We start from the raw sequence: 57,671 nt of genomic DNA on the forward strand, positions 1-57,671 counted from the left end.
GCGGGATCTCTTTATCCCCAATACGGGTAATGTCATGCCCATTGAAGGCAATCTTACCGTCGGTAGGTCGCTCCATCGCGCAAATAAGTTTCAGTAAAGTACTTTTACCTGCGCCAGAGTGACCGCCAAGAAAAGCCAGTTCGCCTTTTTTTAAGTGAAAATCGACTTTTTGCAATGCCTGATGGCCACCACGGTAAGCCTTACTCACCTGTTGAAAATTAATCACAAAATCATCCTTGCGCTAGGCTTCTAATCTTCTCTACTAAACAATGCATCGATGAAATCTTGCGTTTCAAATGGACGCAAATCTTCAATGCCTTCACCCACACCAATATAACGAATTGGGATATTAAACTTGTCTGCAATCGCAAAGATAACGCCACCTTTAGCGGTTCCATCCAGTTTCGTTAACGTAATACCTGTAACCGGTTCTACGTCACTAAACAGTTTAGCTTGGCTCATCGCATTTTGACCGGTACCCGCATCTAAAGTCAGCATGATCTCATGCGGGGCACTGTCATCAATTTTCTTCATTACGCGAACAATCTTACGCAGTTCTTCCATAAGATTACTTTTGTTTTGTAGACGTCCTGCTGTATCTGCAATCACTACGTCATAGCCGCGAGCTTTAGCCGCTTCAATCGCATCGTAGATAACAGAAGCACTGTCTGCGCCGGTATGTTGTGCAATAACAGGCACGTCATTGCGTTGACCCCACACTTGCAACTGCTCCACCGCCGCCGCACGAAAAGTATCCCCTGCAGCTAGCATGACTTTTTTGCCTTGCCCTTGGAACTGCTTAGCGAGCTTACCGATAGTGGTTGTTTTACCAACGCCGTTCACGCCTACCATTAAAATAACGTACGGTGTTTTTTGTTCATCAATATGTAACGGCTGCTCTACTTTTGCCAAAATATCAGCAAGCTCTTCTTTTAAAAGATCATATAAAGCTTCACCATCTTTTAGCTGCTGCTTAGAGGCTTTCTCTGTCAGGCTGTCGATGATTTTCATGGTCGTTTCCATACCAACATCCGCAATCAGAAGTTGTTCTTCTAATTCTTCAAATAGGTCATCATCAATTTGCTTGCCTTTAAACAGGCCAAAGAAACCCGCACCAATATTCGCTTTGGTTCGTGCAAGACTACGTTTTAAACGAGCAAAGAAACTCTCTGTCGGCTTCTCTTGCACCTCAGGCTGAATCACATCGTCGGCTACGAGCTCAGTAGATTCTGGCTCTTGTGCAGGTTCAGCTGCATCTTGCGCTTCGATTTCTGTCTCGGCTTGCTCGGGTGTATCTTCTACTTCGGTCGTCTCTTGCGCGACAACCTCACTATCAGACTCATCTGCCGGCATTACTGCTTGTTCAGTAACTTCAGTATCCAGCTCCTGCTGTTCGTTAACGTCCGTTTCTTTTTGCTCTGGTTTTGTTTGATCTTCTTCACCAAAACCAAGCCAAGACAATAAGCCGCGTTTTTTCTTATCCGTCATCGAAGACTTTCCCAATTACTCATGATTCGTGCGTATATACAATGCAATTGCGCAGTGTACGTTTAATTAGCGATGATTAATCTCGTATTTACGAGTACAATTTTAAAATAATTAATTGGGTATGATACCACTTATTCCATGGCCAAAAATAGCATGAGAAAACATCAACGCTCCTCTTCTTCACAAAATAATAAGGGTTCAGGGTCAATCCGCATCATTAGCGGGCTTTGGCGAGGCCGAAAATTACCGGTTCATGATGCCGAAGGTTTACGCCCAACCACCGATAGAGTGAAAGAAACCTTATTCAATTGGATTGCCAGTGACATCCCCAATGCACGTTGCTTAGACCTATTTGCAGGTTCGGGTGGCTTGGGTTTTGAAGCCGCATCAAGACAAGCCGAAGAAGTGACTCTTATTGAGTTAAATGTAAAAGCATTTCAGCAACTACAACAGAACATGCAAGCGGTGAAAGCGACCAACATCACCCTATTAAATCAAAATTCATTAAACTTCTTGAAACAACCAGGGAAGCCATACGATATTGTGTTTATCGATCCTCCCTTTCGTCAGGGCCTTCTGCTAGAAGCCATCGAACAACTAGAAAACAATGGCTGGCTGAGTGATCAGGCTTTAATTTACATTGAAACTGAAAAAGAACTGGCAATGCCTGCATTACCCGATAATTGGACAATGCACAGAGAAAAAGTGGCGGGACAGGTTAGATTCCAACTATTTATAAGAGAGTAAGAATGAAATACCTTTTGATACTTGCAAAGGCGGCCATCGCCTTTGTATGGTTTGTGCTTATCTATAATCTTTTTCAGCCGTTTCCCGGCAAAGCGGCCATTGCGCTTTATATCATGACCGCCTTCCTATTCATGATGCACGGCCTACAGTCGGCTATCTTCCTTGGTGCATTTGGCGATAAAGTGAAACTCAGTTCTTGGGAAAAATGGTCCATTTTGATCTTTGGTATTTTTGCGTTATTGGATATTCGACGCAAACATATGATGGACTAGTCTCGCTCATCAGTATGAATACAAAAACGCACTGTTTAGTGCGTTTTTTTTGAAATAGCCGAAATAGATCGCTTTTCACAAATTACAGACGTAAAAAAGCCCCACTCTTTCGAGTGAGGCTTCGTTATAGTGGTCGGTGAAGAGGGATTCGAACCCCCGACCCTCTGGTCCCAAACCAGATGCGCTACCAAGCTGCGCTATTCACCGACAAATTTCATTTCAATCAAATTGAAATAGGGAACCGAAGTTACCAAATGATGGGGTGGCTAACGAGATTCGAACTCGCGACCACCGGAATCACAATCCAGGGCTCTACCAACTGAGCTATAGCCACCATCAATTTTTTATAATCACCGCTTTTGCCATGACTAATTGTAGTGGTCGGTGAAGAGGGATTCGAACCCCCGACCCTCTGGTCCCAAACCAGATGCGCTACCAAGCTGCGCTATTCACCGACAAATTTTAGAAAATTTCGTTTACCAGAGGCTTGCCTCTAGTCTCGCTATTTTCAAAGACAGGATACACTATCAAGTAATGTTATCACCGACTTAATTTCATCCCGATTTAACATCGAAATAGGAAACCGAAGTTACCAAAATAATGGGGTGGCTAACGAGATTCGAACTCGCGACCACCGGAATCACAATCCAGGGCTCTACCAACTGAGCTATAGCCACCACTATTTTTTGCCAATACGCTGTTTGCTAAAAACAGGCTTCCGGATGGTACGCCCGAAAGGATTCGAACCTTCGACCTTTGGCTCCGGAGGCCAACGCTCTATCCAGCTGAGCTACGGGCGCATGCCCTATCGGCGGAGTGGAATAATACGGATATCACAGTTTGCCGTCTAGTACTTTTTACAGTTTTTTTTGTGTTTGTGCTTTTTTTCAACGAAAACGATCATTATGTCGCTATTTTTAGATGTGATTTAACCCTCGCCCTCGTAAAGATATAGTTTAATGCAACATTCATAAGATATATAATCACCCAACATTTACAACACTTTAACAGTTGGTGATTTCATTTTGTGCGATCTGCACACAAATGGTCAACCGGTTAGCGCTTACCTAGAATTAAAAGAGAATGAATGGATATGCCTCGTAAACTTGTTACTTTATTTACCGTTGCGCTGGTTTTTTCTGGTGCTAGCTTTGCTTCATCAGATCAAGCTGATTATGATGCAATAGCTGAGCGCATTAAGCCTGTCGGCAATGTTTACATCGCAGGAAGCGAGCCAGAAGCTGAAGTTGCAGCGGCAGGCCCTCGTGACGGCGCTACTGTTTATGGCACTTTCTGCCTAGCGTGTCATAGCTCTGGAGTGGGCGGCGCACCAAAAATAAATGATGCTGCCGATTGGAGCCCCCGCATCGCACAAGGTAAAGAAACAATGGTTGAACATGCGATCAATGGTTTCAATGCTATGCCAGCAAGAGGGGCATGTATGGATTGTACTGATGAAGAAATCGTTGCCGCTATCGACCATATGATTGCCAATCTTTAATCATTAGCTACCTATGCGATTAACATAACGCGACGAACTTTGTTAAAAAGATGGCTTGCGCCATCTTTTTTTATTTTTTAAACATTGCTCTAAGATTTGCGATATGCGCTTGCCCTTTTTGCATGCGTTCTTCTTTGGTTTGCTCTTTCTTTTTCACTTCCCATTCAAGATCATCAAAAGGCAATTCATCTAAGAAGCGACTTTGAGTTGGCTTGATTAACTCTCCGTACTGGCGACGCTCTTTACATACCGTAAAACTCAGCTCTTTTTGCGCTCGCGTAATCCCCACGTACATTAAGCGACGCTCTTCATCTACGTTTTCTTCGTCGATACTGGTTTGGTGCGGTAATATGCCTTCTTCTGCTCCCATTAAGTATACGTACGGGAACTCAAGGCCTTTAGAAGCATGTAAGGTCATTAGTTGCACTTGGTCCGCTTCGGCATCGTCTTCCCCACGTTCCATCATGTCACGCAGTGTTAAACGCTGTACCACTTCTTTGAGAGTTTTCTCTTCTTTGTCATAGTTGTCCCCCTCCAGATCAGCCACAATCCAGCTATACAGATCAGAAACGTTCTTCATGCGCATTTCAGCCGCTTTTGGGCTAGCTGAGGTTTCATACAACCAATCTTCGTAGTTAATATCACGCACTAAACTGCGCACCGCTTCCACGGTATTGCCACGTTCAGCGTTATCGCCCACTCGCACCAACCACTCAGTGAAACGTCTTAAGCTCTCCAAGCCTTTACCGGATAAGGTTTGTTCTAAACCGAGTTCAAAGGAGGCTTCAAATAAGCTTTTGCCACGCATATTGGCGTAGCTACCTAACTTTTCTAAAGTCACCGGACCAATCTCACGGCGTGGGGTATTCACGATACGTAAAAATGCATTGTCATCATCAGGGTTCACTAACACTCGTAAATACGCCATCACATCTTTAATTTCCGCTCTAGAAAAGAAAGACGTTCCTCCGGAAATTCGGTAAGGAATACGGTTTTGCATTAAAGACTTTTCAATTAATCGTGATTGATGGTTACCACGATACAAGATGGCGTAATCTCGATAGTGGGTTCGATTTACAAACTTATGTGCAATGATCTCACCCGTAATACGCTCGGCTTCATGGTCTTCATTTTTTGCCATTAACACTTTGAGCTTTTCACCATCAGGGATCTCTGAAAAAAGCTTTTTCTCATATACGTGAGGGTTATTGGCAATCAAAATATTGGCTGAGCGTAAAATTCGGCTGGTTGAACGATAGTTTTGTTCAAGCTTAACCAATTTTAGATTTGGATAATCTTCACCAAGCAAAACTAAGTTTTGCGGTTTAGCCCCACGCCAAGAATAAATAGACTGATCATCATCACCTACCACTGTTAAGCGACCACGCTCACCCACCAGCAATTTAACCAGTTCATATTGACTGGTGTTGGTATCTTGATACTCATCGACTAATAAATAACGAATACGCGCGCGCCAGCGTTCTCGCACCTCTTCATTTTGCTTTAATAGCAATACAGGCATCAAAATCAGATCATCAAAATCTAGCGCGTTGTAAGCGACCATTTGACGTTGATACATTTCAAAACAGTCGGCAAATAATGTGTGTAACTCACCTTGCGCTGAAGCTCTAGCTTGAGCAGGAGTTAACATGTCGTTTTTCCAGTTGGAGATAGTACTCACTAACTGACGCAGCAAGTCTTTATCCCCTTCCAAAAGATCTTCGGTTAACTCTTTAAGCATGGAAAGTTGGTCTTGGTCATCAAATAACGAAAAACCCGCTTTTAGACCTAGCGCTTTGTACTCTCGACGAATGATGTTCAGGCCCAAGGTATGAAAAGTAGACACCATCAGCCCTTTAGATTCATTTTTACCTAAGGTTTGCCCAACTCGTTCTTTCATTTCGCGAGCGGCTTTGTTGGTAAACGTTACCGCCGCGATATTACGCGCCTTATAGCCGCATTGCTGAACAAGATAAGCAATCTTATTGGTAATTACGCGCGTCTTACCTGAACCTGCTCCTGCTAATACCAGACAAGGCCCAGACACAAATTTTACCGCTTGGTCCTGCTGTGGATTTAGCCTCATAACGTCACCGAGATACAAAAAAGGGTTCTAATGATACTTCTCAGCATGTTCATTTCCAATCGAATTTTCCTTTTTGAAATGCTTACCTATGCTTACAAATGGTTGCTTTTCAATATTTGGGCATTAAAATGAATGAACGTTCATTCATTTCTGGTGGGGTTACTACAAAATGGCATCTAAAACCAAGCGTCAAGATATCTTAGAGGCAGCAGTAGCTATACTCGGTCAAGACGGTTTCAAAGGCCTTTCCATACAAAAATTAGCCAGCGAAGCCAATGTCGCAACCGGTACGGTTTATCTCTATTTTAAGGATAAAAACCACATCATTACCGAAGCAAGACTTTGGCTCACCAAACAAGTGGCTGACATCATTCAAAACAATGTAGATCCAAATCAGTCACTGGAACAAAGATATAAAACAATGTGTAGCAACGTATGGAGTATAGGTGAATCTCATTTAAGACTATTGCAAACGCATGTTTTGTACGAATCATTACCTGCTACTTTAAATAATGAAATTCGAAGTTTAGAAAAGAAATTTTTTGACCCTCTACTGAGTGTGTTTAATGAAGGAAGAGAATCTGGCGAACTGAAAGATCTCCCCGACCCTATTTTATATACCCTGAGTTTGGAAAGTTGCGTGAGCTTAACTCGCAAACACTTCCAAGGTATTGAATCTATAGACAACACCATCTATCAACAGGCCATCCACGCGAGCTGGGAAGCCATTACAACAAAATAACTGGAGAACCGTTCCATGAAAAAGTGGACACTAATCATGCTACTTATTGCTATCGTTTTATTTGGTAGCGTAATTGGCTTTAACATCTTCAAGCAACAGAAGATAGCGGAGTACTTGGCGAATCGCCCAGAACCAGAATACCCAGTGACTGTAATTAAAGCAGCGGCTGATGACTGGACACCGAGCATCGATGTAATTGGCTTCATTGAACCTTTACAGGGCGTTACATTAACGGCGGAAGCCAGTGGTATCGTCACTAAAATTAACTTTGTATCAGGTCAGAAAGTCTCCAAAGGCGATTCTCTGGTTTTACTTGATTCTGATGTAGAAAAAGCCAACTTACAAAGTGCAGAAGCCCGTCTTCCTGCCTCTGCCGCTAAATATAAACGCTACAAAGGTCTATATAAGAAAGGCGCTATCTCTCAAGAAGATTATGATGAAGCAGAAGCATCTTACCTTTCTCTAAAGGCCGATATCACCGGTCTAAAAGCGACCATCAACCGTCGTGATGTAGATGCACCCTTCTCTGGAGTTATTGGTATTCGCGGGGTTAACCTAGGCGAATACATGCAAGCCGGTAGCCGAATTGCACGACTTGAAGACATCAGCGTAATGCGCCTACGATTTACCGTTTCACAAAACGACATCTCGCGCATCAACATTGGCCAATCTATTCGTATTGAAGCCGATTCGTACCCTGGTAGCATTTTTGACGGCACTATTTCAGCCATAGAGCCTGCCATTAACTACCAAAGTGGTCTTCTACAGGTACAAGCAGAAATTCCTAACGCACAGGGTAAGTTAAGATCAGGCATGTTTGCACGTGCACAAATTGTTTTACCAACCATAACTGAGCAAGTCGTCATTCCACAAGTTGCTATCTCTTACACTTTGTACGGAGACAGTGTATTTGTTCTTGATGAAAAAACACACCGAGTGAGCCAGCGAGTGGTTAAAGCGGGTGAACGTACGCAAGATAAAGTGCGCATTTTAGAGGGCGTGAAACCTGGCGAAATGATTGTGACCTCAGGCCAAGTTCGATTAAGCAACGATTCTAAAGTGAAAATTGTAGAAAGCGACGCGACGAATCCTCCAGCTGAACTGCCGATGTTGTAAGGGATAAACAATGCGATTTACAGATATATTTATTAAGCGCCCAATACTCGCTATCTCTATCAGCTTTTTGATAGCTTTGCTTGGGTTGCAAGCCATCTTTAAGATGCAGGTACGTGAATATCCAGAGATGACCAACACAGTTGTGACTGTCTCTACTGGGTATTACGGTGCCAGTGCTGACCTTATTCAGGGCTTCATTACCCAACCCCTTGAGCAAGCCATTGCCCAAGCGGACAACATTGACTTTATGACGTCTCAATCAGTGCTAGGTAGTTCAACTATCACTGTGACCATGAAGCTCAATACCGACCCCAATGCGGCTCTAGCCGACATACTGGCCAAAACCAACTCGGTTCGTTCTCAGCTACCTAAAGAGTCTGAAGACCCAACTGTGACCATGTCGACAGGTTCGACAACAGCGGTTATGTACATTGGTTTTACCAGTGATGAGCTCTCTTCAAGCCAGATCACAGACTACTTAGAACGTGTTGTGAATCCACAGCTGTTCACAGTCAATGGTGTTTCTAAGATCGATCTGTACGGCGGGGTAAAATACGCTCTTCGAGTATGGTTAGATCCAGAAAAAATGGCCGGACTGCAACTGACTGCAACTGACGTAATGAACGTCTTAAATGCGAATAACTTCCAATCGGCAGCAGGTCAAGCAACGGGTACATTGGTTTTATACAACGGTAGCGCCAATACACAAGTAGCTAGCGTTAAAGATCTAAAGAACTTAGTGGTTAAGCAAGATGATGGCCAATTAGTTCGACTTAGTGATATAGCGAAAGTAACCCGAGAAAAAAGCCACGATATCTACCGCGCCAGCGCCAATGGTCGTGAAGCGGTCGTTACTGCTATCAACGGTGCACCAAGCGCTAACCCTATCAATATTGCCGCTGATGTATCAGAGTTATTACCTCAGCTACAAAAGAACCTGCCATCGAATATCAATATGCAGGTGATGTATGACTCAACCGTTGCGATTAACGAATCCATTCACGAGGTAGCCAAAACCATCGTTGAAGCAGCGTTAATTGTACTGGTGGTCATCACCTTGTTCCTAGGTTCTTATCGCGCGGTACTGATCCCTATCGTCACCATTCCACTGTCTTTAGTGGGTGTGGCTATGTTCATGCAGATGTTAGGCTTCTCTTGGAACTTGATGACCTTGCTCGCCATGGTACTCGCCATCGGGTTGGTGGTCGATGATGCGATTGTGGTGCTCGAAAACGTGGATCGGCATATTAAGTTGGGAGAAACGCCCTTTAGGGCTGCCATCATAGGAACGCGAGAAATCGCCGTACCGGTTATTGCAATGACACTGACACTGGGCGCGGTATACGCACCTATCGCCTTAATGGGGGGCATTACAGGCTCGCTATTTAAAGAGTTTGCATTAACCCTTGCCGGCGCGGTATTTATTTCAGGGATCATCGCACTGACGCTTAGCCCTATGATGTGTTCAACCATCTTAAAGCAAAATGAGCAACCGAATCGCTTTGAGGCATATGTACACAAAAAACTGGACGCGCTAAGCGAACGCTACTCTTCTGCGTTAGGCTCCATTATGCAGCATCGCGCTGTGGTTATTGTGTTTGCCTTAATTGTCATGGGCAGTTTGCCACTGCTCTTCAAATTCATTCCAAGTGAACTTGCACCTTCAGAAGATAAAGGTGTGGTTATGATGATGGGTACAGGTCCTTCTAACTCGAACCTCGACTATCTGCAAAACACAATGAATGATGTTAATAAGATCTTAGATGAGCAGCCTGAAGTGGCGTATGCGCAGATCTTTACAGGGATACCTAATGCTAACCAAGCTTTTGGTATCGCATCATTGAAACCTTGGAGTCAGCGTGAGGCAAGCCAAGCTGACATCACTAACCGAGTATCAGGCTTAGTCTCTAACATCCCTGGAATGGCCATTACCGCCTTCCAAATGCCAGAACTGCCTGGCGCTGGTTCTGGTCTGCCAATTCAGTTTGTTATCACTACGCCAAATAGTTTTGAGAGTCTATTCCAAATAGCGACCAACACCCTTGCTGAAGTGAGTGCTAACCCACAATTTGTCTACTCAGATCTGGATCTGAACTATGACTCAGCCACCATGAAAATCAACATAGATAAAGACAAAGCCGGAGCATATGGCGTCACTATGCAAGATATTGGTATTACGCTGAGTACCATGATGGCCGATGGCTATGTAAACCGAATTGACCTATATGGTCGTTCATATGAAGTCATTCCTCAGGTAGAGCGTAAATTCCGCCTCAACCCTGAATCAATGAATAACTACTATGTTCGCTCATCCAATGGAGACTCTATTCCTTTAGGAAGTTTAATCTCTATTGATGTGATTCCTCAGCCAAGATCACTGCCTCACTTCAACCAGTTAAACTCAGCGACGGTTGGGGTTGTTCCTGCGCCAGGTGTCACTATGGGTCAGGCAATCTCTTGGTTTGAAGCGACAGCAGCAGAGAAGCTACCCAGTGGATATAACCATGACTACATGGGTCAGGCACGACAGTTTGTAACTGAAGGCAGTGCGCTATACACCACCTTCTTACTGGCGATTGCAATTATATTCTTAGTATTGGCCATCCAGTTTGAGTCATTGCGCGATCCACTAGTGATTATGGTATCCGTACCTTTGGCCATCAGTGGTGCTTTGATTGCATTGGCTTGGGGGTTATCGACAATGAACATCTACTCACAGGTGGGGCTCATTACTTTAGTCGGGTTAATCACCAAGCACGGTATATTGATTTGTGAAGTGGCTAAAGAAGAGCAACTGCATAATCAACTTAACCGTATCGATGCGGTAATGGCGGCAGCTAAAGTGCGACTAAGACCAATCCTAATGACAACAGCGGCAATGATTGCGGGTTTAACCCCCCTCATGTACGCCTCTGGTGCAGGTGCAGAACAGCGCTTTAGTATCGGTATTGTTATCGTCGCGGGCTTGACCATTGGTACTGTGTTCACCCTATTTGTGCTGCCTGTGATTTACAGCTTTATTGCTTCACAGCACAAACCACTACCAGAATTTGATGAAGCAGAAAGCATTCCATCAAAGTAATCTTGGTAAACTCACTAACTAGGGCTCTGTAAAGAGCCCTTTTTTATACCAAAAGCAAAGGTCGGTCTCTATTTTGCTTGCGACAAGTGGTTATGAATTGCTTAGAATATAGTAAAAGATTATAGAGAGATGCCCACATGTTCGACCCTAAAAAGCTAGAGTTAATAGCGAAGCAAATTCACGAGTCTATGCCTCAGCCTGTAAAAGACCTAGGCACTGATGTTGACCAAAAAGTTCGCCAAGTGATTCAAGCGCAGCTTAATAAACTTGATGTCATTAGCCGAGAAGAATTTGAAGTTCAAACTCAAGTCCTACTGCGTACCCGACAAAAGCTTAATGCCATGGAACAAAAAATGGCTGAGCTAGAAGAGAAGCTATCTGATAAATAATACCAATCACACCAAGTAAGTGATCAGAACTAGCGCAGGAAAAATGCTCAAGAACAAGGCAGAATTTTTCGATAAGTAGTTATTCTACAATCAAAAATTCTAACGCCGTTATCGAGCATTTTAACAAGCTAGAATGACCAGTTATTTAGTACGATTGGTATAACGTTTCTTACTGACATAAAAAAGGCTTGGTATGTAAATACCAAGCCTTTTCAGTTTCTAGCCACTGCGTTGTCGCAGTTTTTTATAAAGAACGATTAACCGCCAACAGCGATACGCTTCATGTCTGTCATGTAACCACGTAGTTCTTCACCTACGTACTCAACTGGGTGGTTACGAATGGCTTCGTTCACTTCAATTAGACGTTGGTTGTCAACGAAGTTAGACGTTTCGCCTAGACCTTTACCAATTACGTCAGTTGCTACTGAAGGCATGAACTTCTCGCGCAGTAGCGGAGTCGCTACGTTAGCAAATAGGTAGTTACCGTATTCAGCTGTATCAGAGATAACAACGTTCATTTCGTATAGACGCTTACGTGCCACTGTGTTTGCAATCAATGGAAGCTCATGTAGAGACTCGTAGTAAGCAGACTCATCAATGATGCCTGATGCAGTCATTGCTTCAAATGCAAGCTCAACCCCAGCACGAACCATAGCAATCATAAGGATGCCGTTGTCGAAGTATTCTTGCTCTGAGATTTCTACATCAGAATCAGGGTAGTTTTCAAACGCTGTTTGACCTGTTTCTTCACGCCATTTGAATAGGTTAACGTCGTCGTTAGCCCAATCCGCCATCATAGTACCAGAGAACTCACCTTGGATGATGTCATCCATGTGCTTGTTGTATAGCGGACGCATTAGGTCTTTTAGTTCTTCAGAAAGGTCAAAAGCTTTAATCTTAGCTGGGTTTGATAGGCGATCCATCATATGAGTGATGCCACCAAACTTCAGTGCTTCAGTGATGGTTTCCCAACCGTATTGAAGAAGCTTACCTGCGTAGCTTGCATCGATACCGTCAGCGATCATTTTCTCGTAACATACGATAGAACCCGCTTGCAACATACCACAAAGGATAGTTTGCTCGCCCATAAGGTCAGATTTAACTTCAGCAACAAAAGAAGACTCTAGACAACCTGCGCGGTGACCACCAGTACCTGCAGCCCAAGCTTTAGCGATATCCCAGCCTTCACCCTTAGGATCGTTTTCTGGGTGAACAGCAAGCAGTGTCGGAACACCAAAGCCACGCTTATATTCTTCACGAACTTCTGTACCTGGGCACTTAGGTGCAACCATAACGACAGTGATGTCTTCACGAATTTGCATGCCTTCTTCAACAACGTTAAAGCCGTGCGAGTAACCTAGTGCAGCACCTTCTTTCATTAAAGGCATTACCGTTTCAACTACGTTGCTGTGTTGCTTGTCTGGAGTCAAGTTAACCACAAGGTCAGCTTGTGGGATAAGCGTTTCGTAACTACCTACTTCAAAACCATTTTCTTTTGCATTTTTGAACGATTGACGTTGCTCATCAATCGCTGCTTGACGCAATGCGTAAGAAACATTTAGGCCAGAGTCGCGCATGTTTAAACCTTGGTTTAAACCTTGAGCACCACAACCTACGATAACCACTTTTTTACCTTTTAGGTAATCAGCTTCTGTAGCAAATTCAGAACGATCCATAAAACGGCAACGACCTAGTTGGTCCAATTGCTCACGTAGGTTTAGCGTGTTGAAATAGTTAGCCATGAAGGGCTCTCCTTAAAAATTCTATCCATAGTCCGGCTGCTTTATGCGCCGATTGAGTTCATACTAATTCAGGATTAAAGTTGCGCAAAGTGATATATTTACATCTAATCATTGCAAATTGTGCAACAAGAAGATTACTTAAATGAACGTTAAAAGCCTACAGATTTTTTTACATCTTTCCGAAAGTAAGAACTTCAGCAAGACAGCTTCGGCAATGCACATGAGTCCATCCACATTAAGTCGACAAATACAACGCCTTGAACAAGAAGTGCAACAAATCCTTTTTATTCGTGATAATCGCAGTGTTGAACTGACTACTGCAGGCAAAGATCTGCTCCCTATTGCGCACAATATCGTGAACCAATGGCAGACTTTTACGCTCAATTATTTGGATAATAAGGATGTGCTAAAAGGAGAGATACGCTTATTTTGTTCTGTTACCGCAAGCTATAGTCACCTGCCACGTCTGTTATCGGAATTTAGACTGTTGCACCCACTCATCGAATACAAACTAAGTACTGGCGATCCCGCGCAAGCCATAGAAAAAGTGTTAAACGATGAGGCCGATATCGCTATCTCTGCAGAAAGTGATCAATTATCGTCACGGGTCATATTTGAAAATATCAGCGAGATATCTCTTTCGGTTATCGCACCTAAAGGAGTTGCTAATGTAGAGAGTATGCTCAGCGAACCTATAGACTGGAATAAAATACCTTTCATCATACCGTCAGAAGGTACCGCGAGAGATAGATGCAACTCTTGGTTTAAACGCAGCAAAATCAAACCCAATATTTATGCACAAGTATCAGGGCATGAGGCCATTGTCAGTATGGTTGCACTGGGTTGCGGTATTGGTATTGCCCCTGATGTGGTGATTAACAACAGTCCAGTTAAAGATCGTATTCAAAAACTGGATGTCGAACCGGTGAAACCATTTAAATTAGGAGTTTGCTGTAAACGGTCTCAACTTAACAATCCCCTAATCAAGGCTTTATGGAACGTGGCTGAAGCTAACTATATTTCCAATTAAAACTGCTATCAAAAAGCCATTTTGTACTCTAGATAACCTTCTCCTGTAAAACCGGTATTGCTGTTTACTCTATTGTGTTGGCTTTCTGATGCATTGTAGCCCAATCGAATTTGATGGTTTTTATATTGGTAACTAATGAAAGTATCCACATATATGCTTTCATAACCTGACTCACCAAGCGTATAAAACGGGTCAACACCCAGAGAAAAACCCGAGCCAAGCTTAAATCGGTTATACACACCAATGGTTCCGGTCGTAATCCACTTATCTTCAATGATCTCCATAGACCCTAACGTTGCAATAGGATAAATAGTCCAAGAGTCACCCACTTGTAGTGTCGATACCGCGCCAATACTAGCCGAAGTACCAAAATCATTTTCAAGTTGTAGTGTCGATTCTGCGTAAACGCCAATACCTTGCCACAAGTTCATATGAGCGTAACGTACGTTAAGCGCATCCATCCCTTGCTTGGACTCAACGGCGAGCATGTTCTTGCCCCACGCAAACCCTGCCGAAAGGTCTAAATCTCCATTAGTGTATAAATGCGCACCAACACTTGAGTAAACCGCTGTTGGATCGGCCATATCAACCGCTTTGGATTGATTTGAGTCAGATTGAGCAAAACCAATAGTTGGAACAAGGTACAAACAAAATAGCCAAAAACGATTCATAAAGCCTCTCTTAATCGGAAGAGAAGCAAATTTATATGAAACGACTTTCAAATCCTAATGAAAGCAAAACATACCTGATATTCGGGTGGGTAATTCAATCTTAAAGAGGGAGCATACCGATAGTAGCAACACCAATCACAACAAATAGGAAGCCGGAAACAACAAAGAGAAAACGCTGAGACCAAGACGCTATTTTTCTAAACGCCAGATACGACAAAGCCCCGTCGAATGACGAGGCTTTTGAATGCAAACCTGGCGATGTCCTACTCTCACATGGGGAAACCCCACACTACCATCGGCGCTATTGTGTTTCACTTCTGAGTTCGGCATGGAATCAGGTGGGTCCACAATGCTATGGTCGCCAAGCAAATTTGGTTTTTGGTTTCACTTTTATAAAAAGTAAAACTAAGAAAATGGTGCTAGTACCCAGAGTCGAACTGGGGACCTCACCCTTACCAAGGGTGCGCTCTACCAACTGAGCCATACCAGCAGTTTAACGTCTAAATTAGACGAAAAAACCCGCTAAAAAAGCGGGTTCTTCAAATTTAAAGCCTGGCGATGTCCTACTCTCACATGGGGAAACCCCACACTACCATCGGCGCTATTGTGTTTCACTTCTGAGTTCGGCATGGAATCAGGTGGGTCCACAATGCTATGGTCGCCAAGCAAAATTTTAAAATTCGGAAAACTGTATTTAAAAGTTATATGTCACACATTCAAAGTTCTACTTTGAGTCCACAAAACCCCTTGGGTGTTGTATGGTTAAGCCTCACGGGCAATTAGTACAGGTTAGCTCAATGCCTCACAGCACTTACACACCCTGCCTATCAACGTTCTAGTCTCGAACAACCCTTTAGGACACTTAAAGTGCCAGGGAAGACTCATCTCAGGGCTCGCTTCGCGCTTAGATGCTTTCAGCGCTTATCGATTCCGAACTTAGCTACCGGGCAATGCCATTGGCATGACAACCCGAACACCAGAGGTTCGTCCACTCCGGTCCTCTCGTACTAGGAGCAGCCCCCTTCAATCTTCCAACGCCCACGGCAGATAGGGACCGAACTGTCTCACGACGTTCTAAACCCAGCTCGCGTACCACTTTAAATGGCGAACAGCCATACCCTTGGGACCGACTTCAGCCCCAGGATGTGATGAGCCGACATCGAGGTGCCAAACACCGCCGTCGATATGAACTCTTGGGCGGTATCAGCCTGTTATCCCCGGAGTACCTTTTATCCGTTGAGCGATGGCCCTTCCATTCAGAACCACCGGATCACTATGACCTGCTTTCGCACCTGCTCGAATTGTCATTCTCGCAGTCAAGCGGGCTTATGCCATTGCACTAACCACACGATGTCCAACCGTGTTTAGCCCACCTTCGTGCTCCTCCGTTACTCTTTGGGAGGAGACCGCCCCAGTCAAACTACCCACCAGGCACTGTCCGCAATCCCGATTAGGGACCTACGTTAGAACATCAAGCATACAAGGGTGGTATTTCAAGATTGCCTCCACAAATACTGGCGTACTTGTTTCAAAGGCTCCCACCTATCCTACACATGTAGGGTCAATGTTCAGTGCCAAGCTGTAGTAAAGGTTCACGGGGTCTTTCCGTCTAGCCGCGGGTACACTGCATCTTCACAGCGATTTCAATTTCACTGAGTCTCGGGTGGAGACAGCGTGGCCATCATTACGCCATTCGTGCAGGTCGGAACTTACCCGACAAGGAATTTCGCTACCTTAGGACCGTTATAGTTACGGCCGCCGTTTACCGGGGCTTCGATCAAGAGCTTCGACCTAAGTCTAACCCCATCAATTAACCTTCCGGCACCGGGCAGGCGTCACACCGTATACGTCATCTTACGATTTTGCACAGTGCTGTGTTTTTAATAAACAGTTGCAGCCACCTGGTATCTGCGACTCCTAGTAGCTCCATCCGCAAGGGACTTCACCGCCAAGAGCGTACCTTCTCCCGAAGTTACGGTACCATTTTGCCTAGTTCCTTCACCCGAGTTCTCTCAAGCGCCTTGGTATTCTCTACCCGACCACCTGTGTCGGTTTGGAGTACGATTCCTTATAATCTGAAGCTTAGAGGCTTTTCCTGGAAGCATGGCATCAATGACTTCACTGCACGTAGCAGCTCGACATCGTATCTCAGCGTTATGAAAGTCCGGATTTACCTAAACTTTCCGCCTACATACTTGAACCTGGACAACCATCGCCAGGCCCACCTAGCCTTCTCCGTCCCCCCATCGCAATTATAAGAAGTACGGGAATATTAACCCGTTTCCCATCGACTACGCCTTTCGGCCTCGCCTTAGGGGTCGACTTACCCTGCCCCGATTAACGTTGGACAGGAACCCTTGGTCTTCCGGCGTGGGGGTTTTTCACCCCCATTATCGTTACTCATGTCAGCATTCGCACTTCTGATACCTCCAGCAGCCCTTACAGACCACCTTCAACGGCTTACAGAACGCTCCCCTACCCCGCATACAAAAGTATGCAGCCGCAGCTTCGGTGTATAGCTTAGCCCCGTTACATCTTCCGCGCAGGCCGACTCGACCAGTGAGCTATTACGCTTTCTTTAAATGATGGCTGCTTCTAAGCCAACATCCTGGCTGTCTAAGCCTTCCCACATCGTTTCCCACTTAGCTATACTTTGGGACCTTAGCTGGCGGTCTGGGTTGTTTCCCTCTCCACGACGGACGTTAGCACCCGCCGTGTGTCTCCCGGATAGTACTCAATGGTATTCGGAGTTTGCAAAGGGTTGGTAAGTCGGGATGACCCCCTAGCCTTAACAGTGCTCTACCCCCATTGGTATTCGTCCGAGGCGCTACCTAAATAGCTTTCGGGGAGAACCAGCTATCTCCAGGTTTGATTGGCCTTTCACCCCTAGCCACAAGTCATCCGCTAATTTTTCAACATTAGTCGGTTCGGTCCTCCAGTTGATGTTACTCAACCTTCAACCTGCCCATGGCTAGATCACCTGGTTTCGGGTCTAATTCTAGCAACTCGACGCCCAGTTAAGACTCGGTTTCCCTACGGCTCCCCTATTCGGTTAACCTTGCTACTAAAATTAAGTCGCTGACCCATTATACAAAAGGTACGCAGTCACGCTCTAAGGCGCTCCTACTGCTTGTACGTACACGGTTTCAGGTTCTATTTCACTCCCCTCACAGGGGTTCTTTTCGCCTTTCCCTCACGGTACTGGTTCACTATCGGTCAGTCAGTAGTATTTAGCCTTGGAGGATGGTCCCCCCATGTTCAAACAGGATATCACGTGTCCCGCCTTACTCGATTTCACTTAAAACAACATGTCGACTACGGGGCTATCACCCTTTATTGCGGCACTTTCCAGAGCCTTCGTCTGTGTCATTAAAAGCTTAAGGGCTAATCCAATTTCGCTCGCCGCTACTTTCGGAATCTCGGTTGATTTCTCTTCCTCCGGGTACTTAGATGTTTCAGTTCCCCGGGTTTGCCTCATTAACCTATGTATTCAGTTAATGATACGTGCTTATGCACGTGGGTTTCCCCATTCAGAAATCCCAGACTCAAATGGTTATTACTACCTAATCTGGGCTTATCGCAAGTTATTACGTCTTTCATCGCCTCTGACTGCCAAGGCATCCACCGTGTACGCTTAGTCACTTAACCATACAACCCCAAAGGGTCTTGCTTACGCAATGCAGTTGCTACGCTGCAGTATGACGTTTCCAAGGTGCGTTATCTCTTTATTATGAGCGAGATAACATTCGATTTTGCCGGACTCAAATTTGAATGCATTCTGGCAAGAATACATTCCCAAGAACACTTGAATGTGTGTTGGTACCTACATCATAAAGATATAGGATTTGAGAACTTTTAAATTTGATAAGTAATAAATCAATTACTTATCGTCAGCTTTCCAAATTGTTAAAGAGCATGTTTATTTCCTAAAAGGAAAAAACCATTTTTAAATATTCTCTATTCTTTACTAGAGAAAAGAACAAAAACACTTAAAGATGGTGGAGCTATGCGGGATCGAACCGCAGACCTCCTCGCTGCCAGCGAGGCGCTCTCCCAGCTGAGCTATAGCCCCATCTGGAAGTTTCCTGCTCTAACTTTCTAAACCGTATCAATCTGTGTGGACACTCATCGTGAATAATCATCGTATAAGGAGGTGATCCAGCCCCAGGTTCCCCTAGGGCTACCTTGTTACGACTTCACCCCAGTCATGAACCACAAAGTGGTGAGCGTCCTCCCGAAGGTTAAACTACCCACTTCTTTTGCAGCCCACTCCCATGGTGTGACGGGCGGTGTGTACAAGGCCCGGGAACGTATTCACCGTAGCATTCTGATCTACGATTACTAGCGATTCCGACTTCATGGAGTCGAGTTGCAGACTCCAATCCGGACTACGACGCACTTTTTGGGATTCGCTCACCATCGCTGGTTGGCCGCCCTCTGTATGCGCCATTGTAGCACGTGTGTAGCCCTACTCGTAAGGGCCATGATGACTTGACGTCGTCCCCACCTTCCTCCGGTTTATCACCGGCAGTCTCCCTGGAGTTCCCACCATTACGTGCTGGCAAACAAGGATAAGGGTTGCGCTCGTTGCGGGACTTAACCCAACATTTCACAACACGAGCTGACGACAGCCATGCAGCACCTGTCTCAGAGTTCCCGAAGGCACTAATCCATCTCTGGAAAATTCTCTGGATGTCAAGAGTAGGTAAGGTTCTTCGCGTTGCATCGAATTAAACCACATGCTCCACCGCTTGTGCGGGCCCCCGTCAATTCATTTGAGTTTTAATCTTGCGACCGTACTCCCCAGGCGGTCTACTTAACGCGTTAGCTCCGAAAGCCACGGCTCAAGGCCACAACCTCCAAGTAGACATCGTTTACGGCGTGGACTACCAGGGTATCTAATCCTGTTTGCTCCCCACGCTTTCGCATCTGAGTGTCAGTATCTGTCCAGGGGGCCGCCTTCGCCACTGGTATTCCTTCAGATCTCTACGCATTTCACCGCTACACCTGAAATTCTACCCCCCTCTACAGTACTCTAGCCTGCCAGTTTCAAATGCGGTTCCGAGGTTGAGCCCCGGGCTTTCACATCTGACTTAACAAACCACCTGCATGCGCTTTACGCCCAGTAATTCCGATTAACGCTCGCACCCTCCGTATTACCGCGGCTGCTGGCACGGAGTTAGCCGGTGCTTCTTCTGTCGCTAACGTCAAACGATAAAGCTATTAACTTTAACGCCTTCCTCACGACTGAAAGTACTTTACAACCCGAAGGCCTTCTTCATACACGCGGCATGGCTGCATCAGGCTTGCGCCCATTGTGCAATATTCCCCACTGCTGCCTCCCGTAGGAGTCTGGACCGTGTCTCAGTTCCAGTGTGGCTGATCATCCTCTCAGACCAGCTAGGGATCGTCGCCTTGGTGAGCCATTACCTCACCAACTAGCTAATCCCACCTGGGCATATCCTGAAGCGAGAGGCCCGAAGGTCCCCCTCTTTGGTCCGTAGACATTATGCGGTATTAGCTATCGTTTCCAATAGTTATCCCCCACATCAGGGCAATTTCCCAGGCATTACTCACCCGTCCGCCGCTCGACGCCGTTATCGTTCCCCGAAGGTTCAAATAACTCGTTTCCGCTCGACTTGCATGTGTTAGGCCTGCCGCCAGCGTTCAATCTGAGCCATGATCAAACTCTTCAATTAAAGTTTTTTTGTTCCTAAGAACGGCTCAATGAATACTGACTTCAAAACTCTTTCTTTATAAATAAAGAAGTAATTTTAAAGCTATTACTATTCCAACAGAATAGTAATGAATTGACTGTGCTCTTATTGGTTTTCACTTTTAAAAAAGTAAAACAAAACAGCTCAAGGCTGAATTCCAATTTGATTTTGGTCACTCAGTTCATTGATAAATCTTTTCGATTATCATCAACGAGTGCCCACACAGATTGATAGGTTTAAATTGTTAAAGAGCGTTGCTTTCCGATGATTCCTTTTGTGAGGAACCTCTCAAGCGGACGGCCATTCTAGCGATTTGAACCTCAGTGTCAAACACTTTTTGAATTTAATTTTCTAAGAGAAGATAAATTCAATTGGGTTCGGCTAGTTTGCCTACTGATTCACTGCGAAGCGTTGTGCGCTCTACCGTGTCAGTGAGGCGCATTATAGAGATGCTCAGCTTATTGGCAAGGCTTTTCTTCATTTATTTTCATACGCTTTCTTTTATGCTCAACAAACAAACAGCCTGCTCGAAAAGCAGGCTGTTTATGGGTGTTTCTTACTATATAGGAAGTAAATCCCGTTTTATGAGCGTTTAAATGAAGGCAAACGCATCTGAGTATATTTGTTCTATCTTAGCTTTCTTATTAAAAATAAACTGTTCTCTTGCACTACCCGCCATTTCAAAGCGACCTGCAATATAAATGTCGTGTTGAGATAGATCGGAAAAGTCGCCCATTACTGCTTGCAATACGTTTCCAGTTTTTCCAGTCCAGATCCCTTCATCATTTTCGACCACTGGCACAAAATGAATATTGGCATATTCACTGTCAATAGCACTGAGTTCTGCAAAAGCATACAGCTGAGACTTTGCTCTTGCGCCCCAATATAGATGAATGGGGTTTTCTAGCCCTTGGCTAATACAGTGATCAAGAATAGAGCGAACATAACTAAATCCTGTTCCACCGGCTATCAATAGCATTGCTCTGTCACTTTGATGAAGGAACGCATCACCGTGTGGCGCATCGATAATAATATCGCCATCATGGTTTTGCGCTTCTTGCATTCTATTAACGACTTCTAGGGCATAGGCGTTTTCTTCTGCGGCACCAATATGAAGTTCTAACTCTCCCTCATGGCGACACGGACTACTGGCAATAGAGAAAGGACGCTTATCTTTCTCTCCCATTACGACCATTAAGTATTGGCCTGCTTTAAACGCTACTGGAGTTTCTGGATGAAGCAATACGCGAAAGGTATTGCTGGCTAGCGCCTCAATCGACTTTACTTTACAACGAATGGTCATATATCCCTCTATTTCTTACTCTTCAAAAGTAAGTACTAAATCTGTAGTGGCAAACGCCTGACAAGCAAATACCCAACCTAGGGCTTGCTCTTTCTCTGTTAATACGGGCTGTAATTGGTACTCGACAGTACCTGCCTTTAAACGACATAAACACATTCCACACGCCCCTACTTGGCAACGATTTGGAAATGCGATGTTTTGTGCAAGAGCGGCATCCAATATTGTCTGCTGATCATCCACCTCAAAAACGATTCCACTCGGTAAGAGCTCTACCTTATAGGTCATAATATATCGAGCTTTTCCCAAATCTGATCAATACGCTCAACCAACTGTTTATCTTTGTGTATTGGTCTCCCCCACTCACGACTAGCTTCACCTTCTAACTTGTTAGTCGCGTCAATGCCAAGCTGAGATTGAGTGCCATCAATAAACTGACTATCACGAGCAGGGTCCATACGAGTTGTTATCGCCCAAATCACATCATTCCAATCGCGGATATTGACATCATCATCACAGACAATGACAAACTTAATTGCAGCATATTGGGAAAACTCAGTTAAGGCAGCTTCAATCACTTGCTCACCTTGACCTTGCTCTGTCTTGTCTATGGATATTATCGCCATGCCACCATTGCCCGCTTCTGCCGGCAGATAGCAATCCAGAACATAAGAATATTTGCGCTTAAATTGTTCGCAAAGCTCTTGCGCTTTTGCTGGTTCCAATGAGGGAAATACCGAAGGTTCATCATTAGACATGACTAACTCCGCAGGCCATTTTATTGTGGCATCCAATCCCATTTTTGAACCAAGCCCAATAACGGGCGAGGCAAAATCTAGAGAGTCAATTGGGGTATTCTCGATCATTACTATGTCACGCTTGGGTTGCAAATGCTCGGTCATAGCCGCAATAACTTGATCCCAATCTCTCGCATTTACATTCGCATCGCAGACTAATACATATTTTGTGTACATGAACTGACGCAGAAAAGACCAAACACCCATCATGACTCGCTTAGCGTGTCCCGGATATTGCTTCTTCATGGTCACTACAGCCATTCGATAAGAACAGCCTTCTGGCGGCAGATAGAAATCTTCTATTTCAGGGAATTGCTTTTGCAGAATAGGCACAAACACTTCGTTCAGTGCCACCCCGAGTACCGCAGGCTCATCCGGCGGACGACCAGTATAGGTACTATGGTAAATCGGGTCTTTACGCATAGTGATATGCGTAATAGTAAATACGTTGTGGCTTTCTACCTCGTTGTAATAACCGGTATGGTCACCATAAGGGCCTTCATCAGCAAATTCATTCGGGTCGATATACCCTTCTAAAACAATTTCAGCGCCTGCGGGAACATCTAAATCATTACTAATCGACTTAGTCACTTCGGTTTTACTGCCGCGCAGTAGTCCGGCAAAGGCATACTCAGATAATGAGTCTGGCACGGGCGTCACTGCACCTAAAATCGTGGCGGGATCGGCTCCAAAGGCCACAGAGACAGGAAACGGTTTTCCTGGATTAGCCTCAACCCAATCTCTTAAATCTAGTGCGCCGCCTCGATGAGCCAACCAACGCATAATGACTTTGTTTTTGCTTAATTTCTGCTGGCGATAAATGCCTAAGTTTTGACGCTTTTGGTTCGGACCTTTGGTAATGGTTAAACCCCAAGTTAATAGCGGCGCGACATCATCAGGCCAACAACTCATGACTGGGATTTTATCCAGATCAACGTCTTCACCCTGCCACACTATCTCTTGGCATCGAGCTTTACGAAGCCTTTTGACTGGCATATTGAGCACTTGTTTGAAAACAGGCAGTTTATCTAGAGCATCTTTAAAGCCTTTCGGTGGCTCTGGCTCTTTAAGGTAGGCTAATAGCTTTCCCACTTCTCGCAGATCACTGACCTTTTGACGCCCCATACCTAAAGCCACCCGTTTGGAAGTACCAAATAGGTTGGTTAATACTGGCATGTTATAACCAATGGGATTTTCAAATAGAAGTGCGGGGCCACCAGCACGTAGTGTGCGGTCGCTAATTTCCGTCATTTCATAGTTGGGATCAACAGGGTGGGAAATGCGCTTCAATTGCCCCTCTTTTTCCAAAAGAGCAAGAAAATCTCGCAAGTCTTTGCAGCTCATAGCAGTCCATTTAGCCTAGAAAGATTGCCGCAGTATAACAAAAAGCGCGCGGGCTTCAGCTAACAAATTTAATGATTAAAGAGTTCTGGGTGCTCGATCACCCACTGCTTAAACCAGCTGCTATATCCGTATTCTTGAATACTGGTCGATATCACTTGAGCATCATTTCTATTGTTCATCTTCGATACCAAGAAATCTTCTGCTGGTTGGGAGGTGGGTGCGTACTTGGCTAACAATTGCAGGCTACGCTTATTGAGAGAAGGATTACTACTGGCCAAGATTAACTGTTGTATCGAAAATTCACTGCCATCTGCGCCTAGCCTTTCTAATTCGCGGTTAACTGCACTATTGGTCTTCATCTTCCAAAGGATATTGTATAACTCAGGACTGTGCGAAGCAGAGGCTATAGCCACCATCACTTCGGTACTGGGTAACCAAGATACAACATTATTGGTGGTGACTTGTTGGGCAAGAAAGCTCATCCCATCTTCCGATAGCTTTACTACATTCTCAATCAGCAGTCTTTCTCTAGGAGAGGTAAGCTCAGGGTTTTCCGTCAGCCATGTGCGTAAATTCAGTTTTCCATTCTCAACAGCGATGTAAAAATTCATCTCTTGTTCATTTAAATCCCAATCATCCATTAAACGTTGCGCTAACTGTTGGTAGGCAAATGCGGGAGAGCTAAAACGGAATCCATCGCCTTGCTCGACTAAGGTTAAAGAGGATGGAACTTTACGCTGAGAATCAACGAAAACGGCCAGATCGGAGGTGTATTGTGGATGATTTTCTGCAATAGACTTGATGGCGAGAAATCTTACTACTTCTTGTTGGGGTTGTTTAATGCGTAGCAGGTCAAAGTTTGCTTTGTCTGATTGGTCAGAAAGTGCGAGTGCGACAATACGTTGAGCGTCATCATGAGATTGAGTATCGGCAAGCATTTGCTGTTTTTGTTGTTGAGTTAACTCAACCGCCTGCACCATGCTTAGGCCACTTAACATGACGGATAGCAATATTACTAATAGCCTTTTATGCATACTCTCGCTCCTTGTAATTGTACTCGCCTTCCTGGCTTTATATCTTAGTTATTAAAACCAACGATTAAAAAACGTCACCTAATTAGGTGACGTTTTTAACAATAAGTTCAATAAACTACGAATTACTGAGATGCAGTTTTTAAGATGCCTTGTTACTGGCGTCTCATTGCATCAAAAAATTCATTGTTTGTTTTAGTCATTGCTAACTTATCAATTAAGAATTCCATTGCATCGATTTCACCCATTGGATGAACAATCTTACGCAGAATCCACATCTTCTGTAGCTCATCTGGTTTCGTCAGTAATTCTTCACGACGCGTACCTGAACGATTGAAGTCGATTGCTGGGAAAACTCGCTTCTCTGCAATCTTACGGTTTAAGTGTAGTTCCATATTACCGGTACCCTTAAACTCTTCGTAAATAACTTCATCCATTTTAGAACCGGTATCGACAAGTGCTGTAGCGATGATAGTCAGGCTTCCACCTTCCTCAACGTTACGAGCGGCACCGAAGAAACGCTTAGGACGATGTAGAGCATTGGCATCTACACCACCGGTCAGTACTTTACCTGATGATGGAATCACGGTGTTATATGCACGAGCAAGACGAGTGATTGAATCAAGTAAGATAACCACGTCTTTTTTGTGCTCTACAAGACGTTTCGCTTTTTCGATGATCATCTCAGCCACTTGTACGTGTCTTGATGCTGGTTCATCAAATGTTGAAGCCACTACTTCACCTTGAACTAGGCGTTGCATTTCAGTTACTTCTTCAGGACGCTCATCAATTAGCAGAACCATCAACTCACACTCTGGGTGGTTACGAGCAATGCTTTGTGCAATGTTTTGTAGCAACATTGTCTTACCCGCTTTTGGCGGAGCAACGATCAAGCCACGTTGGCCTTTACCGATTGGCGAGGCTAAGTCTAAGATACGAGCAGTAATATCTTCTGTCGCACCATTACCTACTTCCATTGTCATACGTTCATTGGCATGCAGTGGAGTCAGGTTTTCAAATAAGATTTTATTACGTGCGTTATCGGGCTTATCGTGGTTAACAGAGTTAACTTTTAACAGTGCAAAGTAACGTTCGCCATCTTTTGGTGGACGAATTTTTCCTGCAATGCTGTCGCCTGTACGTAAATTAAAACGTCGAATCTGACTTGGAGATACATAGATGTCATCTGGGCCAGCTAGATATGAGCTATCTGAACTGCGCAGAAAACCAAATCCATCTTGTAGAATTTCAAGGACGCCATCGCCAAAGATATCTTCACCGCTTTTAGCGTGAGCTTTTAGCGTAGCGAAAATGATGTCCTGTTTTCTCAACCTAGCAAGGTCTTCAAGACCAAGGCTCTCACCAAGCTTCACTAAATCCGAGACAGGTCTTTTCTTCAACTCAGTCAAGTTCATAGTGGTCGATTTTGAATTCGATTTGGTAACGGTCTTTATATTAGATTTAGTAGTCAAAATAAGATCTGTATGTGTTAGTTAAGAGAGATTTGGTCTCAGGATCGACCAAGAAATGAAAATTGTATGATTTACGTGCAATAAACTAGCACTAAAAACAAGCGTAGTCTAGCTTATGGAAAAAACAAAACCGTGTACTGAGAAATACACGGTTAATTTAAGTTTTTATTTTAGATATTTGCGTCCAAGAACTCTTTTAGTTGAGTTTTTGATAGCGCGCCTACCTTGGTAGCTGCCACACTGCCGTCTTTAAACAACAATAGTGTTGGGATACCACGGATACCATATTTTGGTGGCGTTGCTGGGTTGTGATCGATATTTAGCTTACCAATGGTAAGCTTACCAGCGTACTCTTCAGATATTTCATTCAAAATAGGGGCAATCATTTTACAAGGGCCACACCATTCTGCCCAAAAATCTACCAGCACAGGGCCTGCAGCTTTAATTACATCACTTTCAAAACCATCGTCAGAAAGCTGCAAAATCTTATCGCTCATCTTTAGCTCCAAATCAATTTTCTGTTGCCGATTAGATGATCATCAGCAATTAGATTGCCTATTGGAATGGATTTCCTTTCTTAATGCAAGCGTAAGCTGATATTCTATGTTCATGAAAAAGACACACATCACAGAGCAAAAATTCGCCGACTTCGATTTGCACCCTAGTATTATTACTGGATTGCAAGCAAAAGGATTTGAGTATTGTACTCCGATTCAAGCGTTAGCGCTGCCAGTACTGCTCACTGGCCAAGACATTGCGGGGCAAGCTCAGACGGGTACTGGTAAAACATTAGCCTTTCTAACCGCTACTTTTGATTACCTACTAAAAAACCCTGCCGATGAGTCTCGAGCAGTGAACCAACCGCGTGCCATTATTATGGCGCCAACACGTGAATTGGCGATTCAGATCCATCGAGATGCTGAATCTTTGATTGCAAGTACGGGGGTAAAAGCGGCCCTTGCTTATGGTGGTGAAAGCTACGATAAGCAGCTCCATGAGATTCAACAGGGTGTTGATATCTTAATTGGTACGACTGGTCGTATTATCGATTTCTTTAAACAGAAAGCATTTAATCTAAATCACATTCAAGCCGTTGTATTAGACGAAGCTGATCGAATGTTTGATTTAGGCTTTATTAAAGACATTCGCTTTTTGTTCCGTCGTATGCCTGAACCTAAAGATCGTCTAAACATGCTTTTCTCTGCCACGCTGTCTTATCGCGTACAAGAATTAGCGTTTGAACACATGAATAATCCTGAGCATGTAGAAGTTGAGCCTGAGCGCCGAACAAATGTGCGAATTAAAGAAGAGTTATTCCAACCTTCTAACGAAGATAAAATTGCTCTACTAATGACCTTGATTGAGCAAGATTGGCCAGAGAAAGCCATTATCTTTGCCAACACTAAATATAAGTGTGAACAAGTATGGGGTTATTTAGCCGCTGATGAGCATCGTGTAGGTCTTTTAACTGGGGACATTCCTCAGAAAAAACGTGAACGCATTTTAGAGCAATTCTCTGCTGGCGAATTAGACTTCTTAGTTGCCACCGATGTTGCCGCTCGTGGTCTGCATATTCCTCTTGTTACGCACGTATTCAACTATGACCTACCCGATGACAGTGAAGATTATGTTCACCGTATCGGTCGTACAGGTCGTGCAGGAGAAAGCGGACATTCAATCAGCTTTGCTTGTGAAGAATACGCTATCAATCTACCTGCGATTGAAGAATATATTGGTCATTCAATTCCAGCATCAGATTATGATCCGGAAGCACTAATTCAAGAATTACCAAAACCTATTCGTTTACGTCACTCGTCAAGCAACCGTCGTCCTGGTGGCAAACCACAAGGTCGCAATAACAACCAGCGACGTAATAATCGACCATCTCGACCTTACAACAAACCATCAGGGAATAGCTAATCTGGTTATGACAAACTCATCTCCTCTTTATGCCGCCATTGACCTTGGCTCGAACAGCTTCCACATGCTTGTGGTTAAACACGTTCATGGAAGCGTTCGAACTATGGCAAAAATCAAACGCAAAGTTCGTTTAGCTGCTGGATTAGACAGCACTAACGCATTAAGCCAAGAAGCAATGCAAAGAGGTTGGGACTGTTTGTCTCTGTTTGCCGAACGCTTACAAGATATACCTGAACAGAACATCCGTATTGTGGGTACAGCAACATTGCGTGTCGCCACGAATATTGATGTGTTTTTAGAGAAGGCGAACCATATTCTAGGTAAGAATATTCAAGTCATCTCTGGAGACGAAGAAGCGGCAACTATCTATAAAGGTGTTGCTCACACCTCCGGTGGTAAAGGAAAACGTCTTGTTGTCGATATTGGCGGCGCAAGTACCGAACTTATTATCGGAGAAGGCTTTGATGCCAAAGTGCTACATAGCCTGCAAATGGGCTGTGTTACTTGGTTAGAGCAACACTTTAGTGATAGACAACTTACCGCTGAAAACTTTCGCAGTGCCATTGAGGCCGCGAAGCAAACCTTAGCACCGGTATTGCATGAATATACTCAGCTGGGTTGGGACATGTGTGTCGGAGCAAGTGGTACAGTTCAAGCACTGCAAGAGATAATGCTAGCGCAAGGTATGGACGAAGTGATTACTCACTCCAAACTCAAGCGCTTGCAAAAGCAAGCCATGCGCTCTAATGCACTAGAAGAGCTTGAGATTGAAGGTTTAACCCTAGAACGAGCACTGGTGTTCCCTAGCGGACTGTCCATTTTATTAGCCATCTTTGAACTGCTAGAAATAGAAGACATGACCCTCGCGGGCGGAGCATTACGCGAAGGTATGGTGTATGAAATGATTAAGGAGCTGCATCAAGACGATATTCGTCAGCGCACCTTAGCGAGCGTCCAACAACGCTTCCAACTGGATCAAGACTACGCTCAGCAAGTCTCACACACCGCATTAAAGTTAGTTGAGCAGTGTGGGGCAAACTTCTTAACCGAACCTGTCGCTATCGACCTATTAAAAGCCGCCGCTCAATTGCACGAAATCGGTCTGACTATCGATTTCAAAAAGGCTGGCAAACACAATGCCTACCTGTTGCAGTACCTTGACCTACCGGGCTATACACAAGCACAAAAATCTCTATTAGCAGAAATTACCGCTCGCTATAAAGATGCCCTGTCATCTTTACCTGAGCAACATGCGGTCAGCCGGCAAAGCGCTGAAAACATCCTGCGAATTTTAAGGCTATCTGTGTTGTTAACCCATAGGCGCAACGTTGACCTGCAACCTCATGTTAGCCTACAAGCCCAAGGGAAAAACCTCGATTTAAGCATAGAGGCAAGCTGGTGTTTGCTTAATCCATTGACCGTTGCAGAACTCGAAATTGAAGCGCATCGGCAAAGTGACCAAAACTGGCCCCTGCAAATCAAACAAATTTAATTCAATCAGCCCAGCTCAATAAGTTGGGCTTTTTTACATGACAACTTCTATAGGATAGGAGCTAAACTTTTCTATAGAAACTTAAGCAAGGAGAGCTTAGTTAATGAGCATAATTTTAGAATGTATCCGTTGTGTCGGTCGCGGAGAAAGAGGTCGTAAACCACTTTCTTTTGATCAGGCCTACGCCGTGATGGATCAATACCTCGACGGTATGATCGATGATGATCAAATGGCAATGTTGATGATGCTCATTCGAGTCAATAATGAAACTGCCGCCGAAATTGCAGGATTCACCAAAGCCTTCCACCAGCGACTACCCAAAATAGAAGTGGATATTGACTGGCCTTGTTACGCAGGTAAGAAAAGTAAACTGGATGCAAATGGACAGCAACAAGCACTGCCGTGGAACTTAATTGCCGCTTCTATCTTGGCAGAAGCCGGCTATAAAGTGCTTATTCACGGACATTTGGATATCGGCTCAGACCGTATCCATAGCCAACACTATTTAGCTAAGCTTAATATTCAACAAGCGCAAGATATTACTCAGGCTGCCTCATTCATCGAATCATCCAATATTGCCTACCTACCTTTAGCTCACTTTGCGCCGATAGCAGAAAAAATGCTGGACTGGAAAAAGCGCTACGGTCTGCGCACTCCAATGAATACCGTAGTAAGGGGGCTTAACCCAGGTAGTGCGAAATACGGTGTTCGCGGAAGTTTTCACCCAGGATTTCAAGAACTGCACGCTGAAATAGAAACCAATATTGGTCACTCAAGCTGCTCTGTGGTGTCTTTTAAAGGGGTATCTGGAGAATCAGAATATAACCCCAAGGTAAGTCAAACTGTTTGGTCAAGTGATAGTGAGGGCTTACATGCACACTATTGGAATGAGATTTACAACGAAGCAATTAGTACGCCTACACACTGCCCTCTGGGCACTGTCGAAGACGACAAAGTGCAAATGGCCAATCATGTAGTTTCTTCTTTGACGGCCTTACTGTTTAACAAACTAAAAGATAAACAACTGGCCGATCAGGAAGCCAATAAGCTTTGGCAACACTACTGCTCAATGCATTAATAACCACCATTTAGATCGTCAGTACATACTTAAAAGCCCCAATAATTGACTGCTCAACTATTGGGGCTTTTAGTATCAATACGTAGCTCTAAGTTTATCTTCTATGCCTGAGCAGGAAGCCCCTGCTCTGAACGAGTGGTAAGCTTGCGAATAAGATAATTCAGCAATACACCGTACATAGGAACAAATAAGCCTAAGCTAATGATCAGCTTAAAGGTGTAATCAACCAGCGCAATTTCCTGCCAATGTTGCGCCATAAACGCATCAGGGCTGTTGTAAAACGCAATACCAAAGAATGCCAATGTATCCAATGCATTACCAAATAGCGTGGAGCACGTTGGCGCTATCCACCACTGCTTCATTTGACGTAGACGATTAAATACGTGCACATCTAATATTTGCCCTAGTAAGTAAGCCATAAATGAAGCAATCGCGATTCGCGCAACGAATAAGTTAAATTCAGCGAGCGGCGCCATACCTTGAAATTGCCCTTCAAAAAAGATGACAGATAACAAATACGACACTAACAACGAAGGGAGCATGACTAAGAAAATGATCTTACGAGCCATTGGTGCGCCAAAAATACGCACAGTCAAATCAGTAGCCAAAAACACAAACGGAAAAGTAAATGCACCCCAAGTGGTATGGAAACCAAATACGGTAAATGGCAGCTGCACAAGATAATTACTAGAAGCAATAATGATTAAGTGGAAGGACGCTAACAGGAATAGCGCTTTACGCAGTTGGGACGGATCAAAACGGTTCATACTGTACCTTTTTAGTAGATGGGGGCGAGGGAACCCATTCGAAGCAGTTTGCTTCATCTCAAATTTTAAAGTCCAGCCAAATGGCGGGCTCGGCATTATACATAACGCATACAATTGTGCAATAGATGAACAATGCTAAGACTTATCAGCTATTAGCTTACGAAGCTTAAGTTTATAAAAGAGTTGATTGATAAATGTTCAGGTTTCATGTGAAACCTAGTACCCTATTTTTATTAAGTACGTGCTATTAAATACCTGTTATTAAATGCCTTTAGCCACTAGGCTAGCCAAAAACTGTAGCTCTGGCTGTGATTCTGTCGCAGATAAGCTCTCTAACCACATAGCTTCACTATAGTGTTCGGCACGAAGCATCAATTGGCAACCTTCAAAGTCGATCAACCATGAATGTAGATCCGCATCTTGTTGCTTCTCAATAACGCTAGCATCAATCAAGTCGACAAATTTTTGCCCTATAACGGCAAAGTCATCGTGATCAAAAGAAGGAGCAACCAGTGATAGTCGCCCATTTTCTAGGTCTAAATGACGAAGGAAAAAACTAGACACCTGTAATATGCTCCTGAATCAAATCTAAAAATTTATCGGCGTATTTATCAAGTTTACGTTGCCCTACACCATTCACCGCCAGCATTTCACCGTATGAAGTAGGCAGAATATCCGCCATATCAATCAAAGTAGCATCGTTAAACACTACATAAGGTGGTAATCCTTCTTCGTCTGCCACTCGCTTACGAAGATTACGCAATTTGGCAAATAGCTTTTTATCGTAGTGCTTAGTTGGCGTCTTATCTGACTTAGAGGATAGTGTTAGATCCAATCTTGGTACGGCCAACTCTAATGTCATTTCACCGCGCAGTAATGGGCGCGCTTCTTCGGTCAATTGCAAGGTAGAGTTACGAGCAATATTTTGTGTCAGTAGTCCTTTGTGCACCAACTGACGCATGATGCTTACCCAGTAATCATGGCTGTTTTCACGTCCAATACCGTAAGTCGAGATTTTGTCATGACCATTTTCTCGAATACGAATATTTTGCATGCCACGCAATACTTCAGTGACATAACCCATGCCGAACGATTGTTTCACTCGATACACACAAGACAATGCTTTTCGCGCCGCTTCTGTTCCATCAAAGGTTTTCGGAGGGTCGATACAAATATCACAGTTACCGCATGCTTTTTCGCGATACTCACCAAAATAATGCAGCAATACTTGGCGACGGCAGGTTTGTGCTTCAGCAAATGCACTCATGGCATTTAGCTTGTGCATCTCTACCTTTTTCTGTTGTTCATCTTCTTTCTCATCCAACATACGGCGTAGCCAGTTGATGTCCGATGGATCATAGAGCGTCATTGCCTCAGCAGGCAAACCATCACGACCGGCACGGCCGGTTTCTTGGTAATAGGACTCTATATTTCTTGGAATATCAAAGTGCAGTACAAAACGCACGTTGGGTTTATTGATCCCCATACCAAACGCCACTGTTGCCACTACAATTTGAATATCGTCTTTTTGAAAGGCTTCTTGAACATAAGCACGTTCATCAGACTCCATTCCGGCATGGTATCCCATAGCGCGAATGCCGTTATTGCACAGCTTCTCGGTAAGCATTTCTACTTTTTTACGACTGCCACAATAAATAATGCCGCACTGCCCTTTTTGCGTAGCCAAATAGCGAATGATCTGCGCAACAGGTTTTGCTTTTTCTACCAAGGTATAGCGAATATTGGGTCTATCGAAACTGCCCAAGTAAAACAAAGGATCATTAAGTTGTAATCGCGCATCAATATCGAGACGAGTGGTGTCGTCAGCCGTTGCCGTGAGAGCCATAAATGGTACATGGCTAAATCGCTGTTTCAACTGTCCTAGAGAGGCATATTCAGGTCTAAAATCATGTCCCCATTGAGAGATACAGTGTGCTTCATCAATGGCAATTAAATTGATTTCTAAATACTGGATACGCTCCATAAAATCACGCATCAACACACGCTCAGGTGAAACGTAAATCAGCTTAATTTTGCCTTGATGCATTCGGTTATACACCGACAGCAAATCTTCTCGACTCATACTAGAGTTAATGCACTCAGCCGCAACACCATTCGCTTTTAACTGGTCCACTTGGTCTTTCATCAAAGAGATAAGAGGAGAGATAACCAGCCCCATTCCCGGAGCCACTAGCATAGGCACTTGGTAACACAATGACTTACCACCACCGGTTGGCATGATCACCATCGAGTCTCGACCAGACAGTGCGGCCTCCACTACCTCTTGTTGTCCATCACGAAATTCTTGATAGCCAAATACATCCTCTAGTACGCGCTGAGGTGTTGCTTGAGTATCAGATTCCTCAATCATAGGCAGATGGGTGGACATGTAGAATGTATTACCTGTTGGTGATTAGTCGAAATGAGCGCTCATTGTAAAGGGGATGATCTAGGATGGAAACCGCATTTTACTGGCTCTGAGTCTATAGGCTCTCTATACTTCCCTCTTTTCCAGTCAGTATCCCGAGAAATTTATGGATCCCCAAGCTCAACAACGCACTCGACAAGGTGTGATATTTGCCATTATGGCTTACACCATGTGGGGAATATCTCCCATATACTTCAAAGCATTAGCCGCTGTGCCCGCTTCTGAGATACTGATGCACCGTATTATATGGTCGTTCTTTTTACTTGCCGGACTGATTCACTTTGGCCAAGGTTGGCACTGTGTACGTGAGGTATTAAAAAATAAAACAAAACTGATTTATTTAATCTCGTCTTCTGTGCTTATTGGTTTGAATTGGTTGATATTTATTTGGGCTATCAATAGCAACCATATGTTAGAAGCGAGCTTAGGCTATTACATCAACCCACTGGTCAATATTATTCTTGGGATGATCTTCTTAAAGGAGCGCCTACGAGCAATTCAATGGGTTGCGGTCGCTCTCGCATTTTTAGGTGTAGCCATTGAGCTAATTGCGTTTGGTTCTATACCCTATATCTCATTTGCTTTAGCCTGCAGTTTTGGCGCTTATGGGCTATTAAGAAAAAAAGTAAACCTGGATGCACAAACTGGATTATTTATAGAAACTTTATTCTTAGTTCCCCTGACTATTATTTATTGGGTATTCTTTGCTAATAGCGAAACTTCCAACCTGCTACACAATAGTTTGAGCCTAAATACCTTACTGATTCTCGCAGGTTTAGTCACTACTGCCCCACTGCTTTGCTTTACCGGTGCGGCTACCCGAATCAAGTTATCTACACTCGGCTTTTTCCAATACATAGGACCAAGCTTGATGTTTATTTTGGCCATCACTGTTTATGGTGAGCATTTAAGCATAAACAAAATTATTACTTTCATGTTCATTTGGGTTGCACTTGTCATCTTTAGTTACGATGGCATTAAAAATTCTATGGCACGCAAAAAATGAATGAACTACGCGTCCTTATGACACTGGCAGGGATACACTTTCTTGCTTTAATGAGCCCCGGCCCTGATTTTGCTCTAGTTGTCCAAAACTCGACTCGTTATGGACGTCAAACTGGGGTTTTAATTGCGCTTGGGCTTTCGATGGGGATTCTCACCCATTCAATTCTTAGCTTAACCGGAATCAGTTACCTCGTACATGCTCGTCCACAGCTGTTTTTCATCGTGCAGTTGCTAGGAGGGAGTTATCTCGCATATCTTGGTTTAAATGGCTTAAAAAGCATATTCCATCAGCGAAAAACAACCTCAACTAGTCCGAAAAAAAGCAAAGATTTTACTCTCACCAGCAAAAGACAGGCATTTACGCGCGGGTTTACTACTAACCTACTAAACCCTAAAGCATTAGTGTTTTTTGTCAGTCTAATGTCGACTCTTGTGCCTCAAAGTATGTCTCTGCAAGGCAAGTTTGCAGCCTTAGTTATCTTATGGAGCTTGTCGTTTTTCTGGTTTGCTTTGCTTGCTTGGGCTTTATCAACACAACGCTTACAACAAGCTTTGACTCGATATGCAAAATATATCGATCTACTTTGTAGTCTTTTGTTTACCATTTTGGGCTGTACCATCATCAGTGAAGCCGTTATTCACACTCTATTAGGCTAAGTAAGTGATTGAAAATAGAACATTTATAGATCATTCATTGGTCAGACAATAAAGACATTCACCATATTTTTGTGCGAGATCTCTTACAAAGATGTGCGTGATCGAAGCGAATATATGCCAGAAATGAAGATATATACAGCTAACTTATTGTTTTTTAAAAGGTTGATATTTGTAGGTGTATATATGACTGAAATTAATTGCCTTTGACCCTATTGAGCAAATTAGAGAAAAGCTTAATATTAAAAGGGTCGGAAGGAAGCTGACACGGAAAAGGAAATCACCAAGGATTAGGTGTTCTTCAGGATGAAGATTCGGTTATTCAGGATGAATAGTCGGCATGGAAAGCAAATTGGACATTGAATGGACGCAATAGTAACTAGGATGGTTGCTACTAAGGAAAGACAATGGACACCTCTGGATGAGGAAAGGACTGAACATCAGGATGATGTAAAGGACACCACTAAAGGATTTAGTGAAGCGTACTAACGAGGATTGTTAGTAGACCAGGATAAGGTCACATGGACACCGCTAGGATGGCGAGAAAAGGAATACGCTGAAGGATAACAGCACACTATCAAGGATTTGATGCAGGGAGCACACTTAGTAGCCGGATTGCTGCAAGTAAGACAACGACCCCGAAGAGCGCAAGCTCTCGGGGTTTTTCTTTATGTGCTATTTATTACCCCGCAAGCTACCTGCTACCTATCTGAAAGCATAACTGATTGGCTGATTTTCTTTACTTACTACTTGCTCATTTACTAATTGCTATTGATAGGCAAGATAGAACAACGCCAAACTAACTACCTAACTTTTAATAAATAAATTACTATTGCCGACACTTAGATAGCTGAGACGTAAAGCTCCTAGTTCAGCGCCTTGCCATGCTCGTTTATATGATAGAGTATCTAGAAACTGTTGATATACGGTCTTATGGATATACACATACATGCATCATGAAAATATTAAGTGGCATTTTAATTTTAGGGGGAAAGTATGAAAATTATATTAGCGTTTGTGACACTATTTTTCGTTTCAATCATGTCTGGTTGTACCATCATGGATGGCAACGCCATTGTCACAGGTAATATACGCCCCGCGATCCCGGCAAGTAAAGTTCATTTGTATAGAGTCGCACCAAAAAACTTCGAAGAAATTGGAATTGTATCCTCTAGCGCAGGTCATGACTTTAAAAAAAGCAGCACGTTAATGAATGAAGCGATCCAAAGATTAAAAGAGGAAGCGGCAAAAATTGGAGCTAACGGAATAATTCTAACAGCTATAGATGAACGAGATACACCGCATACAACAACATCATATGGTTCTGCAATTACAACAAGTCCTGATGGGAGTTTATATTCCAGTGGCAATACTATCCGCGTAGAGCGTGGAGATGCATACACTAGATTAAGAGGTGTTGCAGTATATGTATCTAAGTAAACGGTATTACTTTTAGACTACAAGGATATATTTACAGGGTCTCAGCGAACCAAAAATCCAACTTGTCGCTCACTCCCAGGCCCTATTTAAACCTAATTTTATAAGTGAAGAACCAGTCGCAAGTCATCAAAAATTTTGTCATCACCTAATAGCAAAAGCCCCAGCAAATTGCTGGGGCTTAATAATTTTAAAGCTGTTCTAATTTGGCGTATTGAGTAATCAGCCACTTTATCCCTTCACCATTAAAGGCAACCTGAACGCGACTTTGTGCGCCACTGCCTTCAAAGTTGATAATGGTGCCTTCCCCAAACTTAGGGTGTTTGACTCTTTGCCCTAAACCAAAGCCTGTTTCATTGAAGCTTTCTTGCTTAACGGTTTGGCTAAATCGACCAGTATTAGTCGGTCGGCTTACTTGAGCTTTCATGCGCACTTCTTGGGTACATGCTTCTGGCAACTCTTTGATAAATCGAGACGGTTTATGGTATTTGTCTTGTCCGTATAAACGACGCATCTCAGCATAGGTCAGGTAGAGCTTCTGCATTGCACGCGTCATTCCCACATAACAAAGCCTGCGCTCTTCTTCTAGTCGCCCTGCTTCTTCTGCTGACATTTGGCTCGGGAACATCCCCTCTTCAACACCAACCATAAAGACTAGAGGAAACTCCAAGCCTTTGGCACTGTGCAACGTCATAAGCTGTACGGCATCGTCAAACTCATCGGCTTGCCCTTCACCCGCCTCTAAAGCAGCATGAGTCAAGAATGCAGTAAGATCGCTCATCTCATCTGCTTCTTCAGGCTTCTCATATTGACGCGTTGCCGTGACCAATTCTTCCAAGTTTTCTATACGTGCTTGTGCCTTTTCACCTTTTTCTTGCTGATACATAGCAAACAAACCGGATGCTTTAATAACGTGGTCTGTCTTTTTGTGTAGCTCCATAGGTGCCGTGTCGTCTTCAAGCGCATTCACTAGCTCAACAAAACGCCCTAAAGCCCCTGCTGCACGACCCGCAAACACCTTTTCTTCCAATAACTGAGTACTGGCTTGCCATAATGTTGCGCCGCGATCTCTGGCGGCATAACGAATAGTTTCTAAGGTTTTTTCCCCTAGGCCACGCGTTGGCGTATTCACGATACGCTCAAAAGCAGCATCATCATTACGATTGGACATCAAACGCAAATAACCCAGAGCATCTTTGATCTCTTGACGTTCGAAGAAGCGCATTCCTCCATAAATACGATATGGCATACCGGCTTGGATTAAGGCCTCTTCCATAACACGAGATTGGGCGTTATTGCGGTACAAAATGGCTGAATCTTTTAACATTCCGCCAGTGCTTTGCCATTCTTTGATTTTATTGACCGCAAAACGCGCTTCGTCTAATTCATTGTAAGCGGAGTAAACCGAGATAAGTTCACCATCACTGCCATCGGTCCACAACTCTTTCCCCATACGTTCAACGTTATTGGCAATCAAGTGGTTTGCCGCCGTTAGTATGTTTTTGGTCGAGCGATAGTTTTGCTCAAGACGAACCGTTGATGCTTGTTTAAACTCATTAAGGAAGCGTTGAATATTCTCGATCTTCGCTCCGCGCCAGCCATAAATAGATTGGTCATCATCACCTACGATCATGACGTTACATTCAGGGCTTGCCATCATTCGAAGCCAAGCGTATTGGATGTTGTTGGTATCTTGAAACTCATCCACGAGAATATGTTTAAAACGGGCTTGATAGTGTTCGCGAATGTGTTGTTTATCACGCAGTAACTCGTGGCAGCGTAATAAAATCTCAGCAAAATCGACCAAGCCTGCTCTATCACACGCTTCTTGATAAACCGAATAGATACGTAACCATGTTTTAGTCACTGGATCGTGGTAGCTATCAATATGTGAAGGTCTTAAACCTTCGTCTTTTTTACCGTTGATCCACCATGCCGCTTGCTTCGCTGGCCACTGCTTTTCGTCTAAGTTTTGCGCTTTGATCAAACGACGCAATAAACGCTGCTGATCTTCTGAATCTAAAATTTGGAAATCTTCTGGCAGTTTCGCATCCAAATAATGAGCACGAAGAATACGATGACAAATACCATGGAAAGTACCATTCCACATACCAGAGGCTGTGCCTCTCATTAACTCTTCAATACGACCGCGCATTTCTGCCGCCGCTTTATTGGTAAAAGTTACTGACATAACAGAAAATGGCGAGGCTTGCTCTACTGACATAAGCCAAGCAATACGATGAACTAATACCCGAGTTTTACCACTGCCTGCGCCAGCAAGAATCAATAGATTACCTAAAGGGGCAGCTACCGCCTCTCGTTGTTTGTCGTTTAGCCCATCGAGTAATAATGATGCGTCCATCGTACCTTTCCAATCTATTACTGTTTATTTATACATTAATGGTCAGTATACAGCGTAAGCGACACAATCTCTAACTTCCATACCCTGCAATTTCATCACTTTTTACGTAAAAAACTTATTCTTATATTTCATACCATTAGAGCAAAAAGTGGTCTTTTTTGAATTTCTTTGAAATAAATCCCTAATTCATCGCATCTTCTTTAACAAGCAATCGCAACATACTATTAACAAATCATTGTCGATTGCCTACACAACTAAGGATCATATTGAGGAAGATATTATGAAAAAGTCTAATCTTGCAGTTACAGCGGCAGTTACTGGTTTACTGGCTTTAGGTGGCACTATGCTTACCGCAACCCACGCCGTAGCAGCAGAAAAAGAGAAGTGCTATGGAGTGGCAAAAGCAGGGCAAAATGACTGCGCCACTAAAACCAGTTCTTGTGCAGGGACATCAAAAGAAGATCATCAAAAAGATGCCTTTGTTGTGGTACCAAAAGGATTATGTGACAAATTAGCTGGCGGAAGTATGTCATCGTCGTAACCCATCCTCGTAAGTCCCTTGGGGTACCGCTGTATCGTACCCCTCTTTCCCCGCTAAAATATAGAGCTAACTAAGATGCAAAATAATAATATTCATAGCGCAGTTGGAGTTGGATTACGTCATCCACACTTGGATTTCTTCGCACAAAATCCAGATCATCTCTCTTGGTTAGAAGTACACAGTGAAAATTTTTTTGAAGTTAATTCTTTAGCGCGTAAACAACTAAGAAGCATACGCCAGCAACACGATGTTTCATGTCATGGTGTTGGGCTATCTCTAGGCTCAGTACAAACACCAGACTCTTCACACCTCCAAGCATTAGTCGACCTAGTTAATGAACTGCAACCGACAATGGTGTCTGATCATTTAAGCTGGAGCGAAAACGGCGGTGTGCATTTCAATGATTTACTTCCACTTCCATACACCGAAGAGGCTTTACAGGTTTTTGTACGTAACGTGATGCAAGTGCAAGACGCCCTACAACGCCCTCTGCTAATCGAAAACCCAAGCAGTTACCTAAGATTTAATCATTCAACAATTGCTGAATGGGAGTTTTTAAATGAAGTTCAGCGCCGTACTGATTGCCATTTACTGCTCGATCTAAACAATATTTATGTCTCATCGCTGAATCATGATTTTGACGCACAGCATTACCTAAACGCCATTACACACAGTGCAGTAAAAGAGATACACCTTGCGGGGTTCACCGTAAAAGAAATTCAAAATAAAAAAATATGGATTGATACGCACAGCACGCACGTCTGCAAAGAAGTGTGGGATTTATACCGCACTTGGAATCAAACCAACCCAACAGTACCTACTTTAATTGAATGGGACACTGATATCCCTGAGCCACAAGTTTTGCTCGGCGAGGCACACAAAGCCTCCATCATCATAAATGAAATTAGCAATGTACAGGTGGCGTGATGATCTCTCTTGCCAAGCTACAAGCCAACTTTGCTCAGTCACTGATTTACCAAGGTGCTGCGGAAAATTGCGATATACATAGCGACCACTTCTCGGCAGAGCAACGTATGCAAGTGTATAGAAACAACGTTATTCTCAGTTTAAGCGATGTACTTAAAGCTGTTTACCCAAATACACTGGCCATGGTTGGAGAGGAATGCTTTGAGCAGATGGCCAGACAACATGTATTAACCACACCCTCAATGAGCGGAAATGTGTCTCATTACGGACAAGGGTTTGATAAAACTATTTGCCAATTTACCAAAGTGTTAGAAGTTGCACCTTACTTAACTGAACTGGCTCGTTTTGAAGCCTTATGTGATGAATTACAAAACAGAGTCGATAATCAACAACACATCGGCTGTTTGCCTTTATCTGCCCTTACTAACCTAGCAGAGGACCAACAGCCACATATTCGCCTAACCAGCAATATTGGGGTCTCTAGCTTTAATTCTAGTATCGCTGTCTTTGATCTTATGGCAGGCATTGAACGTCGTTCATTTGATGACTTAGAGATACAACAAGCTCAATCTGGTTTTATCTCTATTAACCCTGATGGACAGCTCCACTACAAAGCTCTAGATGCCGATTGCTACCAACTTCTATTAGCCATAGAAGCCCAACGCCCACTCTCACAAATTGATGAGTCGTTATTACCTTACATTTCGTCTTTGGTGAAAGAAGAGGTAATTTCAGGGTTCTTAATGCCTACAATTGCTGAAATCAATACAAGGAATGGATATGAACAGTAGCATTCAAACTCAATATCAAGCCTATCAAAATACAGTATCCAACTTACAGCGCGTAACGGTTCCGCTTCTACTATTGTTCTGTAGACTTTGGGTGGCGTGGGTATTTTTCAATTCAGGTTTAATTAAAATAAGTACCTGGGAGAGCACTTTATTTTTATTTGAATATGAATATCAGGTGCCATTACTGCCGTGGGAAATAGCCGCATATGTAGGAACGGCTACTGAGCTTATAATTCCTGTACTTCTTGCTTTAGGATTATTCACTCGACTGTTTGCAGCCATTTTATTTGTGTTTAATATCATGGCAGTGGTGTCTTACCCAGCCCTTTGGGAAAATGGTTTTTATGACCATCAACTTTGGGGCTTAATGATTCTCATCAATGTGATATGGGGAGCAGGATTCTTCTCGACTGACCATATACTTAGCAAAACATTTTTTAATCGTAGTGAATTGAATCGCAGTAAGTAGCCATTTCCTAAATGAAACTATTTATTTAAAAAAGCTTTTAGATCTTCAATAGTGATTCCATCTTTAGATAATTGCTGAGCCATTAATTCCACTTGCTCACCTTTTCTTGATTCAATCACTTTTTGAAACTGATATACGATATCCTTAAGAGTGGTTAGTGGGAGTTGCTTAGCTGCACTTCTAATTCTTTCTTCGCTTTGATTGCCGAGCTCTACCAGTAATTTACCATACATTACTTTTTCTGGAGACTCTTCAAGTTGCTCTAATCTGCGAGCCATTTCGTAAGTCGTTAGTGCCATATTACTTCACTTAAATAAGAGTTTATCGGGTTTTGAAGAAATCAAAACTCACGGTAGGACGAAAAACTTTCCTGTACATAGAATATACTTTTTTATCCGAAACTAGAACTGTTTTCAGTTACAGCAATCACAGTAATTTGTTATTCAGAAATCGTGTTGGGAAAATACTTGAGAACAAAGCCACAAGATCTGAATAAGAAACAACTCTACAATCAAAATTTGTCTCGCCATTATCAAGCCTTTTTCTAAGCGAGATTGCTAAGTTAATTACTATGCTTGTCATTCCCAATATATAAAGGCTTGTTGAGCACTATAGAATTGCACAGCGACATCAAAAAGGGTAGCTTAATTGCCATACGCATATTAGGTAGTAATGATGAGGAGAGATTATGCCATCTCAGATTAATAGCCGAGTTACGGATTTCCGTAACTGGTTAAACACAAATAAACTTGATGCTTTTATTGTTCCCCATGAAGACGAGTTCTTAGGTGAATACATTCCAGAGCACAACGAACGTTTACATTGGCTAACGGGTTTCACAGGCTCTGCTGGAGCCGCTGTTGTTACAACTGAAGATGCCGCTATCTTTGTTGACGGACGCTACACGGTTCAGGTCACTAAGCAAACTCCATCTGACGTATTTTCGTATCAGCACCTAATTCAAACCCCTCCTATCGCTTGGATTCAAGCTAATTTAAAAGCGGGTAGCAAAGTAGGCATTGACCCTAAAATGCATTCTGCTCGTTGGTTAAATGCGGCCAAACAAGCCTTAGCTGAAGATTACGACCTTATCTATTTTGAGAATAATCCTGTTGATGAGCTTTGGAGCGATCGACCTGCTGTTGCCCTTTCCGATCTTCGTCTAATGGGTAACGAATGGGTCGGTGTGGGTAGCCAAGAAAAACGCACCAACATTGCGGCTCTATTAAAAGAAAATAAAGCTGACAGTGCAGTACTAACAGCATTAGATTCCATCTGTTGGTTACTCAACATTCGTGGTAGTGACATATCAAGATTACCAGCAGCGCTATCGCACGCCATTATTCATAACGACGGTCAGCTTGAGTTCTTCATTGATCAAGAGCGTGTGCCTGCAGAGTTTAACCAGCACACTGGAGAAGGCGTCACTCTATTCTCACCAAGCCAACTAAAAGAACGCTTAGCTAATTTGAATAACAAAAAAGTTATCCTAGATCCTGCGACAAGTAACGCATGGTTTGGCATCGTTCTTAATGAAGTGGGTGCAGAAGTTCTGCCTATCGCAGATCCTTGTCGACTGCCTAAAGCAACCAAAAATAGTGTCGAAGCATTAGGTATGAAAAACTGTCATGTTCGCGATGGTGTGGCAATGGTTAAGTTCTTATCTTGGTTTGATGCAGAAAATGCCAAAGGCCAATATCACGATGAAGCACAGATTGCAGACCAACTTGAAGCCTTTAGACGTGAAGATGAGTCTCTAGCAGATCTTAGCTTTGATACTATTTCAGCGGCTTCAAATAATGCCGCTATGTGTCACTACAACCACAACAACGAACCGGCGCCAAGCGTCGTGTACGATAACTCTATGTACCTAGTGGATTCAGGCGGTCAATACCCAGACGGCACCACAGACATCACTCGTACTATTGCGATCGGTCAACCAACCTCGGAAATGAAGAAACAATTTACCTTGGTACTTAAAGGTCACATTGCTTTAGCCGAAGCTCGATTCCCGAAAGGCACTTGTGGTCATCAATTGGATATTCTTGCTCGTCAACATTTGTGGGCGCAAGGCTTTGATTATGACCATGGTACAGGTCATGGTGTAGGACACTTTTTAAGTGTGCATGAAGGCCCGCAAGGCATCTCTAAAAACTACAATAATATTCCATTAGAAGCTGGTATGGTTCTTTCAAATGAACCAGGATATTACCGAACTGATGAGTTTGGTATCCGTATTGAAAACCTAGAGATCGTGGTGGAAATAGAAACTCAAGGCGACTTCTCTGTGCTTGGTTTTGAATCTCTAACTCGTGCACCGATCGATAAACGTAATATCGAGCAGTCACTTCTGACCGCGCATGAGATTGAATGGCTTAATGAGTATCATCAAAAAGTGTGGAATGATTTATCACCACTAGTTGATGGCGATGTGAAGCAATGGTTGCAACAAGCAACTCTAGCTCTCTAGCTCTCTAGCTCTCTAGCTCTCTAGCTCTCTAGCTCTCTAGCTCTCTAGCTCTAATAGTAAAGCCCCTCAATAGTTGGTTATCCAATTATTGAGGGGCTATTTTATTTCTCTGCTGTTTCACGTGAAACACTAACCAGAATAAATCGACGTCCAATCTCTCCATACCGGTTCAAAACCGCGACTGCGAATTGCAGATTCAACTTCTAACGCTGTTCGCTCATCCGATATTTCAAATTGCTCCAGTTCTTGATCATCGATATCAACTGCGTAACCACCAGGCTGAGTCTTAGATGCCGCCGAAACAGTAGTAACACCTAACGGTAAGATGTTGTCTCTAAATGAAGCTGATTCACGAGTAGATAAAGAGATATCCACATGTTGATTGAATAGACGATAAGCACAAATCAATTGCACCATCTGTTTGTCATTCAATATCGACTTAGGTTGTACACCCCCCTCGCAAGGTCTTAACCTTGGCAATGAAATGCTATAGCGAGTTTTCCAATATGTTTTCTCTAGATAATCAAGATGACAAGCAACAAACATGCTATCCACTCGCCAGTTATCTAAACCAATTAATGCACCAATACCTATCTTGTCTATTCCAGCTTTAGCCAATCTATCAGGAGTTTCTAGTCGATAGTAAAAGTCCGTCTTCGAGCCTTTTAAGTGATGCTCTGCATACGTGGATGGATTGTACGTCTCTTGGTAAACCATGACTGCGTCCAAGCCAAGACCTTTCAGTTCAGCATATTCCTGTTGTTCAAGAGGCTGCACTTCCATGGCCAGATAATTAAATTGTTCTTTTATCTGAGGCACGGCTTGGCGGAAATATTCCATACCGACTTTTTTCTGATGCTCACCAGTAACTAAAAGTACGCTGTCGAACTTCATTGCTTTTAATACATTAACTTCTAAATCGATCTCTTCTTTAGTTAGAGTCTTACGCTTAATGCGATTGTTCATTGAGAACCCGCAGTACGTACAATCATTAGAGCAAAGATTTGAAAGATACAGAGGCACATATAAACCAATGGTAGAACCAAAACGCTGTCTCGTTTTTTGGTAAGAAAGCTGAGCCATGTTTTCTAAGTATGGTTCTGCAGCTGGCGAAATGAGCGCTTTAAAGTCTTCAAGATCTAGCTTCGTTTTAGCCAAAGCTCTTTCTACATCAGTAGCGGTTTTGGACATAATAGATAGGTAGCTTTCACTCCAATCTATCGATTCGAATACGTCGACAAAACTCATAGTTTCGCCTCGTATGAGGAATCAAGAAATGCAGTCATAGGGCTTGATGCCATCGCTTTAACTTGTTGTGCGCCTAAGCCAGATTCGTAAGCAATCCTACCCGCTTCTACCGCTAACTTAAAAGCACGTCCAATTGCAATCGGATCGCCAGCAGTTGCCATCGCGGTATTGACCAAAACCGCATCTGCGCCAATTTCCATTGCTTGCGCAGCATGAGATGGAGCGCCAATTCCTGCGTCAACAATCACCGGAACATTTGCTTGTTCGATAATAATCTTTAAGAAATCAATTGAGGCCAAGCCTTTATTGGTGCCAATAGGAGCACCAAGTGGCATTACGGCTGCGCAACCTACTTCTTCTAAGCGCTTACATAACACAGGATCAGCATGGCAGTAAGGTAATACTACAAAGCCATCTTTAACCAACTGCTCTGCCGCTTTTAGTGTTTCGATTGGATCGGGCATTAAGTACTTAGGGTCAGGATGAATCTCTAGTTTAAGCCAGTTAGTTTGCAAGGCTTCTCTTGCTAGATGCGCAGCAAATATTGCATCCTGCGCATTCTTAGCGCCTGAAGTATTGGGTAATAAATTCACGCCAATATTGTTTAATGAACCTAAAATATCATCTTGTTTATCGAATACATCTACGCGCTTCAATGCCATAGTCACCAGTTCGGATTCAGATGCAGCAATTGATGATGCCATTAACTGGTTGTTTGCGTACTTACCCGTGCCGGTAAACAGTCGTGAATTAAATGTCTTATCTGCTATTTTCAACATAATTAGCCTCCAGCTATCGCGCGAAATACAGAAAGAGTGTCGCCCTTCTGTAGCTTGATGCTGTCCCATTTTGATTGTGGAACAACTTTATTGTTTAGAGCAATTGCACAGCCTTGGGTTGGCAATCCTTGGTTTTCCAATGCGTCGACTAAGGTACTATCAGCACCAAGCGTTATCGACTTATCGTTAATGGTTATTGCAATATCAGTCATCAATTACTTCCTTTTTTGCAGACGGCACAGGTGTCATCTTTAGCAATTTCAAATTTTTGTTGAGTCATAGTGCGTCCTTGAAAGACCATCAACTCTGCCGCGTTCAGTGTTTCAGGTTCAATAAGTGCACGTATCGCAAGCATCGATTGCAAACTCGCAATCATATTTACGTTTGGTCCCATCACACCTGATTCGCTACATTTGGTTGCTTGGTTCGATTCGGTAAATGGATATAGGCAGTGATAGCAAGGTGCTTTCTCTCCTTGATAATCAAAATACGCAAGCTGACCATCCCAGCCTATGGCAGCACCAGAAACTAACGGCGTGGTATTAGAAAAGCAGGCTTTATTGATATCTTGTCGGGTAGGAAAGTTATCACTGCAATCTACAACCAGATCAGCCATGTTAACTTCTAACAACAACGTGTCTAAGCTCATACGTCGATTAACACTGCGTACATTAATTGAGGAATTTAGCTGGCGAACTTGATTGGCTAAAGAGATGGCCTTTGAGCTACCAAGATCGGATTCGCGATAGCTTAATTGTCGATGCAAGTTACTAATTTCTACGCTGTCATCATCACAAAGAACTAGCTTACCCACCCCAGCACCTGCCAGTTGTAGTGCCACAGCGCTACCTAAACCACCACAACCAACAACCAGTACCCTGGCGTTTAATAGTGACTGCTGTCCTTGCTCTCCGATCTCAGGCAACATGATTTGCCGTTGATAACGTACAAATTCCTTATCAGTGAGCATTGGTCACTCCATCCACTGATTGTTCAGAGTTAAACAACACTTGAAATTGATCGACTGCTCTCTTCTTATCATCCGCTAATGTTACAGCCCTAACCACTGCCACACTCGAAACACCAGTATCGATCACCTTAGGCGCACGCGCTAAATCAATACCACCAATCGCAACACTAGGTAGGAGTGATCCTCTTTGCTTACCAATAGATGAAATAAGGGCTTGGTATAGTTTGAGTTTGATCAGTCCTTGCGGAGATGAAGGCATATCTTTTGTGGTAGTTGGGAATATATGCCCCAATGCAAGGTATGAAGGTTTGTACTGCAAGGCATTGATAATCTCAAAATAGCCATGAGTTGAGATACCTAAACCGATATCGCTATCCAATAAACTGCTATCTTCTAGCTCAGCTAAGTCCTCTTGGCCTAAATGAATACAGGATGCTCCATACTCTAAAGCAAGCCCCCAGTAATCATTGATAACGATATCAACACCACGTTCTTTGCCTATTTGAATAGCACGTTTTACATCATCAGAAACTTCACTAGCCGCTTTGTCTTTTATTCTGAGCTGTAAAATTTCCACACCACAAGTAGCTAACTCTTCCACTAATTCTATGCTGTCTACTACTGGATATAGACCAAAGCATCGCGTCTGTTTACGAACTGTTGTTGCGAGATTATTGTTTCTTAAGCGGGGAAAGTAACGGATATCTGATGGCCATGTTTCACATGAAACATGCTGTGCACTACGAGAAATTAGCGCAGAATCTTCAATCGTAAAGCCAAGAGAAAGTGAAACCAATAACCAGGCAATGTAACTATCGTGTGTTGTTGCAAACTCTTCCGACACATAGTCCCATTCAAACTGAGTGCCATTAACGAGGCAGACAATGTCTTTGCCTTGGGTAAACAACGTTGTGATAGAAGCGATGTGCTGGTTATTTTGATCGTGAATGGTAATAGATTGTTGTGATGAATCACTGTTGTCTACAGCTAGATTATAAGATTGTTCAGGAGCAGTTAGACTGACAGCAAAGCCATCGCCTTGCCTGTATTCCATAATTAGATTTGTAAAACCAGCATCACGTGCGCACTCAATAACAGAGTCAACCGCTGCGCGAAAAGCTGGAGTAGCATTGGGGGATTGTATAAAGCTAGTAAGTGGGGATTCCATCGCCCTATCCTTCTGTAATAAACACAGCTTGTCGGATAGATTGATGGCAGGTGGTATTAAGTTAAAATCTTAATACCTAATAGAATTGACCACCTTGTTTCCTTCGCAGGTATTATCCTGTATCAGGTTCTACGGATTCCGTATTCACGGTCTCAGCTTCTTGTGATTAACACTTCAGCACTCCGACAAGCAGATTCATTATATAGAAACTATCAAAAGAACAAAGCAAACTTACTCAGTTTTTGAACACAAGGTGAAAACCGATCATTGCAGCAGAGATACTAAACACAACGTTGAGTAAAATATTTAGACCCGCTTTCCAATAGTCGCCTTGTTGGAACATAAGAACATTATCCATAGAGAATGTTGAGAAGGTAGTTAAAGCACCAAGGAATCCAAGCCCAACGATTTGGCGCCATGGGTCTACAGCAATGACTTCGTTTTCGAATAGCGCAATAAGCGTACCCATGATAAATGAGCCAACAATATTTACGGTTAACGTACCATAAGGAAAACCTCGGCCTAAAATAAGTACGCAAAGTTCAGATATTAAATAACGTGAACAAGCACCAAAAGCGCCACCTATTGCGATAAAACCTAGGGTTGCAAACTGTCCCATTACCACTTATCTCCAAAGAAAACTGTTTAGATTTAAAAAGTTACATGCGTCACTTTATGTGACGTTAATGTGATCTAGATCATTAGCATAGCAAACATATGCACTCGATATAATGTAAAAGTTTAGATTGCAGAAAATAGTAGCAATTAGGTCAATAATCGTAATAAGAAAGAGAAATTCGCAGCTTAAAAAATATTGTTTGGCATAAGCTATTAAATGCGAATATAGAATCTCTAGAAGAGGCTCAGAAGTGGCATAAAGATAAATAGGCATCAATGGAAATGCATCCTTAAATTCCATTTGAGGAAAAATAGTGACAGTTTTATAAATGGAAAGAACATGCAGCTTCAAATAGAAAGAGGGACAACAATCTAGATACAAAAAAGGCCTCAGTCTCTCGACTGAGGCCTTAATTATGGTAGGGGTGGAGAGATTCGAACTCCCAACACGCGCCGTTTTCAGGGGTTAGGGGAATCCGCTGCTCTGCCAATTGGCGCTACACCCCTAAATCTGAAAAACCTCGCTTTGTATAAAGGCAGACAGAGTGGCTTATACCATTCTAAGTAAAAATATGATCTAATTAGGCTTGCTACTTTTACAAGAGAATGGACGCAATGGACAGCCTAAATGACATTGATTTTAAAAAGCTTGCTAGTAAACAAAAATCTATACAAATGAAAATGCGATTACTCGCACTGGCTCATTTTAAGGATGGTCATTCTCGTACCCAAATAGCTAAGTTCCTTAAAGTTAGTAGGACTAGTGTAAATAAGTGGGTTCAAACATTCCTAGAGGAAGGCCTTGAAGGGCTACAAGAAAAACCAAGGACAGGTCGCCCTGCATTTCTTAACGTTGAGCAGCGTGAACAGTTGAGCCAGTTTATTAAGAGTCGAGCAGCGGATTCATCTGGAGGAAGGTTAACCGGTGCTGATATTCATGCTTATATAGTGCAAGAGTTTGATAAACACTATCACCCCGATTCCATTTATTATTTGCTCAACCATATGGGCTTCTCTTGGATAACTTCACGATCTAAGCATCCTCATCAATCCCAACAAATCCAAGACGATTTTAAAAAAATTCAAAATTGAAACGATCCTCAAGATCCCAGGCCATATAGGCTTTGAAAGCGTTGATGTATGGTTTCAAGACGAGGCAAGATTTGGTCAGCAAAATAGCACAACTAGACTTTGGGCTGAGCGTGGTTCAAGACCGAGAGCGGTAAAACAACAACAGTTTGAGTATGCGTATTTGTTTGGCTCAGTCTGTCCTTCGAAAGGTATTGGAGAAGCCATGGTTGTTCCTTGGGTAAACAAGGACATCATGATCGAACACCTTAAGCAGATATCTGAAGTAACCGAGAAAGGTCGTCACGCAGTGGTTATTATGGATGGTGCAGGATGGCACACCAATGATATTGCAGAGAGATTTAGTAATGTCAGTATTATCAAACTCCCGCCCTATTCACCAGAGCTAAACCCTATAGAACAAGTTTGGAGTTGGCTCCGACAACACTATCTTTCTAACCAGAGCTTCACTGACTACAACGATATAGTGGGAAAGGTATGTTCAGCATGGAATCAGTTTCTGAAAAGCACTAGTAGAGTCGCTCAAATGTGCACAAGGGACTGGATTGACCTGACCAGTTAATTTTCCAGATTGGTATTAAACAACTACTATAACGTGCCTAGCCAAGCCTTCCATTTATAAATCCTCATTGTGTATGAAGGTTTCCAGATGGAAAGAACATACAGTTTCAAATAGAAAAAGAGAGACAAAAATACAGATACAAAAAAGGCCTCAGTCTTTCGACTGAGGCCTTAATTATGGCAGGGGTGGAGAGATTCGAACTCCCAACACGCGGATTTGGAATCCGCTGCTCTGCCAATTGGAGCTACACCCCTAAAACTGTGATCTAAACCTAATTTTTATTAAGGCTCAGATTCAGAAAAACCCCGCAAAGCGAGGTTCTCTAAAATAAGTGGCGGAGTGGACGGGACTCGAACCCGCGACCCCCGGCGTGACAGGCCGGTATTCTAACCAACTGAACTACCACTCCGCACCAATTTGTTACTAAACAAGGTCTTATAAATGCCTTATCCAGTTTTTGTCTCTAGATATAAAATCTAAAAACGTAATTAAATCCCGATAATGTCCTACTCTCACATGGGGAAACCCCACACTACCATCGGCGCTATTATGTTTCACTTCTGAGTTCGGCATGGAATCAGGTGGGTCCACAATGCTATGGTCATCGAGAAAAATTTTAAAATTTAGAAAGCTGTTATTTAAAAGTTCGTATCACACATTCAAAGTTCTACTTTGAGTCCACAAAACCCCTTGGGTGTTGTATGGTTAAGCCTCACGGGCAATTAGTACAGGTTAGCTCAATGCCTCACAGCACTTACACACCCTGCCTATCAACGTTCTAGTCTCGAACAACCCTTTAGGACACTTAAAGTGCCAGGGAAGACTCATCTCAGGGCTCGCTTCGCGCTTAGATGCTTTCAGCGCTTATCGATTCCGAACTTAGCTACCGGGCAATGCCATTGGCATGACAACCCGAACACCAGAGGTTCGTCCACTCCGGTCCTCTCGTACTAGGAGCAGCCCCCTTCAATCTTCCAACGCCCACGGCAGATAGGGACCGAACTGTCTCACGACGTTCTAAACCCAGCTCGCGTACCACTTTAAATGGCGAACAGCCATACCCTTGGGACCGACTTCAGCCCCAGGATGTGATGAGCCGACATCGAGGTGCCAAACACCGCCGTCGATATGAACTCTTGGGCGGTATCAGCCTGTTATCCCCGGAGTACCTTTTATCCGTTGAGCGATGGCCCTTCCATTCAGAACCACCGGATCACTATGACCTGCTTTCGCACCTGCTCGAATTGTCATTCTCGCAGTCAAGCGGGCTTATGCCATTGCACTAACCACACGATGTCCAACCGTGTTTAGCCCACCTTCGTGCTCCTCCGTTACTCTTTGGGAGGAGACCGCCCCAGTCAAACTACCCACCAGGCACTGTCCGCAATCCCGATTAGGGACCTACGTTAGAACATCAAGCATACAAGGGTGGTATTTCAAGATTGCCTCCACAAATACTGGCGTACTTGTTTCAAAGGCTCCCACCTATCCTACACATGTAGGGTCAATGTTCAGTGCCAAGCTGTAGTAAAGGTTCACGGGGTCTTTCCGTCTAGCCGCGGGTACACTGCATCTTCACAGCGATTTCAATTTCACTGAGTCTCGGGTGGAGACAGCGTGGCCATCATTACGCCATTCGTGCAGGTCGGAACTTACCCGACAAGGAATTTCGCTACCTTAGGACCGTTATAGTTACGGCCGCCGTTTACCGGGGCTTCGATCAAGAGCTTCGACCTAAGTCTAACCCCATCAATTAACCTTCCGGCACCGGGCAGGCGTCACACCGTATACGTCATCTTACGATTTTGCACAGTGCTGTGTTTTTAATAAACAGTTGCAGCCACCTGGTATCTGCGACTCCTAGTAGCTCCATCCGCAAGGGACTTCACCGCCAAGAGCGTACCTTCTCCCGAAGTTACGGTACCATTTTGCCTAGTTCCTTCACCCGAGTTCTCTCAAGCGCCTTGGTATTCTCTACCCGACCACCTGTGTCGGTTTGGAGTACGATTCCTTATAATCTGAAGCTTAGAGGCTTTTCCTGGAAGCATGGCATCAATGACTTCACTGCACGTAGCAGCTCGACATCGTATCTCAGCGTTAAGAAAGTCCGGATTTACCTAAACTTTCCGCCTACATACTTGAACCTGGACAACCATCGCCAGGCCCACCTAGCCTTCTCCGTCCCCCCATCGCAATTATAAGAAGTACGGGAATATTAACCCGTTTCCCATCGACTACGCCTTTCGGCCTCGCCTTAGGGGTCGACTTACCCTGCCCCGATTAACGTTGGACAGGAACCCTTGGTCTTCCGGCGTGGGGGTTTTTCACCCCCATTATCGTTACTCATGTCAGCATTCGCACTTCTGATACCTCCAGCAGCCCTTACAGACCACCTTCAACGGCTTACAGAACGCTCCCCTACCCCGCACACAAAGTGTGCAGCCGCAGCTTCGGTGTATAGCTTAGCCCCGTTACATCTTCCGCGCAGGCCGACTCGACCAGTGAGCTATTACGCTTTCTTTAAATGATGGCTGCTTCTAAGCCAACATCCTGGCTGTCTAAGCCTTCCCACATCGTTTCCCACTTAGCTATACTTTGGGACCTTAGCTGGCGGTCTGGGTTGTTTCCCTCTCCACGACGGACGTTAGCACCCGCCGTGTGTCTCCCGGATAGTACTCAATGGTATTCGGAGTTTGCAAAGGGTTGGTAAGTCGGGATGACCCCCTAGCCTTAACAGTGCTCTACCCCCATTGGTATTCGTCCGAGGCGCTACCTAAATAGCTTTCGGGGAGAACCAGCTATCTCCAGGTTTGATTGGCCTTTCACCCCTAGCCACAAGTCATCCGCTAATTTTTCAACATTAGTCGGTTCGGTCCTCCAGTTGATGTTACTCAACCTTCAACCTGCCCATGGCTAGATCACCTGGTTTCGGGTCTAATTCTAGCAACTCGACGCCCAGTTAAGACTCGGTTTCCCTACGGCTCCCCTATACGGTTAACCTTGCTACTAAAATTAAGTCGCTGACCCATTATACAAAAGGTACGCAGTCACGCTCTAAGGCGCTCCTACTGCTTGTACGTACACGGTTTCAGGTTCTATTTCACTCCCCTCACAGGGGTTCTTTTCGCCTTTCCCTCACGGTACTGGTTCACTATCGGTCAGTCAGTAGTATTTAGCCTTGGAGGATGGTCCCCCCATGTTCAAACAGGATATCACGTGTCCCGCCTTACTCGATTTCACTTAAAACAACATGTCGACTACGGGGCTATCACCCTTTATTGCGGCACTTTCCAGAGCCTTCGTCTGTGTCATTAAAAGCTTAAGGGCTAATCCAATTTCGCTCGCCGCTACTTTCGGAATCTCGGTTGATTTCTCTTCCTCCGGGTACTTAGATGTTTCAGTTCCCCGGGTTTGCCTCATTAACCTATGTATTCAGTTAATGATACGTGCTTATGCACGTGGGTTTCCCCATTCAGAAATCCCAGACTCAAATGGTTATTACTACCTAATCTGGGCTTATCGCAAGTTATTACGTCTTTCATCGCCTCTGACTGCCAAGGCATCCACCGTGTACGCTTAGTCACTTAACCATACAACCCCAAAGGGTCTTGCTTACGCAATACGTTTGCTACAACGTAGTATGACGTTTCCAAGGTGCGTTATCTCTTTATTATGAGCGAGATAACTATTGTTTATTTCCGCTTTAAAAAGCAGAAGCAAACATCGATTTTGCCGGACTCAAATTTGAATAACATCAGGCAATGATGCTATTCCCAAGAACACTTGAATGTGTGTTGGTACCTACATCATAAAGATATAGGATTTGAGAACTTTTAAATTTGATAAATAATGAAATCACATTATTTATCGTCAGCTTTCCAAATTGTTAAAGAGCATGTTTATTTCCTAAAAGGAATATAACCATTTTTAAGAGTACTTAAGCAAATACGCTTAAAGATGGTGGAGCTATGCGGGATCGAACCGCAGACCTCCTGCGTGCAAGGCAGGCGCTCTCCCAGCTGAGCTATAGCCCCATCTTGGTATTTTTTCTTAGACAAGGCAGATTGTGAGGCCGTGTACATCAGTACACAACGAATAATCTAACGCAGTATAAGGAAAAATTGGTGGGTCTGAGTGGACTTGAACCACCGACCTCCCGCTTATCAGGCGAGCGCTCTAACCAGCTGAGCTACAGACCCAATTTTTCACAAAATAGCTAAAAGCTATTTCGTAAAATACTCTCTTACTTTCTAAACCATATCAATCTGTGTGGACACTCATCGTGAATAATCATCGTATAAGGAGGTGATCCAGCCCCAGGTTCCCCTAGGGCTACCTTGTTACGACTTCACCCCAGTCATGAACCACAAAGTGGTGAGCGTCCTCCCGAAGGTTAAACTACCCACTTCTTTTGCAGCCCACTCCCATGGTGTGACGGGCGGTGTGTACAAGGCCCGGGAACGTATTCACCGTAGCATTCTGATCTACGATTACTAGCGATTCCGACTTCATGGAGTCGAGTTGCAGACTCCAATCCGGACTACGACGCACTTTTTGGGATTCGCTCACCATCGCTGGTTGGCCGCCCTCTGTATGCGCCATTGTAGCACGTGTGTAGCCCTACTCGTAAGGGCCATGATGACTTGACGTCGTCCCCACCTTCCTCCGGTTTATCACCGGCAGTCTCCCTGGAGTTCCCACCATTACGTGCTGGCAAACAAGGATAAGGGTTGCGCTCGTTGCGGGACTTAACCCAACATTTCACAACACGAGCTGACGACAGCCATGCAGCACCTGTCTCAGAGTTCCCGAAGGCACCAAAGCATCTCTGCTAAGTTCTCTGGATGTCAAGAGTAGGTAAGGTTCTTCGCGTTGCATCGAATTAAACCACATGCTCCACCGCTTGTGCGGGCCCCCGTCAATTCATTTGAGTTTTAATCTTGCGACCGTACTCCCCAGGCGGTCTACTTAACGCGTTAGCTCCGAAAGCCACGGCTCAAGGCCACAACCTCCAAGTAGACATCGTTTACGGCGTGGACTACCAGGGTATCTAATCCTGTTTGCTCCCCACGCTTTCGCATCTGAGTGTCAGTATCTGTCCAGGGGGCCGCCTTCGCCACTGGTATTCCTTCAGATCTCTACGCATTTCACCGCTACACCTGAAATTCTACCCCCCTCTACAGTACTCTAGCCTGCCAGTTTCAAATGCGGTTCCGAGGTTGAGCCCCGGGCTTTCACATCTGACTTAACAAACCACCTGCATGCGCTTTACGCCCAGTAATTCCGATTAACGCTCGCACCCTCCGTATTACCGCGGCTGCTGGCACGGAGTTAGCCGGTGCTTCTTCTGTCGCTAACGTCAAACAACACAGCTATTAACTGTATTGCCTTCCTCACGACTGAAAGTACTTTACAACCCGAAGGCCTTCTTCATACACGCGGCATGGCTGCATCAGGCTTGCGCCCATTGTGCAATATTCCCCACTGCTGCCTCCCGTAGGAGTCTGGACCGTGTCTCAGTTCCAGTGTGGCTGATCATCCTCTCAGACCAGCTAGGGATCGTCGCCTTGGTGAGCCATTACCTCACCAACTAGCTAATCCCACCTGGGCATATCCTGAAGCGAGAGGCCCGAAGGTCCCCCTCTTTGGTCCGTAGACGTTATGCGGTATTAGCTATCGTTTCCAATAGTTATCCCCCACATCAGGGCAATTTCCCAGACATTACTCACCCGTCCGCCGCTCGACGCCGTTATCGTTCCCCGAAGGTTCAGATAACTCGTTTCCGCTCGACTTGCATGTGTTAGGCCTGCCGCCAGCGTTCAATCTGAGCCATGATCAAACTCTTCAATTAAAGTTTTTTTGTTCCTAAGAACGGCTCAATGAATACTGACTTCAAAACTGTTCCTTACTCGAAAGTAAGAAGTAATTTTAAAGCTATTATCGTTCCAACAGAACGATAATGAATTGACTGTGCTCTTATTGGTTTTCACTTTTAAAAAAGTAAAACAAAACAGCTCAAGGCTGAATTCCAATTTGATTTTGGTCACTCAGTTCATTGATAAATCTTTTCGATTATCATCAACGAGTGCCCACACAGATTGATAGGTTTAAATTGTTAAAGAGCACACTATCGAGGCTTACCTCTCAAGTGGACGGCCATTCTAGCGTTTTGAACCAAAGTGTCAAACACTTTTTTGAATTTATTTTCGAAGAGAAGTTAAACTCAAATGGTTCGGCTAATTTGCCGACTGAATCACTGCGAAGCGTTGTCGCTGTTGCCGTGTCAGTGGGGCGCATTATAGAGATACAGATCAAGTTGGCAAGCATTTTTTCGAAGATTTTCGCCTTTTATTGCCGTATGCTCATCAA

42 protein-coding genes, 12 tRNA genes, 7 rRNA genes and 1 riboswitch (1 of these 62 cut by a window edge) are annotated in these 57,671 nt (G+C 43.8%); of the genes, 20 read left to right on the top strand and 41 right to left on the bottom strand.

The annotated features are described in order from the left end of the window. On the bottom strand, nucleotides 1-226 hold the 5' end (the start) of the coding sequence (gene ftsE, locus QV280_RS12395; RefSeq protein ID WP_023405278.1) for a cell division ATP-binding protein FtsE. The gene continues 449 nt to the left of window position 1, outside the view; the window shows 226 of its 675 coding nt (coding positions 1-226); its start codon is at nucleotides 224-226; the stop codon falls past the left edge of the window. A 23-nt stretch (nucleotides 227-249) separates the two neighbouring features. After that, nucleotides 250-1,488 carry a signal recognition particle-docking protein FtsY gene (gene ftsY / locus QV280_RS12400; protein WP_152822886.1) on the bottom strand — a complete coding sequence of 413 codons (1,239 nt, stop codon included), beginning with the start codon at nucleotides 1,486-1,488 and terminating at the stop codon, nucleotides 250-252. Nucleotides 1,489-1,641: 153 nt separating this feature from the next. On the opposite strand from ftsY, the gene rsmD reads away from it, so the two are divergent. After that, complete coding sequence (gene rsmD, locus QV280_RS12405) at nucleotides 1,642-2,235, top strand: 16S rRNA (guanine(966)-N(2))-methyltransferase RsmD (RefSeq protein ID WP_172972847.1); 594 nt, start codon at nucleotides 1,642-1,644, stop codon at nucleotides 2,233-2,235. Nucleotides 2,236-2,237: 2 nt separating this feature from the next. Further along, nucleotides 2,238-2,507 carry a DUF1145 domain-containing protein gene (locus QV280_RS12410; protein ID WP_023405275.1) on the top strand — a complete coding sequence of 90 codons (270 nt, stop codon included), beginning with the start codon at nucleotides 2,238-2,240 and terminating at the stop codon, nucleotides 2,505-2,507. A gap of 130 nt (nucleotides 2,508-2,637) precedes the next feature. Here QV280_RS12410 and QV280_RS12415 read toward each other — a convergent pair. The 5 genes from QV280_RS12415 to QV280_RS12435 all read right to left on the bottom strand — a co-directional run bounded on the left by QV280_RS12415 (nucleotide 2,638) and on the right by QV280_RS12435 (nucleotide 3,307). Further along, nucleotides 2,638-2,714, bottom strand: a tRNA-Pro gene (locus QV280_RS12415). A 51-nt stretch (nucleotides 2,715-2,765) separates the two neighbouring features. Beyond that, nucleotides 2,766-2,841 (bottom strand) — tRNA-His (locus QV280_RS12420). Between the two features lie 44 nt (nucleotides 2,842-2,885). Then, nucleotides 2,886-2,962: transfer RNA gene (locus tag QV280_RS12425), tRNA-Pro, on the bottom strand. Between the two features lie 146 nt (nucleotides 2,963-3,108). Next, a tRNA-His gene (locus QV280_RS12430) sits at nucleotides 3,109-3,184 on the bottom strand. A 46-nt stretch (nucleotides 3,185-3,230) separates the two neighbouring features. Next, nucleotides 3,231-3,307 (bottom strand) — tRNA-Arg (locus QV280_RS12435). A 287-nt stretch (nucleotides 3,308-3,594) separates the two neighbouring features. Between QV280_RS12435 and QV280_RS12440 the strand changes: the two genes are divergently transcribed. After that, entirely contained in the window at nucleotides 3,595-4,008 is a 414-nt protein-coding gene (locus QV280_RS12440; RefSeq protein ID WP_023405274.1) for a c-type cytochrome, read from the top strand. A 70-nt stretch (nucleotides 4,009-4,078) separates the two neighbouring features. On the opposite strand, the gene rep is transcribed toward QV280_RS12440, so the two are convergent. Continuing rightward, nucleotides 4,079-6,094, bottom strand: a complete 2,016-nt coding sequence (gene rep / locus QV280_RS12445; RefSeq protein WP_023405273.1) for a DNA helicase Rep — start codon at nucleotides 6,092-6,094, stop codon at nucleotides 4,079-4,081. A gap of 169 nt (nucleotides 6,095-6,263) precedes the next feature. On the opposite strand from rep, the gene QV280_RS12450 reads away from it, so the two are divergent. The 4 genes from QV280_RS12450 to ubiK all read left to right on the top strand — a co-directional run bounded on the left by QV280_RS12450 (nucleotide 6,264) and on the right by ubiK (nucleotide 11,423). Then, the gene (locus QV280_RS12450; RefSeq protein WP_023405272.1) at nucleotides 6,264-6,836 is read left to right on the top strand and encodes a TetR/AcrR family transcriptional regulator; all 573 of its coding nucleotides are present in this window, start codon (nucleotides 6,264-6,266) and stop codon (nucleotides 6,834-6,836) included. Nucleotides 6,837-6,851: 15 nt separating this feature from the next. Continuing rightward, nucleotides 6,852-7,952: an efflux RND transporter periplasmic adaptor subunit gene (locus QV280_RS12455; protein WP_152822887.1), complete on the top strand. Its 1,101-nt coding sequence runs from the start codon at nucleotides 6,852-6,854 to the stop codon at nucleotides 7,950-7,952. Nucleotides 7,953-7,962: 10 nt separating this feature from the next. Next, a complete protein-coding gene (locus QV280_RS12460) occupies nucleotides 7,963-11,034 on the top strand; it encodes a multidrug efflux RND transporter permease subunit (RefSeq protein ID WP_152822889.1) in 3,072 nt (1,023 codons plus the stop codon). A 137-nt stretch (nucleotides 11,035-11,171) separates the two neighbouring features. Continuing rightward, nucleotides 11,172-11,423, top strand: coding sequence for a ubiquinone biosynthesis accessory factor UbiK (ubiK, locus tag QV280_RS12465; RefSeq protein ID WP_023405269.1), 252 nt, complete (start codon nucleotides 11,172-11,174; stop codon nucleotides 11,421-11,423). A gap of 257 nt (nucleotides 11,424-11,680) precedes the next feature. On the opposite strand, the gene ilvC is transcribed toward ubiK, so the two are convergent. After that, complete coding sequence (ilvC, locus tag QV280_RS12470) at nucleotides 11,681-13,165, bottom strand: ketol-acid reductoisomerase (protein ID WP_023405268.1); 1,485 nt, start codon at nucleotides 13,163-13,165, stop codon at nucleotides 11,681-11,683. Nucleotides 13,166-13,307: 142 nt separating this feature from the next. On the opposite strand from ilvC, the gene ilvY reads away from it, so the two are divergent. Beyond that, complete coding sequence (gene ilvY / locus QV280_RS12475) at nucleotides 13,308-14,195, top strand: HTH-type transcriptional activator IlvY (RefSeq protein WP_023405267.1); 888 nt, start codon at nucleotides 13,308-13,310, stop codon at nucleotides 14,193-14,195. A gap of 8 nt (nucleotides 14,196-14,203) precedes the next feature. Here ilvY and QV280_RS12480 read toward each other — a convergent pair whose 3' ends face one another. From QV280_RS12480 to trxA, 13 genes are all read right to left on the bottom strand, one after another. Then, nucleotides 14,204-14,866 carry a hypothetical protein gene (locus tag QV280_RS12480; protein WP_023405266.1) on the bottom strand — a complete coding sequence of 221 codons (663 nt, stop codon included), beginning with the start codon at nucleotides 14,864-14,866 and terminating at the stop codon, nucleotides 14,204-14,206. A gap of 250 nt (nucleotides 14,867-15,116) precedes the next feature. Beyond that, nucleotides 15,117-15,232: ribosomal RNA gene (rrf, locus tag QV280_RS12485) — 5S ribosomal RNA — on the bottom strand. Nucleotides 15,233-15,280: 48 nt separating this feature from the next. Beyond that, nucleotides 15,281-15,356 (bottom strand) — tRNA-Thr (locus tag QV280_RS12490). Nucleotides 15,357-15,416: 60 nt separating this feature from the next. Further along, nucleotides 15,417-15,532 (bottom strand): 5S ribosomal RNA (gene rrf, locus QV280_RS12495). 92 nt (nucleotides 15,533-15,624) lie between these two features. Continuing rightward, a 23S ribosomal RNA gene (locus tag QV280_RS12500) occupies nucleotides 15,625-18,514 on the bottom strand. Between the two features lie 348 nt (nucleotides 18,515-18,862). After that, nucleotides 18,863-18,938 (bottom strand) — tRNA-Ala (locus tag QV280_RS12505). Between the two features lie 74 nt (nucleotides 18,939-19,012). Then, a 16S ribosomal RNA gene (locus QV280_RS12510) occupies nucleotides 19,013-20,565 on the bottom strand. Together the 16S, 23S and 5S rRNA genes with 2 tRNA genes alongside form the textbook arrangement of a ribosomal RNA operon. Before the next feature lie 610 nt (nucleotides 20,566-21,175). Beyond that, nucleotides 21,176-21,886: an NAD(P)H-flavin reductase gene (gene fre, locus QV280_RS12515; protein ID WP_152822923.1), complete on the bottom strand. Its 711-nt coding sequence runs from the start codon at nucleotides 21,884-21,886 to the stop codon at nucleotides 21,176-21,178. A gap of 15 nt (nucleotides 21,887-21,901) precedes the next feature. Then, entirely contained in the window at nucleotides 21,902-22,171 is a 270-nt protein-coding gene (locus tag QV280_RS12520; RefSeq protein ID WP_023405342.1) for a 2Fe-2S iron-sulfur cluster-binding protein, read from the bottom strand. Then, nucleotides 22,168-24,024 carry a 4-hydroxy-3-polyprenylbenzoate decarboxylase gene (gene ubiD / locus QV280_RS12525; RefSeq protein WP_152822921.1) on the bottom strand — a complete coding sequence of 619 codons (1,857 nt, stop codon included), beginning with the start codon at nucleotides 24,022-24,024 and terminating at the stop codon, nucleotides 22,168-22,170. The genes QV280_RS12520 and ubiD overlap by 4 nt, the downstream gene beginning before the upstream one ends. A gap of 68 nt (nucleotides 24,025-24,092) precedes the next feature. Then, nucleotides 24,093-25,058: a hypothetical protein gene (locus QV280_RS12530; RefSeq protein WP_023405344.1), complete on the bottom strand. Its 966-nt coding sequence runs from the start codon at nucleotides 25,056-25,058 to the stop codon at nucleotides 24,093-24,095. 152 nt (nucleotides 25,059-25,210) lie between these two features. After that, on the bottom strand, nucleotides 25,211-26,470 hold the full coding sequence (gene rho, locus QV280_RS12535) for a transcription termination factor Rho (protein WP_152822919.1): 1,260 nt from the start codon (nucleotides 26,468-26,470) through the stop codon (nucleotides 25,211-25,213). Between the two features lie 227 nt (nucleotides 26,471-26,697). After that, nucleotides 26,698-27,024: a thioredoxin TrxA gene (gene trxA, locus QV280_RS12540; RefSeq protein WP_023405346.1), complete on the bottom strand. Its 327-nt coding sequence runs from the start codon at nucleotides 27,022-27,024 to the stop codon at nucleotides 26,698-26,700. A gap of 112 nt (nucleotides 27,025-27,136) precedes the next feature. Here trxA and rhlB point away from each other — a divergent pair, with 112 nt between their 5' ends. The 3 genes from rhlB to QV280_RS12555 all read left to right on the top strand — a co-directional run bounded on the left by rhlB (nucleotide 27,137) and on the right by QV280_RS12555 (nucleotide 31,017). Further along, nucleotides 27,137-28,447: an ATP-dependent RNA helicase RhlB gene (rhlB, locus tag QV280_RS12545; RefSeq protein ID WP_039971187.1), complete on the top strand. Its 1,311-nt coding sequence runs from the start codon at nucleotides 27,137-27,139 to the stop codon at nucleotides 28,445-28,447. 7 nt (nucleotides 28,448-28,454) lie between these two features. After that, entirely contained in the window at nucleotides 28,455-29,939 is a 1,485-nt protein-coding gene (gene gppA, locus QV280_RS12550; protein WP_152822916.1) for a guanosine-5'-triphosphate,3'-diphosphate diphosphatase, read from the top strand. Nucleotides 29,940-30,042: 103 nt separating this feature from the next. Then, on the top strand, nucleotides 30,043-31,017 hold the full coding sequence (locus tag QV280_RS12555) for a glycosyl transferase family protein (RefSeq protein ID WP_152822914.1): 975 nt from the start codon (nucleotides 30,043-30,045) through the stop codon (nucleotides 31,015-31,017). 101 nt (nucleotides 31,018-31,118) lie between these two features. On the opposite strand, the gene QV280_RS12560 is transcribed toward QV280_RS12555, so the two are convergent. The 3 genes from QV280_RS12560 to recQ form a co-directional block, all read right to left on the bottom strand. Then, nucleotides 31,119-31,784, bottom strand: a complete 666-nt coding sequence (locus tag QV280_RS12560; protein ID WP_152822912.1) for a 7-cyano-7-deazaguanine/7-aminomethyl-7-deazaguanine transporter — start codon at nucleotides 31,782-31,784, stop codon at nucleotides 31,119-31,121. A 261-nt stretch (nucleotides 31,785-32,045) separates the two neighbouring features. Then, nucleotides 32,046-32,357 (bottom strand): DUF3630 family protein, encoded by a 312-nt coding sequence (locus tag QV280_RS12565; RefSeq protein WP_373277913.1) that lies wholly within the window; start codon nucleotides 32,355-32,357, stop codon nucleotides 32,046-32,048. Then, complete coding sequence (recQ, locus tag QV280_RS12570) at nucleotides 32,341-34,155, bottom strand: ATP-dependent DNA helicase RecQ (protein ID WP_084309191.1); 1,815 nt, start codon at nucleotides 34,153-34,155, stop codon at nucleotides 32,341-32,343. The genes QV280_RS12565 and recQ overlap by 17 nt, the downstream gene beginning before the upstream one ends. A gap of 163 nt (nucleotides 34,156-34,318) precedes the next feature. Here recQ and rarD point away from each other — a divergent pair, with 163 nt between their 5' ends. The 3 genes from rarD to QV280_RS12585 all read left to right on the top strand — a co-directional run bounded on the left by rarD (nucleotide 34,319) and on the right by QV280_RS12585 (nucleotide 37,311). After that, nucleotides 34,319-35,218, top strand: a complete 900-nt coding sequence (gene rarD, locus QV280_RS12575) for an EamA family transporter RarD (protein WP_152822909.1) — start codon at nucleotides 34,319-34,321, stop codon at nucleotides 35,216-35,218. After that, on the top strand, nucleotides 35,215-35,874 hold the full coding sequence (locus QV280_RS12580; RefSeq protein WP_152822907.1) for a LysE family translocator: 660 nt from the start codon (nucleotides 35,215-35,217) through the stop codon (nucleotides 35,872-35,874). Before rarD ends, QV280_RS12580 begins: the two co-directional genes overlap by 4 nt. 993 nt (nucleotides 35,875-36,867) lie before the next feature. Beyond that, on the top strand, nucleotides 36,868-37,311 hold the full coding sequence (locus QV280_RS12585) for a hypothetical protein (RefSeq protein ID WP_152822905.1): 444 nt from the start codon (nucleotides 36,868-36,870) through the stop codon (nucleotides 37,309-37,311). Nucleotides 37,312-37,498: 187 nt separating this feature from the next. Here the strand turns inward: QV280_RS12585 and uvrD are convergent, their stop codons facing one another. Then, a complete protein-coding gene (gene uvrD, locus QV280_RS12590; protein ID WP_023405356.1) occupies nucleotides 37,499-39,670 on the bottom strand; it encodes a DNA helicase II in 2,172 nt (723 codons plus the stop codon). Nucleotides 39,671-39,950: 280 nt separating this feature from the next. On the opposite strand from uvrD, the gene QV280_RS12595 reads away from it, so the two are divergent. The 4 genes from QV280_RS12595 to QV280_RS12610 all read left to right on the top strand — a co-directional run bounded on the left by QV280_RS12595 (nucleotide 39,951) and on the right by QV280_RS12610 (nucleotide 42,398). After that, a complete protein-coding gene (locus QV280_RS12595) occupies nucleotides 39,951-40,211 on the top strand; it encodes a BufA1 family periplasmic bufferin-type metallophore (protein WP_152822903.1) in 261 nt (86 codons plus the stop codon). 75 nt (nucleotides 40,212-40,286) lie between these two features. Then, nucleotides 40,287-41,138 (top strand): MNIO family bufferin maturase, encoded by an 852-nt coding sequence (bufB, locus tag QV280_RS12600; protein ID WP_152822901.1) that lies wholly within the window; start codon nucleotides 40,287-40,289, stop codon nucleotides 41,136-41,138. Continuing rightward, nucleotides 41,138-41,929 (top strand): HvfC/BufC N-terminal domain-containing protein, encoded by a 792-nt coding sequence (locus QV280_RS12605; RefSeq protein WP_152822899.1) that lies wholly within the window; start codon nucleotides 41,138-41,140, stop codon nucleotides 41,927-41,929. The genes bufB and QV280_RS12605 overlap by 1 nt, the downstream gene beginning before the upstream one ends. Next, nucleotides 41,919-42,398, top strand: coding sequence for a DoxX family protein (locus QV280_RS12610; protein ID WP_023405359.1), 480 nt, complete (start codon nucleotides 41,919-41,921; stop codon nucleotides 42,396-42,398). Before QV280_RS12605 ends, QV280_RS12610 begins: the two co-directional genes overlap by 11 nt. Nucleotides 42,399-42,415: 17 nt before the next feature. On the opposite strand, the gene tsrA is transcribed toward QV280_RS12610, so the two are convergent. Beyond that, nucleotides 42,416-42,697, bottom strand: coding sequence for an H-NS-like global regulator TsrA (tsrA, locus tag QV280_RS12615; protein WP_023405360.1), 282 nt, complete (start codon nucleotides 42,695-42,697; stop codon nucleotides 42,416-42,418). A 389-nt stretch (nucleotides 42,698-43,086) separates the two neighbouring features. Here tsrA and QV280_RS12620 point away from each other — a divergent pair, with 389 nt between their 5' ends. Further along, complete coding sequence (locus tag QV280_RS12620; RefSeq protein WP_152822896.1) at nucleotides 43,087-44,868, top strand: aminopeptidase P family protein; 1,782 nt, start codon at nucleotides 43,087-43,089, stop codon at nucleotides 44,866-44,868. Between the two features lie 129 nt (nucleotides 44,869-44,997). Here QV280_RS12620 and thiH read toward each other — a convergent pair whose 3' ends face one another. From thiH to QV280_RS12655, 7 genes are all read right to left on the bottom strand, one after another. Beyond that, a complete protein-coding gene (gene thiH, locus QV280_RS12625) occupies nucleotides 44,998-46,116 on the bottom strand; it encodes a 2-iminoacetate synthase ThiH (RefSeq protein WP_023405362.1) in 1,119 nt (372 codons plus the stop codon). Further along, on the bottom strand, nucleotides 46,113-46,895 hold the full coding sequence (locus QV280_RS12630) for a thiazole synthase (RefSeq protein WP_023405363.1): 783 nt from the start codon (nucleotides 46,893-46,895) through the stop codon (nucleotides 46,113-46,115). The genes thiH and QV280_RS12630 overlap by 4 nt, the downstream gene beginning before the upstream one ends. Before the next feature lie 2 nt (nucleotides 46,896-46,897). Further along, complete coding sequence (gene thiS / locus QV280_RS12635) at nucleotides 46,898-47,107, bottom strand: sulfur carrier protein ThiS (protein WP_023405364.1); 210 nt, start codon at nucleotides 47,105-47,107, stop codon at nucleotides 46,898-46,900. Then, a complete protein-coding gene (locus tag QV280_RS12640) occupies nucleotides 47,107-47,865 on the bottom strand; it encodes a HesA/MoeB/ThiF family protein (RefSeq protein ID WP_023405365.1) in 759 nt (252 codons plus the stop codon). Before QV280_RS12640 ends, thiS begins: the two co-directional genes overlap by 1 nt. Continuing rightward, nucleotides 47,855-49,033, bottom strand: coding sequence for a thiamine phosphate synthase (locus QV280_RS12645; protein WP_152822894.1), 1,179 nt, complete (start codon nucleotides 49,031-49,033; stop codon nucleotides 47,855-47,857). The genes QV280_RS12640 and QV280_RS12645 overlap by 11 nt, the downstream gene beginning before the upstream one ends. Nucleotides 49,034-49,114: 81 nt before the next feature. Beyond that, nucleotides 49,115-49,228: riboswitch (TPP riboswitch) on the bottom strand. Between the two features lie 40 nt (nucleotides 49,229-49,268). Continuing rightward, nucleotides 49,269-49,652 carry a fluoride efflux transporter CrcB gene (gene crcB / locus QV280_RS12650; protein WP_023405367.1) on the bottom strand — a complete coding sequence of 128 codons (384 nt, stop codon included), beginning with the start codon at nucleotides 49,650-49,652 and terminating at the stop codon, nucleotides 49,269-49,271. A gap of 416 nt (nucleotides 49,653-50,068) precedes the next feature. Continuing rightward, a tRNA-Phe gene (locus tag QV280_RS12655) sits at nucleotides 50,069-50,158 on the bottom strand. A 108-nt stretch (nucleotides 50,159-50,266) separates the two neighbouring features. On the opposite strand from QV280_RS12655, the gene QV280_RS12660 reads away from it, so the two are divergent. Beyond that, a protein-coding gene (locus tag QV280_RS12660) for an IS630 family transposase (protein ID WP_447026254.1) occupies nucleotides 50,267-51,302 on the top strand; the annotation gives its coding sequence in 2 pieces (ribosomal slippage) (nucleotides 50,267-50,725 and nucleotides 50,727-51,302; 1,035 coding nt in all). A gap of 177 nt (nucleotides 51,303-51,479) precedes the next feature. On the opposite strand, the gene QV280_RS12665 is transcribed toward QV280_RS12660, so the two are convergent. The 7 genes from QV280_RS12665 to QV280_RS12695 all read right to left on the bottom strand — a co-directional run bounded on the left by QV280_RS12665 (nucleotide 51,480) and on the right by QV280_RS12695 (nucleotide 57,153). Beyond that, nucleotides 51,480-51,556: transfer RNA gene (locus tag QV280_RS12665), tRNA-Trp, on the bottom strand. A gap of 78 nt (nucleotides 51,557-51,634) precedes the next feature. Beyond that, a tRNA-Asp gene (locus QV280_RS12670) sits at nucleotides 51,635-51,711 on the bottom strand. An 84-nt stretch (nucleotides 51,712-51,795) separates the two neighbouring features. After that, nucleotides 51,796-51,911: ribosomal RNA gene (gene rrf, locus QV280_RS12675) — 5S ribosomal RNA — on the bottom strand. Nucleotides 51,912-52,003: 92 nt separating this feature from the next. Continuing rightward, nucleotides 52,004-54,892: ribosomal RNA gene (locus QV280_RS12680) — 23S ribosomal RNA — on the bottom strand. Between the two features lie 368 nt (nucleotides 54,893-55,260). Beyond that, nucleotides 55,261-55,336, bottom strand: a tRNA-Ala gene (locus QV280_RS12685). A gap of 88 nt (nucleotides 55,337-55,424) precedes the next feature. Next, nucleotides 55,425-55,501: transfer RNA gene (locus QV280_RS12690), tRNA-Ile, on the bottom strand. 99 nt (nucleotides 55,502-55,600) lie between these two features. Further along, nucleotides 55,601-57,153: ribosomal RNA gene (locus QV280_RS12695) — 16S ribosomal RNA — on the bottom strand. Between the last annotated feature and the right edge of the window lie 518 nt (nucleotides 57,154-57,671).

The sequence above is a fragment of the Vibrio sp. B1Z05 genome (genome assembly GCF_052955985.1).

Bases quoted from the DNA above. Each gene is read 5' to 3' on its own strand.
- QV280_RS12645 (WP_152822894.1), bottom strand. From the start codon at position 49,033: ATGGAATCCCCACTTACTAGCTTTATACAATCCCCCAATGCTACTCCA.
- QV280_RS12595 (WP_152822903.1), top strand. From the start codon at position 39,951: ATGAAAAAGTCTAATCTTGCAGTTACAGCGGCAGTTACTGGTTTACTG.
- fre (WP_152822923.1), bottom strand. From the start codon at position 21,886: ATGACCATTCGTTGTAAAGTAAAGTCGATTGAGGCGCTAGCCAGCAAT.
- QV280_RS12455 (WP_152822887.1), top strand. From the start codon at position 6,852: ATGAAAAAGTGGACACTAATCATGCTACTTATTGCTATCGTTTTATTT.
- QV280_RS12480 (WP_023405266.1), bottom strand. From the start codon at position 14,866: ATGAATCGTTTTTGGCTATTTTGTTTGTACCTTGTTCCAACTATTGGT.
- QV280_RS12520 (WP_023405342.1), bottom strand. From the start codon at position 22,171: ATGACCTATAAGGTAGAGCTCTTACCGAGTGGAATCGTTTTTGAGGTG.
- trxA (WP_023405346.1), bottom strand. From the start codon at position 27,024: ATGAGCGATAAGATTTTGCAGCTTTCTGACGATGGTTTTGAAAGTGAT.
- rarD (WP_152822909.1), top strand. From the start codon at position 34,319: ATGGATCCCCAAGCTCAACAACGCACTCGACAAGGTGTGATATTTGCC.
- QV280_RS12460 (WP_152822889.1), top strand. From the start codon at position 7,963: ATGCGATTTACAGATATATTTATTAAGCGCCCAATACTCGCTATCTCT.
- uvrD (WP_023405356.1), bottom strand. From the start codon at position 39,670: ATGGACGCATCATTATTACTCGATGGGCTAAACGACAAACAACGAGAG.
- QV280_RS12440 (WP_023405274.1), top strand. From the start codon at position 3,595: ATGGATATGCCTCGTAAACTTGTTACTTTATTTACCGTTGCGCTGGTT.
- QV280_RS12640 (WP_023405365.1), bottom strand. From the start codon at position 47,865: ATGCTCACTGATAAGGAATTTGTACGTTATCAACGGCAAATCATGTTG.
- QV280_RS12580 (WP_152822907.1), top strand. From the start codon at position 35,215: ATGAATGAACTACGCGTCCTTATGACACTGGCAGGGATACACTTTCTT.
- QV280_RS12620 (WP_152822896.1), top strand. From the start codon at position 43,087: ATGCCATCTCAGATTAATAGCCGAGTTACGGATTTCCGTAACTGGTTA.
- QV280_RS12585 (WP_152822905.1), top strand. From the start codon at position 36,868: ATGAAAATTATATTAGCGTTTGTGACACTATTTTTCGTTTCAATCATG.
- gppA (WP_152822916.1), top strand. From the start codon at position 28,455: ATGACAAACTCATCTCCTCTTTATGCCGCCATTGACCTTGGCTCGAAC.
- ubiD (WP_152822921.1), bottom strand. From the start codon at position 24,024: ATGAGCTGCAAAGACTTGCGAGATTTTCTTGCTCTTTTGGAAAAAGAG.
- thiH (WP_023405362.1), bottom strand. From the start codon at position 46,116: ATGAGTTTTGTCGACGTATTCGAATCGATAGATTGGAGTGAAAGCTAC.
- QV280_RS12610 (WP_023405359.1), top strand. From the start codon at position 41,919: ATGAACAGTAGCATTCAAACTCAATATCAAGCCTATCAAAATACAGTA.
- QV280_RS12530 (WP_023405344.1), bottom strand. From the start codon at position 25,058: ATGCATAAAAGGCTATTAGTAATATTGCTATCCGTCATGTTAAGTGGC.
- rep (WP_023405273.1), bottom strand. From the start codon at position 6,094: ATGAGGCTAAATCCACAGCAGGACCAAGCGGTAAAATTTGTGTCTGGG.
- QV280_RS12410 (WP_023405275.1), top strand. From the start codon at position 2,238: ATGAAATACCTTTTGATACTTGCAAAGGCGGCCATCGCCTTTGTATGG.
- ftsY (WP_152822886.1), bottom strand. From the start codon at position 1,488: ATGACGGATAAGAAAAAACGCGGCTTATTGTCTTGGCTTGGTTTTGGT.
- thiS (WP_023405364.1), bottom strand. From the start codon at position 47,107: ATGACTGATATTGCAATAACCATTAACGATAAGTCGATAACGCTTGGT.
- QV280_RS12605 (WP_152822899.1), top strand. From the start codon at position 41,138: ATGATCTCTCTTGCCAAGCTACAAGCCAACTTTGCTCAGTCACTGATT.
- tsrA (WP_023405360.1), bottom strand. From the start codon at position 42,697: ATGGCACTAACGACTTACGAAATGGCTCGCAGATTAGAGCAACTTGAA.
- rsmD (WP_172972847.1), top strand. From the start codon at position 1,642: ATGAGAAAACATCAACGCTCCTCTTCTTCACAAAATAATAAGGGTTCA.
- QV280_RS12560 (WP_152822912.1), bottom strand. From the start codon at position 31,784: ATGAACCGTTTTGATCCGTCCCAACTGCGTAAAGCGCTATTCCTGTTA.
- bufB (WP_152822901.1), top strand. From the start codon at position 40,287: ATGCAAAATAATAATATTCATAGCGCAGTTGGAGTTGGATTACGTCAT.
- rho (WP_152822919.1), bottom strand. From the start codon at position 26,470: ATGAACTTGACTGAGTTGAAGAAAAGACCTGTCTCGGATTTAGTGAAG.
- ilvC (WP_023405268.1), bottom strand. From the start codon at position 13,165: ATGGCTAACTATTTCAACACGCTAAACCTACGTGAGCAATTGGACCAA.
- QV280_RS12555 (WP_152822914.1), top strand. From the start codon at position 30,043: ATGAGCATAATTTTAGAATGTATCCGTTGTGTCGGTCGCGGAGAAAGA.
- ubiK (WP_023405269.1), top strand. From the start codon at position 11,172: ATGTTCGACCCTAAAAAGCTAGAGTTAATAGCGAAGCAAATTCACGAG.
- crcB (WP_023405367.1), bottom strand. From the start codon at position 49,652: ATGGGACAGTTTGCAACCCTAGGTTTTATCGCAATAGGTGGCGCTTTT.
- QV280_RS12630 (WP_023405363.1), bottom strand. From the start codon at position 46,895: ATGTTGAAAATAGCAGATAAGACATTTAATTCACGACTGTTTACCGGC.
- rhlB (WP_039971187.1), top strand. From the start codon at position 27,137: ATGAAAAAGACACACATCACAGAGCAAAAATTCGCCGACTTCGATTTG.
- ilvY (WP_023405267.1), top strand. From the start codon at position 13,308: ATGAACGTTAAAAGCCTACAGATTTTTTTACATCTTTCCGAAAGTAAG.
- recQ (WP_084309191.1), bottom strand. From the start codon at position 34,155: ATGATTGAGGAATCTGATACTCAAGCAACACCTCAGCGCGTACTAGAG.
- QV280_RS12450 (WP_023405272.1), top strand. From the start codon at position 6,264: ATGGCATCTAAAACCAAGCGTCAAGATATCTTAGAGGCAGCAGTAGCT.